Source organism: Candidatus Omnitrophota bacterium, assembly GCA_016209275.1.
Taxonomy (GTDB): Bacteria; Omnitrophota; Gorgyraeia; order Aquiviventales; family Aquiviventaceae; genus JACQWM01.
Map to the genome: position 1 here is coordinate 1 of JACQWM010000013.1, position 44,523 is coordinate 44,523.

Annotated in this window: 43 protein-coding genes, 2 tRNA genes, 1 other RNA gene and 1 riboswitch; of the genes, 3 read left to right on the plus strand and 43 right to left on the minus strand. The window is 60.4% G+C overall.

Going from position 1 to position 44,523, the window contains the following annotated elements; genetic code table 11:
• From HY737_02155 to HY737_02170, 4 genes are all read right to left on the minus strand, one after another.
• A partial coding sequence (locus tag HY737_02155; GenBank protein MBI4597190.1) for a DUF2207 domain-containing protein occupies positions 1 to 1,640 on the minus strand: 1,640 nt, incomplete at its 3' end.
• Between the two features lie 15 nt (positions 1,641 to 1,655).
• Positions 1,656 to 2,201 carry a LemA family protein gene (locus HY737_02160; protein ID MBI4597191.1) on the minus strand — a complete coding sequence of 182 codons (546 nt, stop codon included), beginning with the start codon at positions 2,199 to 2,201 and terminating at the stop codon, positions 1,656 to 1,658.
• Positions 2,202 to 2,227: 26 nt separating this feature from the next.
• On the minus strand, positions 2,228 to 2,482 hold the full coding sequence (locus tag HY737_02165) for a hypothetical protein (protein ID MBI4597192.1): 255 nt from the start codon (positions 2,480 to 2,482) through the stop codon (positions 2,228 to 2,230).
• A 96-nt stretch (positions 2,483 to 2,578) separates the two neighbouring features.
• Complete coding sequence (locus HY737_02170) at positions 2,579 to 3,229, minus strand: endonuclease III (protein ID MBI4597193.1); 651 nt, start codon at positions 3,227 to 3,229, stop codon at positions 2,579 to 2,581.
• 71 nt (positions 3,230 to 3,300) lie between these two features.
• Positions 3,301 to 3,418: riboswitch (cyclic di-GMP riboswitch) on the plus strand.
• Positions 3,419 to 3,470: 52 nt separating this feature from the next.
• Between HY737_02170 and HY737_02175 the strand changes: the two genes are divergently transcribed.
• Together HY737_02175 and HY737_02180 are read left to right on the plus strand one after the other, a co-directional pair.
• The gene (locus HY737_02175; GenBank protein MBI4597194.1) at positions 3,471 to 5,252 is read left to right on the plus strand and encodes a S8 family serine peptidase; all 1,782 of its coding nucleotides are present in this window, start codon (positions 3,471 to 3,473) and stop codon (positions 5,250 to 5,252) included.
• 262 nt (positions 5,253 to 5,514) lie between these two features.
• Positions 5,515 to 7,056 carry a S8 family serine peptidase gene (locus HY737_02180; GenBank protein ID MBI4597195.1) on the plus strand — a complete coding sequence of 514 codons (1,542 nt, stop codon included), beginning with the start codon at positions 5,515 to 5,517 and terminating at the stop codon, positions 7,054 to 7,056.
• A 12-nt stretch (positions 7,057 to 7,068) separates the two neighbouring features.
• Here HY737_02180 and HY737_02185 read toward each other — a convergent pair whose 3' ends face one another.
• The 15 genes from HY737_02185 to recA form a co-directional block, all read right to left on the minus strand.
• A complete protein-coding gene (locus HY737_02185) occupies positions 7,069 to 8,010 on the minus strand; it encodes a histone deacetylase (GenBank protein MBI4597196.1) in 942 nt (313 codons plus the stop codon).
• 1 nt (position 8,011) lies between these two features.
• Entirely contained in the window at positions 8,012 to 8,791 is a 780-nt protein-coding gene (trpC, locus tag HY737_02190; protein MBI4597197.1) for an indole-3-glycerol phosphate synthase TrpC, read from the minus strand.
• On the minus strand, positions 8,784 to 9,776 hold the full coding sequence (gene trpD / locus HY737_02195) for an anthranilate phosphoribosyltransferase (GenBank protein MBI4597198.1): 993 nt from the start codon (positions 9,774 to 9,776) through the stop codon (positions 8,784 to 8,786). Before trpD ends, trpC begins: the two co-directional genes overlap by 8 nt.
• A 2-nt stretch (positions 9,777 to 9,778) precedes the next feature.
• Entirely contained in the window at positions 9,779 to 10,372 is a 594-nt protein-coding gene (locus tag HY737_02200; protein ID MBI4597199.1) for an aminodeoxychorismate/anthranilate synthase component II, read from the minus strand.
• Between the two features lie 52 nt (positions 10,373 to 10,424).
• The gene (gene trpE / locus HY737_02205) at positions 10,425 to 11,921 is read right to left on the minus strand and encodes an anthranilate synthase component I (protein ID MBI4597200.1); all 1,497 of its coding nucleotides are present in this window, start codon (positions 11,919 to 11,921) and stop codon (positions 10,425 to 10,427) included.
• Positions 11,918 to 12,322 (minus strand): phosphoribosyl-AMP cyclohydrolase, encoded by a 405-nt coding sequence (locus tag HY737_02210; GenBank protein ID MBI4597201.1) that lies wholly within the window; start codon positions 12,320 to 12,322, stop codon positions 11,918 to 11,920. The genes trpE and HY737_02210 overlap by 4 nt, the downstream gene beginning before the upstream one ends.
• Position 12,323: 1 nt before the next feature.
• Positions 12,324 to 13,100 carry an imidazole glycerol phosphate synthase subunit HisF gene (gene hisF, locus HY737_02215; GenBank protein ID MBI4597202.1) on the minus strand — a complete coding sequence of 259 codons (777 nt, stop codon included), beginning with the start codon at positions 13,098 to 13,100 and terminating at the stop codon, positions 12,324 to 12,326.
• A gap of 64 nt (positions 13,101 to 13,164) precedes the next feature.
• Positions 13,165 to 13,890: a 1-(5-phosphoribosyl)-5-[(5-phosphoribosylamino)methylideneamino]imidazole-4-carboxamide isomerase gene (gene hisA / locus HY737_02220; protein MBI4597203.1), complete on the minus strand. Its 726-nt coding sequence runs from the start codon at positions 13,888 to 13,890 to the stop codon at positions 13,165 to 13,167.
• Positions 13,891 to 13,980: 90 nt separating this feature from the next.
• Positions 13,981 to 14,667: an imidazole glycerol phosphate synthase subunit HisH gene (gene hisH / locus HY737_02225; GenBank protein MBI4597204.1), complete on the minus strand. Its 687-nt coding sequence runs from the start codon at positions 14,665 to 14,667 to the stop codon at positions 13,981 to 13,983.
• A gap of 84 nt (positions 14,668 to 14,751) precedes the next feature.
• A complete protein-coding gene (gene hisB, locus HY737_02230; protein ID MBI4597205.1) occupies positions 14,752 to 15,360 on the minus strand; it encodes an imidazoleglycerol-phosphate dehydratase HisB in 609 nt (202 codons plus the stop codon).
• Positions 15,361 to 15,371: 11 nt separating this feature from the next.
• A complete protein-coding gene (gene hisD / locus HY737_02235; GenBank protein MBI4597206.1) occupies positions 15,372 to 16,592 on the minus strand; it encodes a histidinol dehydrogenase in 1,221 nt (406 codons plus the stop codon).
• Positions 16,589 to 19,327 (minus strand): alanine--tRNA ligase, encoded by a 2,739-nt coding sequence (gene alaS, locus HY737_02240; protein MBI4597207.1) that lies wholly within the window; start codon positions 19,325 to 19,327, stop codon positions 16,589 to 16,591. The genes hisD and alaS overlap by 4 nt, the downstream gene beginning before the upstream one ends.
• Positions 19,314 to 19,634, minus strand: a complete 321-nt coding sequence (locus HY737_02245; protein MBI4597208.1) for a RecX family transcriptional regulator — start codon at positions 19,632 to 19,634, stop codon at positions 19,314 to 19,316. Before HY737_02245 ends, alaS begins: the two co-directional genes overlap by 14 nt.
• Before the next feature lie 115 nt (positions 19,635 to 19,749).
• On the minus strand, positions 19,750 to 21,261 hold the full coding sequence (locus HY737_02250; protein ID MBI4597209.1) for a Do family serine endopeptidase: 1,512 nt from the start codon (positions 21,259 to 21,261) through the stop codon (positions 19,750 to 19,752).
• A 16-nt stretch (positions 21,262 to 21,277) separates the two neighbouring features.
• Complete coding sequence (gene recA, locus HY737_02255; protein ID MBI4597210.1) at positions 21,278 to 22,363, minus strand: recombinase RecA; 1,086 nt, start codon at positions 22,361 to 22,363, stop codon at positions 21,278 to 21,280.
• A 143-nt stretch (positions 22,364 to 22,506) separates the two neighbouring features.
• Between recA and HY737_02260 the strand changes: the two genes are divergently transcribed.
• On the plus strand, positions 22,507 to 23,790 hold the full coding sequence (locus tag HY737_02260; protein MBI4597211.1) for a competence/damage-inducible protein A: 1,284 nt from the start codon (positions 22,507 to 22,509) through the stop codon (positions 23,788 to 23,790).
• Here the strand turns inward: HY737_02260 and thpR are convergent.
• The 24 genes from thpR to HY737_02380 all read right to left on the minus strand — a co-directional run bounded on the left by thpR (position 23,724) and on the right by HY737_02380 (position 44,327).
• Positions 23,724 to 24,284: an RNA 2',3'-cyclic phosphodiesterase gene (gene thpR / locus HY737_02265; protein ID MBI4597212.1), complete on the minus strand. Its 561-nt coding sequence runs from the start codon at positions 24,282 to 24,284 to the stop codon at positions 23,724 to 23,726. The two genes, HY737_02260 and thpR, sit on opposite strands and share 67 nt — an antisense overlap.
• Positions 24,285 to 24,303: 19 nt before the next feature.
• Positions 24,304 to 24,813: a phosphatidylglycerophosphatase A gene (locus HY737_02270; GenBank protein ID MBI4597213.1), complete on the minus strand. Its 510-nt coding sequence runs from the start codon at positions 24,811 to 24,813 to the stop codon at positions 24,304 to 24,306.
• Between the two features lie 30 nt (positions 24,814 to 24,843).
• Complete coding sequence (gene pgsA / locus HY737_02275; protein MBI4597214.1) at positions 24,844 to 25,407, minus strand: CDP-diacylglycerol--glycerol-3-phosphate 3-phosphatidyltransferase; 564 nt, start codon at positions 25,405 to 25,407, stop codon at positions 24,844 to 24,846.
• Positions 25,404 to 26,777, minus strand: a complete 1,374-nt coding sequence (rimO, locus tag HY737_02280) for a 30S ribosomal protein S12 methylthiotransferase RimO (protein ID MBI4597215.1) — start codon at positions 26,775 to 26,777, stop codon at positions 25,404 to 25,406. Before rimO ends, pgsA begins: the two co-directional genes overlap by 4 nt.
• A 19-nt stretch (positions 26,778 to 26,796) precedes the next feature.
• Complete coding sequence (locus HY737_02285; GenBank protein ID MBI4597216.1) at positions 26,797 to 27,567, minus strand: DUF4115 domain-containing protein; 771 nt, start codon at positions 27,565 to 27,567, stop codon at positions 26,797 to 26,799.
• Entirely contained in the window at positions 27,560 to 29,845 is a 2,286-nt protein-coding gene (locus HY737_02290) for a DNA translocase FtsK 4TM domain-containing protein (GenBank protein ID MBI4597217.1), read from the minus strand. Before HY737_02290 ends, HY737_02285 begins: the two co-directional genes overlap by 8 nt.
• An 11-nt stretch (positions 29,846 to 29,856) precedes the next feature.
• Complete coding sequence (gene pnp, locus HY737_02295) at positions 29,857 to 31,974, minus strand: polyribonucleotide nucleotidyltransferase (GenBank protein ID MBI4597218.1); 2,118 nt, start codon at positions 31,972 to 31,974, stop codon at positions 29,857 to 29,859.
• A 16-nt stretch (positions 31,975 to 31,990) separates the two neighbouring features.
• Positions 31,991 to 32,257, minus strand: coding sequence for a 30S ribosomal protein S15 (gene rpsO / locus HY737_02300; GenBank protein ID MBI4597219.1), 267 nt, complete (start codon positions 32,255 to 32,257; stop codon positions 31,991 to 31,993).
• 160 nt (positions 32,258 to 32,417) lie between these two features.
• Positions 32,418 to 32,821, minus strand: an RNA gene (gene rnpB, locus HY737_02305) — RNase P RNA component class A.
• Between the two features lie 10 nt (positions 32,822 to 32,831).
• Complete coding sequence (locus HY737_02310) at positions 32,832 to 33,245, minus strand: ribonuclease HI family protein (protein ID MBI4597220.1); 414 nt, start codon at positions 33,243 to 33,245, stop codon at positions 32,832 to 32,834.
• Positions 33,223 to 33,942, minus strand: coding sequence for a hypothetical protein (locus tag HY737_02315; GenBank protein MBI4597221.1), 720 nt, complete (start codon positions 33,940 to 33,942; stop codon positions 33,223 to 33,225). The genes HY737_02310 and HY737_02315 overlap by 23 nt, the downstream gene beginning before the upstream one ends.
• An 11-nt stretch (positions 33,943 to 33,953) precedes the next feature.
• Positions 33,954 to 34,030, minus strand: a tRNA-Val gene (locus tag HY737_02320).
• Between the two features lie 76 nt (positions 34,031 to 34,106).
• A tRNA-Met gene (locus HY737_02325) sits at positions 34,107 to 34,178 on the minus strand.
• Between the two features lie 12 nt (positions 34,179 to 34,190).
• A complete protein-coding gene (gene rpoD, locus HY737_02330) occupies positions 34,191 to 35,795 on the minus strand; it encodes an RNA polymerase sigma factor RpoD (GenBank protein ID MBI4597222.1) in 1,605 nt (534 codons plus the stop codon).
• On the minus strand, positions 35,795 to 37,570 hold the full coding sequence (locus tag HY737_02335) for a DNA primase (protein MBI4597223.1): 1,776 nt from the start codon (positions 37,568 to 37,570) through the stop codon (positions 35,795 to 35,797). Before HY737_02335 ends, rpoD begins: the two co-directional genes overlap by 1 nt.
• 33 nt (positions 37,571 to 37,603) lie before the next feature.
• Positions 37,604 to 38,107, minus strand: a complete 504-nt coding sequence (locus HY737_02340) for a CvpA family protein (protein MBI4597224.1) — start codon at positions 38,105 to 38,107, stop codon at positions 37,604 to 37,606.
• 205 nt (positions 38,108 to 38,312) lie between these two features.
• On the minus strand, positions 38,313 to 38,627 hold the full coding sequence (locus tag HY737_02345) for a hypothetical protein (protein ID MBI4597225.1): 315 nt from the start codon (positions 38,625 to 38,627) through the stop codon (positions 38,313 to 38,315).
• 10 nt (positions 38,628 to 38,637) lie between these two features.
• Entirely contained in the window at positions 38,638 to 40,236 is a 1,599-nt protein-coding gene (locus tag HY737_02350) for a secretin and TonB N-terminal domain-containing protein (protein ID MBI4597226.1), read from the minus strand.
• Between the two features lie 15 nt (positions 40,237 to 40,251).
• Positions 40,252 to 40,569: a hypothetical protein gene (locus HY737_02355; GenBank protein ID MBI4597227.1), complete on the minus strand. Its 318-nt coding sequence runs from the start codon at positions 40,567 to 40,569 to the stop codon at positions 40,252 to 40,254.
• A gap of 65 nt (positions 40,570 to 40,634) precedes the next feature.
• Positions 40,635 to 41,249, minus strand: a complete 615-nt coding sequence (pilO, locus tag HY737_02360; protein MBI4597228.1) for a type 4a pilus biogenesis protein PilO — start codon at positions 41,247 to 41,249, stop codon at positions 40,635 to 40,637.
• Complete coding sequence (locus tag HY737_02365) at positions 41,246 to 41,830, minus strand: PilN domain-containing protein (protein ID MBI4597229.1); 585 nt, start codon at positions 41,828 to 41,830, stop codon at positions 41,246 to 41,248. The genes pilO and HY737_02365 overlap by 4 nt, the downstream gene beginning before the upstream one ends.
• The gene (gene pilM / locus HY737_02370) at positions 41,830 to 42,870 is read right to left on the minus strand and encodes a pilus assembly protein PilM (protein ID MBI4597230.1); all 1,041 of its coding nucleotides are present in this window, start codon (positions 42,868 to 42,870) and stop codon (positions 41,830 to 41,832) included. The genes HY737_02365 and pilM overlap by 1 nt, the downstream gene beginning before the upstream one ends.
• 126 nt (positions 42,871 to 42,996) lie before the next feature.
• A complete protein-coding gene (locus tag HY737_02375; protein ID MBI4597231.1) occupies positions 42,997 to 43,533 on the minus strand; it encodes a prepilin-type N-terminal cleavage/methylation domain-containing protein in 537 nt (178 codons plus the stop codon).
• A 446-nt stretch (positions 43,534 to 43,979) separates the two neighbouring features.
• Positions 43,980 to 44,327, minus strand: coding sequence for a tetratricopeptide repeat protein (locus tag HY737_02380; GenBank protein MBI4597232.1), 348 nt, complete (start codon positions 44,325 to 44,327; stop codon positions 43,980 to 43,982).
• Between the last annotated feature and the right edge of the window lie 196 nt (positions 44,328 to 44,523).

Here is a 44,523-nt window from a genome sequence, read left to right on the forward strand (position 1 = left end):
GAGCGCGGCGCTGATGTAAACGTTTGTCCCATGGAGGAGGTCGCCCGAGTGAGATCATGGCTCAACTGCGTTGGAGAGAACGTCTGCCAATCGCCGACATACCAGGTGGGTGGCTGCGTGTAGAGCCCTTCAAACGCCCGCGCCCACTGGTGAGCCACTCCAAACACCATCGCGTATGCCAAGCACCGCTCAAACAGGCTCGGATCATTCATCCGTCGGACCCGGTCCTGATCAGCCCGGTAGAGGAACTCCCGAAGCCCAATCACTTTGTTCAGGATCTTCGCACCTTTCAGCGTGCGGCGGGGCATCACCACCGCAAAAAGAGTCATGGCAAGCCAGGATAGCCCAGCCGCGATGAACTCAGGAAGAAACACGCTCTCGCCTCGAGAGGTGCGATACAGCATCAGCAATATCCAGACGCCCACACCGACCCCCGCGGCTCCGAGGAGGTACAACGTGCGAATCGTGTTGGGGTCGCCGTCGAAATATTTTTTGGCGATGAGCGCGTCATAAATCGATGACCTCACTTCAGCGAAGGTGTCATAAAATTTCATTTCCAGCTCGGAGAGCAACCGCGTGTCGTAGCCGGCGGCGTTGCCGCTTCCGAAAATACCCTTCAACATCTTGCGTTCGTGGAGTGCCAGAGCGGGGTCGTCCCAGAAGTCTTTGCGCCGCGTGAATCGATAATCCCGGTTCCACCAGCGCGTGGAGGCCACCTCAATGGTGAGATACCCGCGCACGGCTAAATCGATCAGTGTGGCGGTCACATCCTGCAGGCCGGCTTTGTAATCCAACAGCGTGCCCATCTCGGCGGGCGTTAATCCATCCGGCGGCTCGTATTGCACGACGATGGACTCGCCGGTTTGTGGATCACGACCCCGCACCCACCACAACCAGGTCATGAAACCGAGGATCGCCAAGGGAATGCCATAGACCCAGTTGTCGCGGATCCACCAGGAAAAGACTTGGGCCGGTGATGGCGAGTGGACAAGACCCTTCTCCCATCCAACCACGGCGGTTAACCCTTCATACGAGCCAAGCGGCCGAGGCGGATCAAGAATCACTTGCGTGCTCGTCGTTCGGATCTGCTGCAACTGTTCGGTTGAGCCGTACGGACCGATGAAGGCGATGGCGCGCAACTGCTTTGCTGCGGCCGGTAGTGAAATTTCCGCGTGAACCTGCCGCATCGGCACGGCCCACTCGTTGCCGGTGAGATTCCAATAACACTCATCGTGATCCGGAAAAAACCGGATCGCGCCGCGCTCCACCTGATACACGATGCGATACGTCTGCTCGCCGGTGATGTAGCGATCCGGGTCGCCGATCCGGACGCGCTGGTAGCGTCCGGCCGATTCCAGCCGATACGGCCAGGGGCGGCCGGCCTGGTCAGTGACCGAGGTGACGCGCAGCCGTAGCCGAAAATGCTGGCCGGCGCGGTCGGTATAGTGGATGGGGATGTCGCGGAACAGTCCGTGGCGGGACTCGCCGTCGAAATCCGCGACGATCGTTTCGGTGACCGTCGCCGTGGCGTTTCGATGGATGGCAACGCGCGTCTCAAAGCTGGCGATCTCCCAGCCGTAGGCGAACGATGGCAGAAGAAAGCCAATGAAGAACGCAAGCGTGGACCCGAAGCGTTTCATCGACACGAGCAAGCGTTAGGAAAAGGAAACTTTCGGTGCTTTCGCTTCTTCCGAGCTCTCGAGCTGGAAGAACTCTTTGGACGTAAATCCGGCCATGGTGGCAATGAGGCTGGTGGGCACTTGCTGGCATTGGGTATTGTAGTCGCGCACGACGGCGTTGTAGTAGCGGCGGGAGTTCTGCAGCGCATCTTCCACGTTGGTGAGCGACTGCTGTAGGCTCATGAAATTCTGATTCGCCTTTAACTCCGGATAATTTTCCGCCACCGCAAAGAGCGTTTTGAGCGAGGTCGCGAGCATGCCTTCAGCGTTGCCTTTCTCTTTCGGACCATTCGCTTGCATCGCCAGCGAGCGCGCCGTCGTCACTTGCACGAAGAGCGTTTTCTCATGCGTGGCATAGCCTCTGACCGCTTCCACGATATTCGGAATCAAGTCGTAGCGGCGCTTCAGTTGGACATTGATGTCCGACCAGGCCCCGTCCGCCCGCACGCGCAATCGCACCAACCCGTTATAGATCACGACCAACCAAACCGCCACAACCGCCACAATGAGCAAGAACCACATCGGAACCTCCTTGGTCTGGGTCTATCTTATGCTGAGGCGCCCTCCGACGCAATCTTCATCAACTGCCAACGCAGCGCCCGCGTGTCAAATCGCAGCTCGTAGAGCGTCTGCCCATCGGTGACCGCAAAGCACCGGTGCAGCAGCACGCCATCACGCTCGCTCCAAACGCACGTCACCTGCCGGATCATGCGCCGCCGCCCCTGCCAGACCAACGCCACCGGCCGCATGCCGCGCGTTCCAAACCGCGCCTCCACCTCCACCAGCTCCCCTAGCTCTTCCATCGATATCAGATATCCCCCGCCTTACCCAATATCAGATATGAAAAGTCCATATAAAAGCAGATATGGCCTTTGATATACCAGACGGAAGTCTAGGTGTCAACGAGAATAAGTGACGCCAATCTTGGCGCACTGGCGCTCAAGCGGGCAGCGGCTGCACCAGGGCGAGGTGGGATGGCACAGATTTTGGCCGAAGGTCACGAGCAGATCGTTATAGATCTGCCAATAGCGGCGCGGCAGTTTTTTGCGCAGCGCGATCTCAGTCTGCTCCGGCGTCTTCGTGCGCACATAGCCCCAGCGATTGCTGATGCGGTGGACGTGAGTATCGACACAAATGCCATCTTTCCGAAACGCCAACGTCACGACGAGATTCGCCGTCTTGCGCCCAACGCCCTTGATCGTTAACAGCTCCTCCAGCATCGACGGCACCTGGCCCTGATAGCGATCGATCAGCGTCTGGCAGACGGTGTGAAGCGTCCTGGCCTTCGTCTTATAGAAGCCGACGGGATAGATCGCCCGCTCGATTGTCGGAATCGATAGCCTGAGCATCTGCTGCGGGGTTGCGGCCAGGCGGAACAGCCGCTCTGAGGCAACCTGCGTCACGGCGTCTTTGGTGCGCAGGCTGAGCAAGCAGCTGATCAGCGTCGCAAACGGATCGGCCTTGTAGTGGCCGACCACCGGCTCCTGCCATTGGCAGATGAGCCGCTTCAACGTTCGAATCGCGCCATCAATATGGCGATTAGTGACCATCGACACCTGCCCTATTGTTAACGCAATGACTGATCAGGTATAGTTCTTATAGAAGTTAAAAAAGTAAAAACTCCCGATAAAGGCAAACTCACGGTAACGTGAGGGCGCAAAGCTACGGGTCCTCTGAAACGGATCGCCTAGCTGCCGAAGAGCGACAACGATTTCAGACAGGATTGCCGAGCTACCGAAGGAGCGGTGGTTCGGCATTTTTCTTTATAACATTTTAACACGGGAGGCTGGGATGGAAAAGATGCGAAATCGGTTGGTAGGATATGCCGGCATTGTTGGATTCGTCGCTTTGATAATTGGTCTCTCCTCATCAGCCAATGCGGCGAACGATGAACGACCAGCCGATCCGCATGACGCCTTCATCCTCGTCAAATTCAAACCGTCTGTCAGCTCTGCGAAGAGACAAGATGTGTTCAGGCGGCATCGCCTCAAGGTCGCGGGTGAGATCAAACAACTTGGCGTGCACGTGATGCAGGTGTCTGACGAGGACACCCGGGAGGAAGCGCTGGACCGCCTGCGCATGAAGGATGCGGGTAAGATTGAGTCCGTTGAGATTGATGCGGCTCATGAACCCATCCTGATTCCCAATGACCCGACCTACTCGAGCGAGTGGCATTTGCCGAAAATGAACGCGCCGGCGGCGTGGGATACTATCACCGGCTCAGGCATCACCATCGGCATTGCCGACAGCGGCATCGATCCGACGCATCCGGATTTGGCTTCGCACCTGGTTCCGGGATGGAACTTCTACGACAATAACTCCACCACCAGCGATGTGTACGGCCACGGGACGAAAGTGGCCGGCAGTGCCGGGGCGATCGGCAACAATGCCGTCGGGGTAGCTGGAGTCGCGTTTAATGCCAAGCTCATGCCGCTTCGGGTCACCGATACGAGTGGATACGGTTACTCTTCTACGATCTCGAATGCGATCACCTATGCGGCGGATCATGGGGTCAAATTGGTCAATGTGAGTTTTGGCGGTGTTTGCAGCAGCAGCACCATCGCTTCGGCGAGCCAATACCTCTTTAATAAAGGGGGCTTGACCGTCGTCGCGGCCGGTAACACCGGAGCGCTGGATTCCTGCAGTGGTAATTCAACACAGGTCTATGCCGCGGCCACCGACAGCGCCGATGCGCGGGCGAGTTTCTCGACATACGGCAATTCTGTGGATGTGGCAGCTCCCGGGGTGTCCATCTATACGACGACCAATGGAGGCGGCTATGGCGCGGTTTCCGGAACCTCATTTGCCTCCCCGAATACCGCCGGCGCGCTGGCGCTCATCTGGTCGGCCAATCCGGGGTTAAGTCCGTCGCAAGCCCAGGATACGTTATTCACCACCGTCAAGGATCTGGGAACGGCTGGATGGGATCAGTATTACGGTTGGGGCCGGGTCGATGCCGCGGCTGCGGTGGCCAAAGCCTTGACGATTTCAGCACCCGCACCGGATACCACCGCGCCAAGCGCTCCGGCGAATCTGACTGGCACGGCTCCGACGAGCAGCCAAGTCAGTTTGTCGTGGGTAGCCTCGACGGATAACGTCGGGGTCAGCGGCTACAAGGTCTTTCGTGGCAGCAGCCTGCTGGGGACAACCACGTCCACGAGCTATGCTGATAACTCTGTGGCGGCCTCGACCACCTACTCCTACACAACCCAGGCGTATGACGCGGCCAACAATCTCTCGCTCGCCAGCAATGTGGCGACGGTGACAACCCCGCAAGCGCCGTTTAGCATCACCAGCTACGCGGTGACGAGCAAGACCTCGACGACCGCGACGATCACCTGGACGAGCAACAAAGCGTCGACCGGTACCGTCTGGTACGGTCTGACCGGCCGCAAAGGGGCGACAACCACGCTATCACTCTCCGCTACCGATAGCATCAGTGCGACCACACACACGGTGGTCTTGAGTGGCTTGACGAAGGCGACGAGCTACAGCTACCAGATTCGTGCCCAAAGCAGCACCGGCGAAAGCGTGAGCTCTCCCGTCTCAACGTTTAAGACGCTGCGGCGCTAAGCACGTGCAGAGTGTTCACCTTACCCATAGGGCAGCAAGAATGAAAGAGCGGGCCATGGTTGTCGCGATGGGGTTGATCGCTCTCCTACTCATGCTTCCCCTACCGCTCGACGCCGCAAGCGATAATTCCTCGGCAGACCCTCACGATGCCTTCATCATAGTCAAATTCAAACCCTCTGTCAGCTCTGCGAAGCGACAAGATGTGTTCAGGCGGCATCGCCTCAAGGCTGCGGGTGAGATCAAACAACTTGGCGTGCACGTGATGCAGGTGTCTGACGAGGACACCCGCGAGGAAGTCTTGGATCGATTGAGAGCCAAAGAGAAGGACAAACTTGAGCTCATGGAAATTGATGGGCGATGCGAACCAATCGCCATCCTTAATGACCCCAGCATCTCGAGTCAATGGCACCACACCAAGATCAACTCAGCGCTCGCCTGGGATCACGCGACTGGGGCGAATTTGACCGTGGGCATCGCGGATACAGGCGTCGATGCCTCCCATCCCGATCTGGCCGCCCATATGGTCCCAGGATGGAACTTTTATGACAACACCTCGGATACGTCAGATGTGCATGGACATGGGACCAAGGTGGCTGGTACACAAGCCGCGATTGGCAACAATGCCCTGCAGGTCGCGGGACTGGCCTGGGATGCCAAGATCATGCCATTGCGTGTTAGCGACGCCAGTGGGTATGCCTATTATTCCACAATCTCCAACGCGATCACCTATGCCGCCGATCGCGGGGCCAAAACCGTGAATGTGAGTTTCGGAGGCGTCTGTCAGAGCTCCACAATTGCCAGTGCTGGCAATTATATGCGCAATAAAAACGGGTGGGTCGTGGTCGGAGCTGATAATACGGGCGGAGATCCTGGCTGCGCCTCAGTTCCTGACCTGCTGTTTGCTTCGGCGACGGACAGCAACGATGCAAAGGCAAGTTTTTCTTCCTATGGCAACCACGTGGACATCGCTGCTCCTGGCGTGTCGATCCTGACGACTACGCGGGGTGGCGGGACAGGATCAGTTTCCGGCACGTCGTTCTCCTCTCCCGTGACTGCAGGGGTTGTGACACTCATTTGGTCAGCCAATCCCACGCTCACTTCTGATCAAGTCGAAGACATCCTGTTCAGATCAGCGAAGGATCTGGGTGCTGCCGGTTGGGATCCGTACTTCGGATGGGGACGAGTCGATGCTGGGGCTGCGGTGGCGTTAGCAAAGAGCACCTCGGGGCCAACGCTCGATACGACTGCACCCAGCGCCCCAACCAATCTCACCGCCAGTGCTCCAGAGAGCACCAAGGTCAATCTATCCTGGGGGGCCTCGGTGGATGACGTGGGGGTCACTGGCTACCAGGTCTTCCGCGGCAGTGCCCTGTTGGGAACGACGACCGCGACGACCTACACAGACACGACGGTCACAGGGAGCACGACCTACTCGTATACCACCAAAGGCTATGACGCGGCCAACAATGTCTCACTTGCCAGCAACGTCGCCACCGTGACCACTCCACAAGCCCCGTTTAGCATCACCAGCTACGCGGTGACGAGCAAGACCTCCAGCACCGCGACGATCACCTGGACGAGCAACACACCCTCGACCGGGGCGGTCTGGTATGGCTTGACAGGCCGCAAAGGAAAAACCACCACGCTCTCGCTCTCAGCCACCGATAGCATCAGCGCGACCACACACACGGTGGTCTTGAGCGGCCTGACCCGAGCCACCAGCTACTCGTATCAGGTTCGCGCGCAAAGCAGCACGGGAGAAATCGCCAACTCCACAACGTCAACGTTTAAGACGACGCGATAACGCCAACATCGCTCACGGCGCAAGGAGTTCGCGCACGTGCGTCTCGACGCTGCACGCAAGCGCCCGAGGATCATAGCCGCCCTCTAAGACCGAAACCATCCGTCCCTGGCAGCACCGATCCGCAATCTGCCGCACCATACGCGTCAATGCTGCATACCCGGCTTCGGTAACCGCCAAACCGGCCAACGGATCGTCGCGATGGGCGTCAAATCCCGCCGAAACCAGCACGAGCTCCGGATGAAACTCGCCCGCTTTCGGCAGCAAGTGCTGTTGAAATGCCATGATGACCTCGCGATCCCCTGCCCCGGCTGGCAACGCCACGTTCATGGTGAAACCCGCCCCAGCCCCACGCCCGGTCTCTTCTCGCCGCCCCGTCCCCGGATAGAAGGGAAACTGATGCGTGCTGAAATACAGGATGGAGGGATCGTCGTAAAAAATCGTCTGCGTGCCGTTGCCGTGATGCACATCCCAATCGACGATGAGCACGCGCTTGAGATGATGGCGCTGCTGCGCATACCGCGCCCCGATGGCCACGTTGTTGAACAAGCAAAAACCCATGGCGCGATCGGCGAGCGCATGATGCCCAGGAGGACGCACCGCGCAAAAGGCGCAGGCGAGCCGGCCGCTGACCACCTCATCGATCGCCAGCGTCACCGCACCCACCGCCCGCGCGGCGGCTTCCCATGAGCCTGGCGACGCGATGGTATCCGGATCCAACGCCGACGGACCGAGCTGGCACGCGCGCTTGATCTGATCGACATAGGAGGGGAGGTGTATGAGCTGAAGCGTCTCGTCCGAAGCGGGCTGCGGATCAAGCGGGATCAGCAACGACCACAGGTCCGACGATGCCAGATGGCTGACGATCGCCCGCACTCGCTGCGGCTGCTCAGGATGCGCCGGCCCGGCATCGTGCTGAAGAAATGAGGGGTGGTAGGCAAAACCGACGGGGCGCACGTTACCACGTCCCGTCGAAGAGTTCCTTAATCTTAGCACCCGGGCTTGGAGCGGTCATGAGGGCTTCACCAATCAATACCGCATGGACCCCCAGCTGCTTCATGCGCTTGACGCCCTCAGGCGTGTGAATGCCGCTTTCGGCGATGATGATCTTTCCCGACGGGATTTTTGGCACGAGCTGTTCGGTCAGCGCGGGGTCGACCTTCAATGTCCGCAGATCCCGGTGATTGATGCCGATGACGCGCGTCCCAACACTCAGCGCTGTTCGAAGCTCGGCTTCCGAATGCACTTCCACACATGGCTCCAGGCCAGCGGTATCGGCCGCCTGCATGCATTGGGTCAACACGTCTTCCGTCAGAAGGCGCACGATGAGCAACACGGCATCAGCGCCATGCGCGGCCGCTTCATAGACTTGGTAGGGGTCCACAATGAAATCCTTGCGCAACACCGGGACCTCGGTGAAATCCTTCACATCTTTGAGAAAATCGAGATGGCCGCCGAAATAGAACTCATCGGTCAGGACCGAGAGTGCCGCGGCACCGGCATGCTGCATCTCCTGGGCTAGACTCACCGGATCAAACCGCTCGCGCAACGTGCCCTTGGACGGCGAACGGCGTTTGAGCTCGGCGATGAGCGATAATTTCCCGGGCACATGGATGGCTTTGCGGAAATCCCGCTCAGCGATATGGTGTTTCACCCGGGCTTGCAGATCCTCAAATGGCAAGCGCGCCTTGGCTTCAGCAACTTCCCGTTCTTTTGTGGAGACAATTTCCTCAAGCATGGGTCGTCAACTCCGTCAGATGCTGGAGAAGCCTGGCGGCTTCTCCTTGATCAATCGCCGCGGCGGCCTTCCTTAGCCCCTCCTGGATGGTCGGCGCGCCATCCGCCACGTACATCGCGCAGGCGGCATTGAGCACAATGATATCACGAAAGGCCGACGGCCGGCCAGCCAGGACCTCGCGCGCGATTTGCGCATTCTGCGACGGATCCCCGCCGCGCAACGCCGCCAGACCGACTCGGGGAATGCCCATGGTCTCGGGCTGAATCGGCTGTTCGGTCGCGCGGCCGTCGCGAATCTCAATGGCGGCGGTCACCTCGGTCGTCGTCACTTCATCCAACCCATCGCGGCCATGCACCACCATTCCATGGCGGATGCCCAACCGCAACAGAGCTTCGGCCATGGGACGCATCAACCGTGGCTCTGAAACGCCGACGAGTTGAAAGGTCAGCGGAGCCGGATTGGCCAGCGGCCCGACCAGGTTAAAAATCGTCCGAATGCCGAGGGTTTTGCGGACCGGGGCGACAACTTTCATGGCCGGGTGGAACGCCGGCGCAAAACAAAACCCGAAGCCGAGTTCCTCGATGCAGCGTGCGACGCACGCTGGGCTCGCCGCCAAACTCACCCCCAGCGCTTCCATGAGATCGGCGCTGCCGCAGCGGCTGGAGGCCGCGCGATTGCCGTGCTTGGACATCCGCACGCCGGCCGCAGCCGCCACGAGTGCGGCGACCGTCGACACATTCATCGTGCCCTGCCCATCGCCGCCGGTGCCGCACGTATCGCACAGCGCATACGATTTCGAAAGCGGCAGCGGGACCGCGTGCTCACGCAACACCTCGACAGCTGTCGCAATCTCCTCGGCGGTCTCGCCGCGCGCCGCGAGTGTTCGGAGAAATTGCGCGATGTTCTCGGCTGATGTGCTGCCATCCATGATAGCGCCGAGCGCTTCGCGCATCTGCGCTGGGGTCAGCGGCTGATCGTATCGCATGATCAACGCTTGGTGCGGCGGGAACACGCGCGGGACATGGCGAGAAAATTCTTGAGCAGATCTTTGCCGACGGCGGTCAAAATGGATTCCGGATGAAATTGCACGCCATACACTGGGGCGTGGCGATGCTGCAACCCCATGATTTCTTTTTCCGAGGTCCAGGCGGTCACGGCAAGCACCGGCGGCAAGGTTTCTCGCTTCACAATGAGCGAATGGTAGCGCGTCGCCTCAAACGGATCCGGCAATCCCTTGAACAGTCCTCCCTTGACATGAAAGATCTTCGACACCTTGCCGTGCATCGATCGCTTCGCGCGCACCACATCGCCGCCGAACACTTCGCCGATGCATTGATGGCCGAGACAGACGCCGAGGATCGGGATGCTGCCGGCAAACGTTCGGATCAGCTCATTCGACACGCCGGCGTCCGACGGCGTTCCCGGCCCTGGGGAAATGACGATGCTGGAAGGGTGAAGCCGCGCAACCTGCTTTGGCGTAATGGCATCGTTGCGCTTCACCACCAGCTCCTCGCCTAGCTCGCTGAGATATTGCACGAGGTTGTAGGTGAAGGAATCATAGTTATCGATCATCAAGATCATTCGACGCTCCAGGCGATATCAGATATCACATTCGATATCTGATATCGCTCTCTCACTTTCTAAATCGCTGCTCGGCTAACTCGATGGCTTTCAGCATGCCTTGCGCTTTACTGAGGGTTTCCTGATACTCGCGGGCCGGCTGGGAATCCGCGACGATGCCGGCACCGGCTTGCACATAGGCATGGCTATCTTTCACCAGCACGGTGCGGATCGTAATGCAGGTATCCAGATTGCCTGAGTAGCTGAAATAGCCGACCGCACCGGCATACGGGCCGCGGTCATACCGTTCAAGATCGGCGATGATTTCCATCGCCCGGATTTTGGGCGCTCCGGCCACGGTGCCCGCAGGAAATGTCGCGCGCAACACATCGAAGGCGTTTTTGCCTGGTTTCAGCTTGCCCGTCACACTGCTGACCAAATGCAACACATGGGAATATTTTTCAATCACTATCAGCTCCGGCGTCTTGACCGAGCCGGCAACTGCCACGCGCCCCACATCATTGCGGCCAAGATCCACCAGCATCAAATGCTCAGCCCGCTCTTTGGGGCTGCTCAGCAATTGATGGATCAGACGCTCATCCTCCCGTTCCGTGGCTCCCCGACGCCGCGTGCCGGCGATGGGACGCGTCTCAAGCTGCCCGTCCTCGCAGCGCACCAACATTTCCGGAGAGGCCCCCACCAACGCCATCGAACCGAACCGAAGCAAAAACATGTACGGCGATGGATTGACGGACCGTAACATCCGATAGATATCCAGCGGCTGACACGACACCTTCCGCTGGAGCCGCTGCGATACGACGACCTGGATGATGTCGCCGGAGCGAATATGCTCCTTCGCCTTCGCCACCATCCGCTCAAATTCCGCGCGTGGAATATTGGCCTGCACGGTCTGCGGTCGTCCTGCGCGTCGGCGCAGGCTCTTCGGCAGGGGCCCGCGCAATCGTGACGCCATCTCATGAACCTCCCGCACCGCCTGACGGTACGCGGCCCGAGCATTCGCGCGATCCGTCTGGACGTTTGCAACGAGCAGGAGTTTATGCTGCGAATGATCGAAGATCGCCATCGTGCCGGTCAGCATCAGCATCAGGTCGGGCACGCGGAGCGTGTCGATCTGATGCGGCGGCAGCCGCTCAAGAAACCGCGCGGTGTTGTAGCCAAGATACCCGACCAACCCGCCGGTGAAGCGCGGAAGCCCTGGCACCGGCACGAATCGAAACTGGCTCATGAGCCTTTCAATCTCTGCAAGCGGATCATCTTTCGTCTCAAACCGTTTCACCTGTACCCGGCCATGACTCAAGGACGAGATCTCCATGTGACGACCAGTGGCCGTGATGAGCATCCGAGGACGACTGCCAAGAAAGGAAAATCTCGCGACTTTCTCTGTTCCTGCGACGGACTCCAGCAAGTAGCTGAAGCGCCCGTCGTCGAGCTTCAAGAACGCGCTGACCGGTGTTTCCAGATCCGCCAGCAGCTCGCCGTACACCGGGATGACATTGCCCTGCTTGGCCAATCTCAGAAACTCAGCTTCCGTGGGATGAATGTGAATCATGCGTAGACTTTCGAGGGATCGAACACGCGGCGGCCTACGGTTACCAGTTTCCCTTTAGAGTTGAGGCGACGAAAATAGCACGTCACGTATCCCGTGTGGCAGCCGGCGACTTTTTGCGCGACCAACAGCAGCAGCGACTTGCCCTCGCAGTCGACGTGGACCGCACGGATCGTTTGGATGTGGCCGGAGGTTTCGCCTTTCTTCATCAGCGCACTCTGTGAGCGGCGGAAGACGTAGACCAACCCCGTCTCCAGGCTCTTCTTGATCGCCTCGCGGTTCAGGTAGCACAGCGTCAGCACCTGCTTCGTGCCAGCATCCTGGATGACGGTCGGAATCAGCCCCTGCTGGTCAAAATGGAGCACATCGACCAATGACTCATAGCTCTTCATCTTTGCGGTCATGTTATGAGCGTACCACAACGTGGTGGGAGGCTAAATACCGTTTCACATCGCCAATCGACAGCTCACCGAAGTGGAAGAGCGAGGCGGCCAGGGCCGCATCTGCCCCACCACTAGTGAGCGCATCGACAAAATGCTGCAGGGTGCCTGCCCCGCCCGAAGCGATGACTGGAATGCTGACGGCTGAACTGATGGCTTCCGTCAATTCCAGATCGTAGCCGGCCTTCGTGCCGTCCCGGTCCATGCTGGTGAGCAGAATTTCTCCAGCGCCGCGCTGCTCCGCTTCCTTTGCCCACTGTACCGCATCCTTGCCCGTGGGTTTGCGCCCACCATGCGTGTAGACTTCCCATCCGGCCACTTGGCCACTTGGCCACTTGGCCACCTTCTTCGCATCAATGGCAACCACGATGCATTGATTGCCGAATCGCTCAGACGATTGATTAATGAAATCCGGCCGCTCGACAGCGCTAGTGTTCAACGAAACTTTGTCCGCGCCGGCGTTCAGCAGCGCACGGATGTCCTCGATGGTCCGAATGCCGCCGCCCACAGTCAGCGGCATGAACGCCACCGCTGCGGTCCGCTCCACGACATCCAAAATGATCGGACGCGCCTCGTGGCTGGCCGTGATGTCAAGGAAGACCAGCTCATCCGCGCCGGCGTCGTTGTATGCCTTGGCGGCTTCGACCGGATCACCGGCATCCCGGATACTCACGAATTTGATGCCCTTCACCACCCGGCCCTTGTCGACGTCAAGACATGGGATAATGCGTTTGGCTAGCATAGCAGATAGCAGATAGCAGATAGCAGATAGCAAGTCGCATTTTCTATTTGCTATCTGCTATTTGCTATGTGCTGAGCTCCTCGATCGCTTGTTTCAGATTGATCTTGCCTTCGTACAACGCTTTGCCGATGATGGCGCCGACAACACCGGACGGCTCGAGTTGCTTCAGGATCTTCAGATCCTCCAGCGAGGCAATGCCCCCTGAGGCAATCAACTGCTTAGCACCCGCATCCAACACTTCTCTGAGCAATGTCGTGTTCGGGCCTTGCAGCATGCCGTCGCGGCTGACGTCCGTGCAAATCAGCGTCTGCACACCTAGTTTCAGGATGCTGGACGCCAGCGCCCTGGGGGTCAGGTTCGTCGAGGAGACCCAGCCGCGCGAGACGACTTGGCCGGCTTTGGCGTCGATGGCCACAGCGATCTTCGCCCCGTATCGTTTCACCGCGTCCTCCACGAACGTGGGATCCTCGCACGCCTTGGTGCCAAGCACCACCCGGGACGCGCCGATCTCGATCGCGTTGTCCAATGTTTGCTTCGTGCGAATGCCACCGCTGAGTTCGACATGGATGCCGCACGCTTCAATCACACGGCGCGCAAATGGCAGATTGATATATGTGCCGTCGAACGCCCCGTTGAGATCAACCACATGGAGCCATATGGCACCGGCCTCGGCCCAGCGCCGGGCGATCTCAACCGGATCCTTGGAATACACCGTCACGTCGTCGCGCTTGCCTTGGGCTAAGCGCACGACGTGGCCGTCAAGTAGATCAATAGCAGGTAAAATAATCATGGTTAAGTTCGACACATGACACATGACTCACGACCCATGACTAAAACCGCGCGTTAGTCATGTGTCGTGGGTCATGAGTCGAGAGTCGCATTATAAGCTGATGAAATTTTTAAGCAGTTGGAGACCGACCGCCTGGCTTTTCTCCGGGTGGAATTGGGTCGCATAGAGATTCTTGCGCCACACCATGGAGGCGAAACGGCTGCCATACTCTGTCTCGCCGGCGATGACCGACCGATCGACAGGATCACCGTAGTACGAGTGCACGAAGTAGAAGAAACTGCTGTCCGGGATATTGGTGAGCAACGGGCATGTCTGTGTGCTGTGTGCTGTGCCCGCCACCCTGCTTGGCGGGTCCGCCACGCCGTGTGGTGGATGCTGTGTGCTGATTTGATTCCACCCCATGTGGGGGATTTTCAATGCGGAGTGCGGAGTGCGGAGTGCGGAATCAAAAGCGAACCGCCTCACTCTTCCCTTCAGCACACCGAATCCGGCGGCTCCTTCCCCCTCTTCGCCATATTCGAATAACAGTTGAAGCCCGAGGCAGATGCCAAGATATGGCTTGCCAGACTCAATGGCGACTTTGATCGGCTCAATCAACCTTCGGGCGGCGAGCTCGCGCATGGCGGCGGGAAAAGCACCCACGCCGGGCAGAATCACTTTCTCGGCGCGCCCCACATCCTCGGGTAAACTCGACACGCGCACCTCGGCCCCCAGCGACTCCAACGCTTTGGAAACGCTCCGCAGATTCCCCATGCCGTAATCGACGATGACAATCATCTACTGTTGTGACCAAGTAGCCCAGTGACCGAGTGGCCAAGTGGCTTGTGGCCACTTGGTCACCTGGCCACGGGGCCACAGTTCTTATAGTCGGCCTTTCGAGGATGGCACGCCTTTGACGCGGGGGTGGATGCGCGTCGCTTGCTCCAGCGCCCGGCCCAATGCCTTAAAGACCGCCTCGCAGGTGTGGTGGAAGTCAGAGCCGGCGAGCACATCGATGTGCAGCGTGATATTGGACTTGCGCACCAGCGACTCCAAAAAGTGTTCGACATCGCCCCATGTGTACGCGGTACTTTTTGACGCAAAGCTGCGCGCGAGGTTCTTCCCCCGCGCATCGCGCAGAATCAGCTTCGGGCGGCCGGAGATATCCAGCACCACGCGCGCCAATGCCTCATCCATCGGCACATAGGACACGCCGAATCGCGTAATGCCTTTGCGGTCGCCGAGTGCTGTGTCCAACACCTGCCCGAGCACTAAGCCAATATCCTCATTGGTGTGGTGCAGATCGATGTCCAAATCTCCCGTCGCTTTGAGGGTAAGATCCATCAGGCCGTGCGTTCCCAGCAGCGTGAGCATGTGATCAAGAAACGGGATCCCGGTTCTGACCGACGTTTTCCCCGCGCCGTCCAAATTCACTGTTGCGGCGATATTGGTTTCTTTGCTTTTTCTTGTGACGGTCGCTCGTCTCATCATTTTCCAAGCCTTTAGGTTAGTCGCACTTTGACGGCATCAAAATGGCGAGGCAGACCTTCGACGGCCGTCAGGCGCTCCAGCGGCTCTCGCATGCGTTCCAACGCCTTCTTCGTATAGGAAATGATGTGGGTGCGGCGCGTGAAATCATCGATGCCTAAGCCGGAAAACACCCGAGCCGCCCCGCCGGTCGGCAGCACGTGGCTTGGCCCGGCGACGTAGTCACCCACGGTCACTGGCGAGTACGGTCCGAGGAATATCGCGCCGGCGGCAGTGATCCGCTTGGCCAATTTCTGCGGCGAGCGCACCATGAGCTCCAGATGCTCCGGGGCCAGCTGATTCGCCACCGCCACCGCCTCATCAAGATTCTTCACTTTCATGCAGTAGCCGCCGGGAATCTGCTTGCGTGATAGCTTCGCCAACGCTCTGGATGTGGTCACCAAAAAGCCGATGCCGCCGGCATGCTCGGTTTCGCCCATCAAATCTGCGAGCACATAGTCGGGGTTCGCGTACCGATCCGCGATCACCGCAATTTCCGACGGGCCGGCGATCGTATCAATGTCGATGTACCCGAAGAGCTGCCGTTTGGCTTCGGCCACATAGGCGTTGCCCGGGCCGACGATCTTATCCACCTTCGGGATCGTCTTCGTGCCGAAGGCCATGGCCGCAATGGCCTGGGCTCCGCCCATCCGATAGACTTCATCGACGTCGAGCAAGCTGGCGACCGCCAGGATGTGCGGATCAACGGCGCCATCCCTGCGCGGCGGTGTGGCCAGAATGAGGCGCTTGACCCCGGCCTTGCGCGCTGGAATCACCGTCATGTAGACCGTCGACACGAGGCTCGCGGTGCCGCCGGGGATGTAGACCCCGACCCGCTCCAGCGGATCAAACTTCTCGCTGAGTACTACGCCATCGCCATCGATGGCGCGAACGGGTTTGAGCCGCGGCCGGCTGTAGAAGGCATTGACGTTTTGAATCGCGCTCTTCAGCTGCAGCGCAAACTTCGGGTCCAAATGCTGAAACGCGCCGGAAATTTCCGCTTCGGTGACGCGGAGTTGTCTGGGTGCGAGCTTGACCTTGTCGAACTTGCGCGTCAAACGCAGCAGCGCCTCATCCCCGCCGTCGTACACCGCATCGATGATCTGCCGCACGCGTTCTTCAAGCTTTCGTTTTCGCACGGTCAGTCGCGCGCACAATTTTTGCCACTCCTGGCTGTTCGTCGAGATGAGTTTCATGCCAACGCTGCTCGTATCAGTTCTTCCGCTCGTTGCAACGCCGCCGGGATCCCGGAGGGATCCTTGCCGCCGGCTTGGGCGAACTCCGGACGGCCGCCGCCGCTGCCCTGTGTGAGCGGCGCAATGGTTTTGAGCATCTGCCCGGCATGAATCTTGGACGTCAGATCGCTCGTCACGGCCATGACCAGCGCCGCCTCGGATGAACCGTTGGAAGACGCTAAGATCACGACCCCTTCGCGCCCCATCGTTCCTCGGATCGCATCGGCCAGCACGGCCAGCAGCTCTCGATCCGCTTGCTTGATTGTTGACGTCACGAGTGTCACACCATTGAGCTTCTTGCCCTCGGCAATGTAGCGAGCCGCCTGCACCTTGGCCAATTCGTGCTGCAAGTTTTTCCGCGCATGCTCAAGCGTCTTGATCTGCTCAAGCAGCTCTTCAAGGCCGGCCACCACGTCATGCGCCGGCCGGCCCAGCCGCTTGGCCGCCTCGTACAACACGCGGCGGTGTTTGGCTTCATAGGCCGAGGCCGCCTCGCCGACCAGCGCTTCAACGCGGCGCGTGCCGGCGGCGATGGAGCTTTCCCCGACGATCATCAACGCGCCGACAAACCCGGTGTGCGGCACATGCGTGCCGCCGCAGAGCTCTTTCGAATAATCGCCGATCGTCACCACGCGGACCTTGCCGCCGTATTTTTCGCCGAAGAGGGCGAGCGCACCTTGTCGTTTCGCTTCCTCCAGCGACAACTGATCGGTGCTGACATCGTCAACCAGTCGAACGCGATTGTTGACCAGTGTTTCCACGTCATACCGCTGCTCTTCCTGCAGCGGTTTCAGCGATGAAAAGTCAAACCGCACGCGCTCAGCTTCCACAGAGGAGCCGGCCTGCACCGCATCGGGCCCGAGCACCTTGCGCAGCGCCCAGTGCAGCAAGTGTGTTGCCGTGTGGCTGCGGGCGATTTTCAAACGCCGCGCAGCATCTACCGCCGCCCGAACCGGGTCATTGACGCTGAGCGTTCCCTGCTCCACCGTCGCGTGATGGATCAGCACATCATCCGCCCAGAGGGTGTGCTGAACCTTCGCGGCTCCTTTGGGCGCTTCGATGACTCCCGTATCGCCAGCTTGGCCGCCGGCTTCGCCGTAAAACGGCGAGCGATCGAGCACGATCCCGATGGATTGCCCAGCACGGGCTTGATTGACCCACGCCTTGCCGTCCCACAACCCTTTGATCACCGCATCGGATTGCAGCTGCTCATAGCCCACGAAGAGCTGCTCTTTGGGCGGCAGCGCTGGGATGGCCGAGCGAACCTGCATGGCGTCGGTCACAAACACCCCGCCGCCGAACTGGCTGCCGATACGCGAGCGTTCCTGCTGGGTTTTCATCGCAGCGTCGAACCCCGCCCGATCCACCGTCAACCCTCGGTCACGAGCCACATCAACGGTCAACTCGACCGGAAACCCATACGTGTCATACAGCTTGAAAGCCTCCTCGCCAGGGATGACGGATATCTTCGTTGCGCGCAATTTCTCGATGAGTTCGTTCAGCTTCGATGTTCCGCTGACGAGCGTCTCGACAAACTGCGCCTCTTCCTGCAGAATTGCCTGCTGGATGACCTGCCGGCGAGCATTCAGGCTCTTTTCATATGGGGAGCCGGACATCACCGCAATGACCGATGGAACAAGGTGAACAAGCAATGCCTGGGATCTCGGATCTGTTGATTTCCAGCTTTTCCCAGGGCTGCTTGGTTTCAGATCCAGCACGCTGCGGCCAAGCCGGTGTGCGCGACGGATGAGCATCCGCAGCACATACCCGCGAGAATCATTCGAAGGCAGCAACCCCTCAGCCAGCAAGAATACGATCGCCCGCACATGATCCGCAATGGCTCGCTCCGCAAATTCGACCTGATCGGGTTTCACGTTCTTGCCGCGTGGCCAAGCACGGATGTCATGCATCATGAGGTTAAACAAGTCCGTGTCGTAGTCTGTTTCTACTTTTCTGTTCGTTTCCACCTCTTGGAGCACCCGCGTCAGCCGCTCCAGCCCCATGCCGGTGTCGATGTTGGGCTTGGGCAGCGGTTTCAAGGCGCCATCGGGTTGCCGATCAAACTGGGTAAAGACCAGATTCCACACCTCAACCGACGCAGGACCGCCGATCTTCCCCTCAGGATCGTAATACACTTCCGAGCATGGCCCGCATGGGCCATTCGGCCCCGCCGTAGGCGCATTGGCCGGCCAGAAGTTCTCGGCTTGGCCGAAGCGCTTGATCCGCTCCGCCGGAACTCCCAGTGCTCGCCACAGGGCTGCCGCCTCTTCATCTTCCTCGTAGATGCTGACCCACAATTTCTCTTTTGGAAGCGGCAGGCAGAGCTTCTCGCGATCGCGGCTTGGCGTGCCGGCGTAATCCGTGGTGCCGGTCAAAAATTCCCAGGCCCACGCGATGGCGTCCTTCTTGAAGTAATCGCCGAAGGAAAAGTTGCCGAGCATTTCAAAGAACGAGTGGTGGCTGGCACTTCGGCCGACATGATCCAAGTCGCCCGTCCGCAAGCACATCTGGCATGAGGCTGCGCGTTTGATATCGGTGCGCTTGCCAAGAAAATAGTCTTTAAACTGATTCATCCCGGCGGAGGTAAAGAGCACCGTCGGATCGCCGCTGGGAATCAGCGCATCGCTCTCCTTGAGCGTATGGCCGCGCGCCTTGAAAAAATCCAGGAATCGCTTGCGAAGCTCAGTGCTCTGCATGAAGGACGCGCTCGATGATGTCCGTAGTGAATCCTCTAGAGGCTAACCGCCGAGCCAAGCGCTCAACAGGTGAATGATGCCGATCAGACTGGAGGGCCAGCCACGCTGCGACGCGGCGCTCGTCATCCGCATCCGTTGCACCCACCGCACGCGCCGCCTGGTCAATGGCCGCCCCATCAAGACCCTTGGCGGCCAGACGCTGCGCAATCGCGCGCCACGCGAACCCTGCCCGCGCCCAGTGATCCGCCCACAGCCGCGCGCACGCCCCATCATCAAGAATCCCGCGCCGTCGACACTCAGTGACCATGCGCGGGATCTGCGGGCTCGGAACGCCATGCGAGCTCAAATAGCGGCTCACCTCGTCGGTGGATCGAACGCGCCGCCCGGCATATCGCACCGCAAGGCCGAGGCCGCGAGCCTCGTCATCGCGCTTTGATGACGAAGTAGCCTCGGGTGGTCCGAACGAGCGTGTCGCCTTTTTCTTGCGCAATCGCGGCGCGGTAGTCATTCACATTGGCAATCGGCAATTTCCCAACCTGATTGATCACATCGCCGGGACGCAGCCCCGCCTGCTCAGCCGGGCTGTTTTGCTCCACATCAACCACCAACACGCCCGTCGTGTCAGACGGCATCGTGAATCGCTCCGCTTGCTCCGGGGTGAGATTCGACACCTGCAAGCCGCGCCAGGCCGTCTCTGATGTGGCCGCGCTGCCGGGTTCAAGGTCTGAGCGCTCGCCAATCTCCACGGTGAGCTTCTGGGCTGCGCCGTCCCGAAGCAGATCCAGGATCATCTTCTGCCCCGGCTTGGCATGGCTGACCCGATCGATGAGCTCCCGGGAGTAGCGGATCGCCTGGCCGTCAATCGCCTTGATAATATCGCCGTCCCGCAAGCCCGCCTTGATCGCCGGGCTCTCGCGGAGGACGGAATAGACCAGCACCCCGTTTCGATCGGTCAAGCGATAATAGTCGGCCACGTCATCCGTGATATCCTGGATCTGAATGCCGAGCCAGCCGTAGGCCACCTTTTTGCCCTCGATGAGCGCATCCAGGACGTTCTTCGCCTTGTTAATGGGAATGGCAAACCCGATGCCCTCGGAGCCACGCGAGCTCGTCAGGATCGCCACATTAATACCGATCACTTCCCCTTGGATGTTGAGCAGCGGCCCGCCGCTGTTGCCCGGATTGATCGCCGCATCAGTTTGAAAGAGATCCGAATAGTCCCGGTCGAAGCGCGTCGTCCGCGGCAGCTGACGGTTCAGCGCGCTGACCACACCAACGGTCAAGGTCGGCTCTGAGCCGATGACCCGCGAGGCCGGCCCGGCACCCATCAGGCCGAAGGGGTTGCCCAAGGCAATCGCCCACTGGCCGGTTCTCACGATCGACGAATCGCCAAGCTTCGCCACAGGAAGATTCTTGGCATCGATCTTGATGACCGCCAGATCCGACCGAGGATCCTTGCCCTTCACTTCGCCGGAAAATTCCCGCCCGTCAGCCAGCGTCACCGTGATCTTATCCGCGTTGGCCACCACGTGCTCATTCGTCAGAATCAACCCGCGCTCATCGATGATCACGCCGGAGCCCAAGCCAAACCGGCGCAATTCGCGCTCCGGCAGCTCGCCGTAAAACTGCCGGAAAAAATCTTCCGGATCCTCGAAGCCAAAGAACGGATGCCCGCGGAAGTACTGCCGGATTTGCTCCACTTGCTCCGTCGAAATGCTGACCACGGCAGGCCCGACCTGCTGGCTGATGCGCATGAAGGCGTTCTGCAGGTTTTCGGCTTCGCTCGTGGCAGCCTGCGCGGTGCTCCGAGCGCCTCCCGCGGAGGCCGTCGTGCTCGCCGGGGGATTGGACCAGAGGTCCCCGCCGCCCGCCACACCGAAGATGATTGCCACAACAACCGCGCCAATCCCCGCCCTCGACCACCGGCCTGCCATGGTTGCTTGTCCCCTGTTATGCCCGCTGTCCTGCGGGTTCCGCCACGTCTTTTGCCTTTGAAGCGTCTTTCGGCTCCTTCACGCCCTCTTGGGCGTCGTGCTTGCGAATCTGATCCTCCAGCTGCTTCATGAGCTTCGGATTCTCTCGCAGGAAGAGCCTCGCACTCTCCCGCCCCTGGCCAAGCTTCGTCTCCCCCCACGACAGCCAGCTCCCTTGCCGCTGGATGACGGCGGTGGTTTCGCCCACATCAAGAATGCCGCCCGCCTTGGAAATCCCTTCGTCAAAGAGGATATCAAACTCCGCCTGGCGGAACGGGGCGGCCACTTTATTCTTCACGACCTTCGCCCGCACCCGATTGCCGATGGCGCGATCGCCCACTTTAATGGTCTCGATGCGGCGCAGATCGATCCGCACCGACGAGTAGAACTTCAGCGCGCGGCCGCCAGGTGTCGTCTCGGGATTGCCGAACATGACGCCGATTTTCTCGCGCAGCTGGTTGATGAAGACGCAGCACGTTTTCGATCGGGCAATCGCCGCGGTCAGCTTGCGCAGGGCTTGGCTCATCAGCCGCGCTTGCAGCCCCACGTGCTGATCGCCCATCTCGCCTTCAATTTCCGCGCGGGGGACGAGCGCTGCGACCGAGTCTATCACGATCACATCGACGGCGTTGGAGCGGACCAGCGTTTCCGCGATTTCCAGCGCCTGCTCACCGGTGTCGGGCTGCGAGACCAGCAAATCATCGAGATTGACCCCAAGCGTCTTAGCGTAGGTGGGATCCAGCGCATGCTCCGCATCGATGAACGCGGCCACCCCGCCGGTGCGCTGCGCCTCAACAATCAGACTGAGGCTCAGCGTGGTCTTGCCTGAGGACTCCGGGCCGAAGATTTCCACCACCCGGCCGCGCGGGACACCGCCGATGCCCAGGGCGAGGTCAAGCGCCAGTGACCCTGTCGGTAGGGCTGGAATGTCCAATTTTGTGTCCTGGCCCAGCCGCATGATCGAGCCTTTGCCGAATTGCTTCTCAATTTGGCTGAGGGTCAGCTCAAGCGCCTTCTGCCGATCGGTCCGTTCCTTCTCCTGTTGCTCCTTGCCTGTGGCCATGACCGTTCTCCTTCGTGTTTCAGCCTGTGATGCGTGCGATAGTTCGGTGGGCGGGGCGCAGCGGCCCTCCGTATCTGTCGACTCTGAACGCCTTATTATACAAGCTACAGGCTCCACGCTGCAAGCTGCGGTATAATGGCTCCATGCAAGCGGAGATTCTGGCGATTGGCTCGGAGCTGACCAGCGGGGCCACCGTCAATACCAACGCCGCGTATCTCGCCAGGCGGCTCGCGGAGCGTGGCCTGCGTTGCGCGCGGCAGGTCGTGGTGAGCGATGAGCCGGACGCGCTGGCTGGCGCGCTGCGCCAAGCGCTCGCCCAGTGCGACGTGCTCATCACCACCGGCGGCCTGGGGCCGACGTTCGACGATATGACGATCGAGCTGATTTCCCGGGTCACCGCGCGGCCCCTCACTTACTCGGCGGCGGCGGCCGCAACCATCAAGCGCTTCTATAGCCGAAGGCACCGACCGCTGCAACACGCGGCACTCCGGCAAGCCTACCTTCCCCAAGGCGGCGAGGCGCTCCCCAATCCCATCGGCACCGCCCCAGGATTGTGGCTCTCCTATGAGGGTCAAACCCTGATTGCCCTGCCTGGCGTGCCCTCGGAGATGCGGGCGATCATGGAGCAGTCGGTGCTGCCGCGATTGACGCGGCTCGGCGGTGCCACCATTATTCAGACCCGAACCTTGCGAACGGCAGGACTCGTCGAACTCTCCATCGAAGCCATCCTGAAGGCGCTCCGCATCCCGCCCGCGATCGAGGTCGGACTCTATCCATCGCTGCGAATGGTGGATATCCGGCTCACCGCCACCGCGAATTCCCCAAGCACTGCCACCACCGCCCTGGCGCGCCTGGAATCTCGCCTGCGAGGGCGGCTCGGCCGGAATGTCTACGGCACCGGCGATGAAACCCTTGAAGAAGTGCTTGGCGCTCTGCTGGTGCGCCAACGAACCACCTTGGCGATCGCCGAATCGTGCACCGGCGGGCTGGTGTCCGATCGGATCACCAATATTTCAGGAAGCTCGAGGTATGTGCGGGGCGCGGTCGTGGCGTATCACAATGAGGTGAAACACCGGCCGCTTGGCGTCTCGAAGGATGTGCTCACGCGCTGGGGTGCGGTGAGCGCTCAAACCGCGGCGGCGATGGCCGAGGGTGTGCGCCGCTTGGTTGGCGCAGACATCGGATTATCAGTGACAGGCATCGCCGGCCCTACCGGAGGCACCGTGAAAAAACCGGTCGGGTTAGTCTACCTCGGGCTGTCGGATGGCCGCGGCACCCACACCCAGCGCCACCAGTTCTTCGGCGATCGGCTCTCGATCAAAATGCAGGCGGCACAGACCGCCCTCGATTGGCTTCGACGTTATTTGCTCAAGGGAATCTCTGCGAGGACGGAATGGGTGGGACCCGCCGAAGTCAGAACGCTCTGATAGAGGGTGACGGACGTGGCCTGCCAGGCAGTCGGTGGAGTCCAGTGCGGATTCCGCAACCCTTCAATGAAGTCATGCTTTCCACGAGGCGACCTCACGCGGCCGATCGTCGCATGAGCGGAATAGGGCCACTCCTCTTTCTTTAAGCCCAACGCTCGGCTTTCCTTTTCGATCGCGTCCGCCAACCGAATCACGTCATTCTTCCCTTCGCTGACTCCGACCCAAATGATGCGCGGGTCGTTGAGCGACGGAAACGCCCCGAGCTCCTGAAGGCCCATCGTAAACGCGGATGTGTGTTGCGCGATCTTCATCAGAAACCCTTCCACCTGCTGCCGCTGCGCCTCGGTAATCTCATCGAGAAACTTCAGTGTGACATGAAGCTGCTCAGCGTCTACCCATTTCACATCGGCGTGCGATTTCGACAGTTCCTGCTGTAGCACAGTTAATGCCGCACGTGCCTCCTCTGAAAGACCAATCCCAATAAACGCTCGCATGTGGGCGATCTCTTTTGGCTTAGTGAATGTGCGAAGCAAAGAACAAGACGATGGCCGCGATGACGCACCAAATGAACGTGATCGTATATGCTGCTGCTCCTAGATCATCAGCCATAATGCCCCAGCCGCCAGGTAATCGCTCGAGCCAATTTAAAGGAAATGGCTTTAGGATATCGAATGCGCGAAACAGAAGAAAAGCTCCCACAAACCAATACCAAGAGGCAAGCGTCCACCATGGGCCGAGGATTACAACCGCGGCCATAGCCCACACTTCATCAAGAATGATGGCTGGTGCATCGTGGAGACCAATTTCACGTTCTGCAATTGTGCAGACTATGGCACACAGAATAAATGCGATAACTAAAAACCCCACCAACAGCAACAAGGTCCATGTCCATTGCCATGCTATCCCTCTCACGATAAACCCCACAACGACTCCCGCGAGACTTCCCCACGTCCCTGGCGCCCAGCGGATTTTTCCAAGACCCCCTATCGTTGCCAGAAAGACGGCCGCTGATCGAATATTCATCAACGTCTACTGTGTGCTGTGTGCTGTGTGCTAGTGTCCAATAGTTTCTCTCAATACTGCCCGGTGGCGCCAGCAGAAGCTGGCTCCGGAAATCACCGTCAGGATGAGCGCAACCCACATGCTCGCGTGAATCAGCTCGCGCCGCCAGACCTGCGCGGCCGATCGCTCTTGAAGGATCAACGCGAGCAGCACGATGCCGATCGCCACCATTTGCGACACCGTCTTGTGCTTGCCGGCTTTCTCCGCGGGCAGCACGATCTGCCGGTTCGCCGCGACCAGCCGCAAGCCGGTAATCACAAACTCGCGCAGGGCGATCAGCAGCACCATCCAGGCCTGGACAAGCCCTAACTGGACAAACGACAGCAGCAGGCCAAGCACGAGGATTTTATCCGCAATAGGATCCAGCAACGCTCCGAGCGGGCTGGTTTGACGCCGCCGTCGCGCGAGCCAGCCATCCAGCCAATCCGTCAGGCTCGCCAGAAGAAAGCAGGCCAAGGCAACGGACTTCGCCGCCACCCCTGGCGCAAAGATCAGCGCCATGATGAGGAACGTCAGCAGAATCCGAGCAAGAGTAAGTTTGGTGGGCAGCGTCATCGCTGGGAGATGGAAGTAGCAACTCCGATGAGGTCATACTCCAAGCTCTCGGTGATCTGCACGCGGATAAGATCGCCGGGCGCCAGCGGTGCGGCGCTGCGGACATAGACAAGACCGTCAACCTCCGGAGCATCTGCGCTCGTGCGCCCGAGATATTGGGTGGCATCCTCCGCATCGCGTTCATCGATGATCACCTCGCAGGTCGTGCCGACGGCCCGCGCCGTGACCTCTGCCGCAATCTCCTGCTGCAGCTGCATCAGCTGATCGAACCGGCGCTTCGCGTCCTCTTGCGGCACCTGCTCCGGATAACGAAACGCGGCGCTGCCCTCTTCGTTGGAATAGGTGAAGGCGCCGAGCCGCTCAAACTTCACCTCGCGCAAGAATTCCAAGAGACGCTGGAACGCCGCCTCGGTTTCGCCAGGAAATCCCACGATCACGGACGTGCGCAGCGCCATGCCGGGGATCTCTTGCCTCAGCCGCTGAATCGTCTCGCGCAGCTGGGCCTGCGTCATCTGGCGATTCATCCGTGCGAGCATTAGATCATCCGCATGCTCGATCGCTGAGTCCAGATATTTGCAGATCGTCGGCTCATCGCGGATCGTCTGGATCAGCTCGCGAGAGATGCCGCGCGGATGGCAGTAGAGCAGCCGGATCCACCGCACGCCGCTGATCTTCGCCAGTGCCGACATCAGCTCGGCGATGCGCGGCCGATGGTAGAGATCCACACCGTAATCCGAGGTATCCTGGCCAACGACGACCAACTCCGTGATGCCCCGCTCTTCGACAAGTTGCGTGGCCTCTTCCACGACCGCGTCAATCGGCCGACTGGAAAGCGGCCCCTTGATCTTCGGAATGATGCAAAAGCTGCAGCCTTTGAGGCAGCCTTCGGAGATTTTCAGATAGGCGTAATGCGTCGGCGTCAGCGGGACTCGCGCGACACGGATATCCCGATGCGGCACCTGGGGCCGCGGCCGCACGCGCTGCGATGGCTGGCCTTGTAACGCGCGCTGCACCACGGTTTCGATGTCGCCGAAGCCATCGACGCCGATGAAGCCATCGACGTCGGGCAGCTCCTTGATGAGCTCCTGCTTGAACCGCTGCACCAGGCAGCCGGCGACCACCACCGCTTTGATCTTGCCCTGTTTTTTTAACTCCACCGCCTGCAGCACCGTGTCGATCGACTCCTTGATCGCGTCTTGCACGAAACTGCAGGTATTAATCATGACGACGTCAGAGCCTTCGGCGGCATCCGCCACGGTGAATCCCTGCTGCTTCAGCCGGCCGAGCAGCAACTCAGAATCCACCAACGTGCGGGGACAGCCGAGGCTGATCATGCTGACAGTCGGGGAGACGATAGGAAGCGGTTTCATGAGACGAGGCAAGCGCCTGTCAGCGCAAATCGCTGCGCAGTTGCGTAACGCCGCGATGTGTGATGAGCAGGCGTCCGCGATGGGCGAGCGCAAACGGGCTGATGGACTGGCCGTTGAGTGTCACTTCGACATCGGCCGGCTGCGCGATGATGAGCTCGAGCTCTTTTCTGGCACTCCACTGCTCCTTCGCGCCTCGGAGGAGGCGCTGCTGAGCCAGGAGCTTGCCGTCGGCCCGCACGGTGATCCAGGTCGTGCGAAGCGCGGTCATGTGGAGCTCAAGCGGCTGGGTCGCCAACAGTGTCAGGGTCGGCAGCTCGGGCAGTTTAGGGATGCGATCGCCTGACGTGAGGCTCGCCGTCTTAGCCGCGCCAATGCTCGGCATCGGCAGCCGAGCCATCCACCGGCGCGCCGGTCTGATCGCGGCCACGACCAGCAGCACCGCAGCGCTCAGCGCCGCTGCCGTCGCGACATGACGGACCAGCGGAACGGACCAGAGCTCGCGCCATGAGACCGTGACGACGGCCGCGGGAGGCGGCAGCGTCTGCTGGATCCCAGGCTCCGGAGTCGGCCACGTCACGCCCGCGAGCAGCGGCTCCGGCTCAAGATGCAGATACCGCGCGTACGACGTGAGGAATCCCTTGACGTAGATCGGGCTCATCAACTGCGGCAAGCGATCTTCTTCAATGGCCTCAAGCACCCAGGGTTGGATTTTCGTGTCTTTCGTCACGTCGCTATGCGATCGCTTCAGTTGCTCACGCGCCTGCCGAAGCTGCTCTCCGACGCTACTCATTCGGGGTTCCCGCCGATTGTTTGAGGGCTTCACGCGTCACAAGGACTTCCCGGGGACGGCTGCCTTGCGGAGGGCCAACCAGGCCTTCCTGCTCCATCAAATCCAAGATCCGCGCGGCCCGGCCATACCCGAGCCGCAGGCGGCGCTGCAGCAGCGATGTGGAGGCTTGCCCGGTGTCCAGCACGAGCGACTTGGCTTGCTCATAGAGTTCGTCCTTCTCCCCCATCGGGCCGCTACCTTCCGGCTGGCGCTCGCGCTCCATCAATCGCACATCATACGCCGGTGCCCCCTGCTGTTTCAAGAAGGAAGTGATCTGTTCAATTTCCGCATCGGTCACAAACGCCCCTTGGGCCCGCACCGGCTTGGCACTCCCGGGCTTCAGGAACAAGAGGTCGCCGCGGCCCAGCAATTTGTCCGCGCCATTGGCATCGAGGATCGTGCGCGAGTCCACTTTCGAGGCCACCTGAAACGCGATGCGCGCCGGGAAGTTCGCCTTGATCACCCCGGTGATGACATCGACTGACGGGCGCTGGGTGGCAAGAATCATGTGCAGCCCAACGGCCCTCGAGAGCTGGGCCAGGCGCGTAATCGCGCCTTCGACATCCTGGGCCGCGATCATCATCAGATCAGCCAATTCATCAACCACGATCACGAGATACGGCAGCGGGCGGCCGTCGTCCACAGGACCCTCGTCTTCTCCCGCTGAGGGCTCTGCCGGTTGCGGCGAAGGCGGCGGAGCCCCCGTTCCAGTCACCCGCTTCTTATTGTACATGTCGATGTTGCGCACGCCGGCCTTCGCCAGCAATTGGTAGCGGCGCTCCATTTCATCGACGGCCCAGTGGAGCGCCACCGACGCTTTCTTGGCATTCGTGACGACCGGGGCGATGAGGTGCGGGATGCTGTTGAACATCGCCAGCTCCACCATTTTCGGATCGATCATGAGAAACCGAACCTGCTCCGGGCTCGCACGCGTCAGCATGCCAAGGAGCAAGCTGTTAAGACACACCGTCTTGCCGGACCCCGTGGCTCCGGCGATCAGCAGATGCGGGCACTCGCGCAAGTCGGTCACGAGGGCGTGGCCCGACACATCTTGGCCGATCGGCAGCGCAATCGGCGAAGGGTTGCCGGCGAACTCCTGCGCGCCGATGATCTCCTTGAGGTAGACCGTCGTCGTCTTGGTGTTGGGGACGTCGACGCCGACCGTGCCCTTGCCCGGGATCGGGGCGACGACATGGCAGCTGGCGGCCTTCATCACGAGCGCGATATCATCCGACAGCGAGACGATCTTCGTCAGTTTCACGCCGGGTGCCGGGGTCAGCTCATACCGCGTCACCGTCGGGCCGCGGTCGATGTTCACCACGGTCGCTTCAATCCCGAATTCCCGCAAGGTTTCTTCCAAGATGCGGGCGTTGCGCGCCACATCTTCATTGATCTGCCGTTCGGCGACCGGCGGCGGGTTCGTGAGCAATTGATGCGGCGGCAGCTGAAAACCGCCTGGGGCTTGTCGTCGGGGGGGGATTGGAATGGCGTTGGACGTTGGCTCCACCGTCGAGCGGATCCGCGCGCGGGGCGAGTCAAGCGCTCGTGTCAGCGGCTGGGGATCCTCGCGAGGCTCGCGGTCGCGCTCACGCTGAGGTTGGCGCGCGCGCAGACGGCTGGCGTCCGAGGAGAGCCGGGGTGCCGGGGACGCCGACGGCGATGGCTCAGGCCGGCGCAGGCCTTGGGCCAGCGCGCCCCAGATGCGCCGCCAAATCCCCCAGCCTGCTCCATGTCCGGAGACCACCACCCACGCAATCAAGGCCACGCAGGAGGCCGTCAACATCGTCCCGACGGCGCCCAAGTAATAGGCTCCGGCCTGTGCGAGCAGCAATCCCACCATGCCGCCACGATGCGCTTGCGCCTCACCCTGGGGTCCGATCAAGGCCAGCAGCGTCGCCGCGCTGGCCAGCAGGCAGAGGGCGCCGAGGGTCATGGACACCTTGTGCATCGGCTCTCCGCGCCCTTGCCATAGCGCCGCAGCCCAAAGCCAACAGAGCGCTCCCAGCAGATACGCCGCCAGGCCGAATCCGCCGCGGCCGATGGCCGCGAGCCACGCCCCGAGGGCGCCGCCAAGATTGCCCGGCGGACTATTCGGCGGAAAGCTGAAGAACGCGCTATCGGCGGGTGTGAAGGTGAGAAACGCGAGGGTTAAAAATACGCCGGCTGAGGCGAAAAGCGCGCTGCCGACTTTGGCCGGCCACTGCCGCGGGACTGGAGAGTGTCCTGCCCGTCGTTCCATGGAGTTCGCGGCTATCCGCGGGAATCAGCTTCCTCGGATTTCGATCCGTCTTGCGGCAGGGCGCGCTTGCGGGAGAGGTTGATGCGCCCCTGCTCGTCGATCTCAATCACTTTCACGGGAAACTCATCGCCGAGTTTCACCACGTCTTCAACTTTATTCACGTACTTCTCGGCCAGCTCAGACACATGCACCAGGCCTTCTTTCCCAGGCAAGATCTCGCAAAAGGCGCCAAAGTTCATGATGCGCTTGACCTTGGCTTTGTAGATCTTGCCGACTTCGACGTCTTCGGTCAGGGTGCGGATAATTTCAATCGCGCGCGCTGATTTTTCCGCGTCGTTGGAGGCCACCACCACGCTGCCGTCATCCTCAACGTTGATTTCGGCACCCGTCTCTTCAATGATCTTGCGGATCGTCCGGCCGCCGGAGCCGATGACATCGCGGATGCGCTCCGGATTGATTTTGATCGTGGTGATCCGCGGCGCGTAGGCGGAGAGCTCTGTCCGCGGCTTCTCGATGGCGCCGGCCATCAGATCGAGCACCGCCATGCGGGCCGGGTGCGCCTGCGCCAAAATCTTGTTGATGAGCTCAACGCTCAACCCCTCGCGGATTTTCACATCCACCTGCACCGCCGTCGTGCCCAATCGGGTGCCGGCCACCTTGAAATCCATATCGCCGACATGATCCTCAAGGCCGGAGATATCGGTGAGAATCGCGACCTCGGCCCCCTCCTTCACCAGCCCCATCGCCACACCGCTGACCGCGGCCTTGATCGGCACCCCGGCATCCATCAAGGAGAGCGTTCCGGCGCACACCGTGGCCATGCTGGAGGATCCGTTTGATTCGAGGATGTCGGAGACCACGCGGATCGTGTACGGGAATTCGTCTTTCGAGGGGATCATCGGCTCAATCGCCCGTTCCGCGAGCGCGCCATGGCCGATTTCCCGGCGGCCGGGCCCCCGAAGCGGCCGCACCTCGCCGACGCTAAACGGCGGAAAATTGTAGTGGAGCATGAAGCGTTTGTAGCTTTCGCCCTCAAGGGCTTCGATGAGCTGCTCATCATCGCTCGTGCCGAGTGTGGCCACCGACAAGCTCTGCGTCTCGCCCCGGGTAAAGAGCCCTGAGCCGTGCGTCCTCGGCAGCACCCCCACCTGACAGGCAATGTCGCGCAGCTGGGTGTACGCGCGCCCGTCCATCCGGATCTTCCGATCCAGAATCGCCCGGCGCGCTTCATCGTGATCCACGATCTCAAAGGCCGCCGCCACCTGATCCGCGGTGATCGCGCCGCCGGCGGTCAGTTGCTCCGTCACGCGCTGCTTCAGCGCCGCAAGCGCCTCATGCCGCTCGTGCTTCTTCTTCGGCTCGTTGATCGCCGCCAGCGCCGTCCGCGCGGCGGAGCGCACCTGCTCCAGCAGCTCGGGCGAGGGTTGAGCGATCTGAAACGCCGGGTTCTTCGGCTTGCCGGCTTTCGCCACCAATTCCTCTTGCATCGCGATGACCGTTTTCAGATGCTGCGCGCCGAAGGCGATCGCCTCCACCACTTGCTGCTCGGGCACTTCTTTCATTCCGGATTCGATCATGGTGATGCCGTGGCGCGTTCCGGCCACCACCAAATCAATCGAGCTCTGTGCGAGCTCCTGATAGGTCGGATTCACCACCAAGCGGCCGTCGATGAGCCCGACGCGGAGGGCACCCAACGCATCGGGAAACGGGATCGAGGAGAGCCGCAACGCGCACGAGGCTCCCGCCACCGCAAGCACATCAGGATCATATTCCCCGTCGGAGGAGAGGACCGCCGCCATCACTTGCAGCTCATGCAAGAACCCGTTGGGAAACAGCGGACGGATCGGACGGTCGATCAGGCGGGAGGTCAGAATTTCCTTTTCGGTGGGCCGCCCCTCTCGCTTAAAAAACCCGCCGGGGATCTTGCCGGCGGCGTAGGTCTTCTCGCGGTAATCGCACGTTAAGGGCACCATACCAAGGGCTTCGCGAGGAAGTTCGCTCGCCACCGCCGTCACCAGCACGACGGTGCCCCCTTGCTGGATCACGACCGACCCGTCGGCCTGCCGCGCCCAAGCGCCGGTTTCAAACGAGAGCGTTGACGTTCCGAGTTGTGTGGAGACTTTCAACATGGGGCGAGCCGAGGGGTCATTTGCGGAGGCTGAGGGCTTCAAGGATCTTGCGATAGGCGTCCTCGTCATGGCGCTTGAGATACTCCAGCAGCCGGCGGCGCCGGCCGACCATGATCAGCAGCCCTCGGCGGGAGTTGAAATCCCGTTGATGCGTCGTGATGTGCGAGGTGAGACTGGTGATCCGCTCGGTCAGCAGCGCAATTTGCACTTGGGGCGAGCCGGTGTCGCGCTCATGCACGCGGAACTTCTGGATCACAGGCTTCACCGTGGTCGTCGAACTCATCCGTGCTCCTTCACATTCTCTCTTCTTTTCGCTCGCAAGTAACGTTCTATCATACGCTGGAACATCGTCGTCGTCAAGCACTTCTGCTTCGCCGTGGTCTTAACGCCACGGCTTCGCAGCAATACTCTCCTTCCTTTCCGGCGAAGGAGAGTGACACCGCAGCCGCCAGGGGCCGATAAGCCGAGTTCTGTTCTCCTTCGCTCCCCAGCTTTCGCAGGGGAGCTTCGGAGCAATGGTCATCCATCTGGGCCTTGCCTTGCGGCAGGGCTCTTGCGGCCTACCTCCCTAACCTGTTTGGCGGGCAACCGTATCCCCGCCAGTGATTGCTCACGGCGGGGTGTTAGGATCTTTGGCCTTGCTCCGCGTAGAGATTGCCGCGTTTCACCTCGGATCTAAAGGCCAGATACCTTGCGGTGTCTGGCCCCATGACGACCCTACTCGTCTCTGTGGCTCTAATCCGCCCTATTGCTAGAGGAAGGGGGGTTACCCCTTTACGCTGCCCTATGGAGCTCGGACTTTCCTCCCCGCCACGATTCGTGGCGAGGCGACCATCTAGCCTCTGTCGACTGCGGTGTCAATGAACGCGGTCTGCGGCTGCCCCAGCGAGCCGATCCGCCTGGCGGTTGTGCTCGCGCGGCACATGCTGCACAGCACAGTGCTCGAAGCCTTCGCGCAAATGCCTCACCAGGTCGTGCAGAATTTTCAACCACGGATCTTTCACGCGATACTGACCGGACAGCTGCCTGGCCAGCAGTTCGCTATCTGTCTTGACCACCACCGAGGTCTGCCCGCGCTTCAGCGCCTCTTGCAGCGCATACACCAGGGCGAGATATTCGGCGACGTTATTGGTCGTTGGCCCGAGAAATTGTGACAGCTGCCATGCCGGCTCGCCGTTGCCGTCGTAACACACGGCGCCGATGCCAGCCGGGCCGGGGTTGCCGCGGCTAGCACCATCGATCAAGATCTCACAGCTTCGAATGCGCTTCATCAAAAAAGAGAATGCGATTGCAACTTTCGCATGTGACGAGCTTCGCTTTCAAGTAGACCTCGTTCACGACCTGCGGCGGCATCCGCCGGTGGCACCCCCCGCACGCATCATTGACCAAGGACACCAGCGCTAATCCGTGTCGCAGCACGAGCACCCGTTCGTAGACGTCCAACGCCGCCTTCGGCACGTCCGGCAAAGCCGCCTCGCGCTGCCGCTCCAGCTTGCCGATCGAATCGGCGATGATCGCCAGGTCTTCTTCGATGCGCTGCCGCTCCTTCGCCAAGCGCGCCTGCTCCTGGACCACGCGCGCGTGCTCGGTCTGACGCTCCTTCGTCGCCTGCTCAATGGCGTCGAAGAGCTTAATGATGTCTTCCTCCAGCACCGAGTTGTCGGCCTTGTGCGCGTCGATTTCCCGCTGCATCGCCGCGTATTCTTTGTTGGTCTTCAGCTGAAAGAGCTGCCCTTGAAGCTTTTTGACATTGGCCTCGCGCGTCTGCAGATCCAGCTCCTTCTCTTTCTGCGCAAGCTGCAGCGACTTCATCCGCTCAGTGGCGGCGGCCAGCTTCGCCTCTTCGGCAGCCACCGCAGCCGCCACGCGCTCAAGCTCCTTCGGCTTCTCGACCTGCTGCCGCTTCAGCTGATACAGCTGCGCGTCGATGGCTTGCAACTTTTTGAGCGACTCCAGTTGGTCGGGCATGGCACTCTACGTGGTGGGCGCAAGAGGATTTGAACCTCTGACCTCTACCATGTGAGGGTAGCGCTCTAACCAGCTGAGCTATGCGCCCTAAGGTCTAAACTTTTATTTTAGCGCACAAATGGCGAGGTGGATAGCAGAATCAGAGGAGGTGTCAGAATCAGAGGTGGGCCGTGGAGGAATCGAACCTCCGACCAAGTGGTTATGAGCCACCTGCTCTGCCACTGAGCTACCGGCCCGTCGCCGCCTGCTTAGACGGGTTGGGATTTGTCCTGGGAGGAAAAGGTCAACTCCAGGAAGTTGCGCAGGCGGCGGCTGCGGGTCGGGTGGCGCAGCTTGCGCAGGGCCTTCGCCTCGATCTGCCGCACGCGCTCGCGGGTCACGTTGAACATCTGCCCCACCTCTTCCAGCGTGCGCGGCGAGCCATCCTGCAGCCCGAAGCGCAGCAGCAGCACCTGCCGCTCCCGCTCGGAGAGCGACACCAGCACATCGCCGATCTGCTCCTTCAGCATGCTGTAGGCCGTGGCGTTCGCCGGGGAAATGGCGCGCTTATCCTCGATGAAATCCCCGAAGTGCGTGTCGCCGTCTTCGCCGATCGGTGTTTGCAGCGAAATGGGCTCTTGGGCGATCTTGAAGATCCCGCGCACTTTCTCCACAGGAATGCCAGTCGCGCGCGCGATCTCCTCGGGCGCCGGCTCGCGGCCGGTCTCTTGCACAATGGCGCGAGAGACGCGGATGAGCTTGTTGATCGTCTCCGTCATGTGCACCGGGATGCGGATGGTCCGCGCCTGATCGGCGATCGAGCGCGTGATCGCCTGGCGGATCCACCAGGTGGCGTAGGTGGAGAACTTGTAACCCCGCTGGTACTCGAATTTCTCCACCGCCTTCATCAACCCGATATTCCCCTCCTGAATCAGATCCAGGAAGGACAACCCGCGATTCGTGTATTTCTTGGCGATGCTGACCACGAGCCGCAGGTTCGCCTCCACCAAGGCTTTTTTGGCTTTGGTGTAGTCCGCCTCTTTCTGCTCAATGTCTTTGATGACCAAGCGCGTCGACTCGGCCGAGCCGCCCAGCTTGCGCAGCAGCTCCAGCCGCCGCCGGCACAGCTCGCGCGTCCTCGAGGATGATCCGGAGCCTTTGACGCGCTTCAATTGCGCCAATTGGCGATCGCAGGTCTCGACCCCGCGCAGGTAGCGCGTGAGCTGCTCCACCATCCACTCGATCGCCTGAATGGTGAGGTGATAGCGCTCGAACACTTTGCGGAGGTGCTTTTTGCTGTGCGCCTTCTTCAGCTGGCGGCGCAAGACCGCCAACTGGGCGACGAGATCCTCCCGCTTCAAGTTGGGGTCGTCCTTGGAGTACTCCTCCGGGTTCAGCTCCCCCTCAATTAGCAGGCCGGTCAAACGCAACAGCTCCCGCCGGACGGACGGCTGCCGCAAAACCGCATCGCGGTACGCCAATTCCGCCGCTTCGATCTTCTTCGCCAACGTCAATTCTTGCTCCCTCGTCAGCAGCGGAATCTGCCCCATCTGGCGCAAGTACATCTTCACCGGATCATCGAGCTGCCCCACCTCGACAACCTCGGCCGCCTCTTCTTCCCGCTGCTCTTTTTCTTCCCGCTCTTCCAGCCTGGAGGCGGGTGCCGGAGCGCTGCTGCGGCTTGGCTTCTCGACAATCTCGATATGCTCCTTGCCGAGCAGGGCCAGCAATTCATCCATTTCCTCCGGAGACGCCACATCCTCCGGCAGCAGGTTATTCAGCTCATCATAGGTGAGGCGGCCCTTATCACGCCCAACCATGAGGACGTGCGCCAACCGCTCGCTGATGGGCTTCCGTTTCAAGGGTTCAGCCATTATCGCTCCTCCTCGTGATGGACCAGCTCCTGCACTTGGCTCAATAACTGCTGCACCGTCTCATGCCGCCCGGAGGCTTCCGCTGACCGCAGCTGCTCTTGCAGCCGTTCGATGCGCTGCTGCTTGGTTTTAGCCCCGATGCGGCGGATGCATTCCTCCAGCGCGCCCTCTTTTGACGCGGTGGTCTGCGCGAGCTCCACGAGCATGGCCACGATGCTCTGCTCCTCGGCGTCGGTCAACCGGGACATCACTTGGGCCGCGGTGGCCTGGCCTGACGCGCTCATCATATCGCTCACCTGGATGAGGATGCGCCGCAGCGCGGCATCGCGGATCTCCTCCAATGACAGCCGCCCTTGCAAGGCGGACAGGCGCTGCGGCTCCTCGATAATCAGCGCGGTCAAGAGCTGTTCGGCTCCTGTCGCCATGCTGCGGTCGCGGCGGCTTGCCGCCGGCTGGCGTTCTGGCTCCGTCATCCGGAGGGATGCGGCGAGGCGACGCCCGCTCTTGGCTAATTCCGTCGCCACCGCCGACTCATCCAGGGCGAGGCGCTCCGCCAGCAGCCGCAGATACTCGCTGCGCAGCATCGCGTCAGGCACCTTGGCAATCGTCGGCAGCACGAATTGCGCGGCCTGCACCTTGCCTTCAATATGATCGACGTCGCACCGGCTGATCGCCGTCTCAATCAGCATGTCAAAGACGCTCATACTGCGCGCCAAGAGGGCCTCAAAGGCCGGCCGTCCCATGGAGCGCAGGCACTCATCCGGATCCACCCCGGCGGGCAGGCGCGCGATGCGCACCTCAAGCCCCTGCTCCACCAGCACGTCGATGCCCCGCAGCGTCGCGGTTTCGCCGGCGGCATCCGGATCAAACGCCAAGATCGCGCGCGGCGCATACCGTTTCAGCAATGCGGCCTGCTCGACGGTCAGCGCCGTGCCTAAGGGCGAGACCACATGCGCGATCCCTTCCTGTGCGAGCAGCACGCAGTCAAAATAGCCTTCGACCAGCACCGCGGTTTGCTCCCGCAGGATGGCCTCCTTCGCTTGAGCCAATCCAAACAGGTGCTGCCCCTTGCGATAGAGCGCCGTCTCCGGACTATTCAGGTATTTGGGTTCCTGGGCGTCCAAACTGCGGCCCCCGAACCCGACGATGCGCCCTCGAACATCCATGATGGGAAAGATCAACCGATCGCGAAACCGATCATACGTGCCCTTGGGGCCCTTGACGATGAGACCGGAGGCCTCCAGCAGCGGCTGTGTCACCCCGCGCTTTTCCGCCGCGGTCAGCAGGCCCCGCCAACCGGAGGGGGCCACCCCCAAACGAAACGCGCGCTGGGTGGGCTCCGTCACTCCCCGCTTCGCCAGATAGGCCCGCGCGGTCTGGCCATGCTGCGGATGCTGCAGCAGCCGCTCGAAATATTCGCACGTCTGCGCGAGCAGCTCAGCCAGCGGCTTCGTCGATTCGCTCTTGCCCTGCTCCGAGGGCTCGGGCAGGCTGACCCCGGCATGGTCGGCGAGCTGGCGCACCGCCTCGGGAAAGCTGAGCCGGTCGTGCTGCATCAAAAAGCTGAACACATTGCCTCCCACCCCGCAGCCAAAACAGTGAAAGATTTGCTTCGCCGGGTTGACCATGAACGACGGGGTCTTCTCCCGATGAAACGGGCAGTTCGCCTTGAAATGCCGCCCGGAGAGCTTGAGCGGCACGTAGCGGCCAATCAGCTCCGCGATATCGGTTCTGGATTGAATCTCGTCGATGAGATGTTCAGGAATCAGCGGCATCGAAGATATGATTACGGTGATGGCAAAAAACGATTACGGTGATGCGCCTGCAACGAGCGGCGGGATCAGCGGGCCGGCGTTCGCCCGCCCTCCCTGGACGATATCGCTGAACTGCTCCACGGCGTTTTTCACCGGAGGCAGCACGTACGACTCCAACGCGGAGCGCTCCACAACGCTTTTCTGAAGATAGGGGACCCCGCTTGACGTCAGCGCCAGCAGCAGAAACCCCGCCCACCACGCTCCCCGGACAAGCCCGGCGACAGCCGCCAGGATCTGTGTCACGATATTCAGCTTCTCCCACGTGAACAGGCGGCTGATCACCTTCATCACCTGGTACATGGTCAGCAACCCAATGAGAAAGAGACACCAGAAGATGACGAAGGTCGAGAACGCCTGATCAGTTTTCAGCCACGGCAGCACGAGGGTGATCACATCATCGGCGTAACTGACGACGAGCACTGTCGTGGCGATTGAGCCGGCAAGCCCCAGCAGCCCTGTCAAGAGCCCTCGGTGAAACGCTCTATAACCAGTTGTCAAAACAATGGTTACGATAACCAGGTCAACCCAATTCGGCCACGTCACCACGTCAGACCCCTCGCTGTGCGACTGCAGGTGAAGTATACCATATGCAAAATCGAAGCGTCAAGGAAGCGCTACCTTTTTTCTGGATCGCACGGGAAAACGCTTCCCTGATGAGTGGTGGCGCGGTGGCCAAGTGGCCCAGTGGCCGGAGAGCGAACGACTAGGAGCCGCCGCGGGAGGCAGCGATGGTAGCGCGGACCTTAATAATCTTCAATTCCTCCATCACCGCGTCAAACCGCTTGAGAATGTCTTGCTGGTTGGCCAAGATCTCATCAAGCTTCTTTTCCAGCTTCGCGTTGCCGCTGCTGCTGCTGGTCGTTGAGGCCGCGGCACTCTTCGTGGTGGCACGGGATGAGCGAACCGGCGGTGTGGCGTCCTCTTCAGCCGCCCACACGGCTGGCCGGCTCATCCATCCGATCCCGATCCCCACGCTGAGCGCGACCAGCAGGCCGATCGCTTGAGACCAGCGGTTCATGGCGCAACTCCTATTCTGCTGCGGTGGCTGCCGCAATGGCCTGTTCACGGTTCTGTTCCTCCAACAGCTTGACGGTGAGGAAAATGAGGAGATCTTGGCGGACCGGATCGCTTTGGCCGGCGGATGACCCGTAGCGGTTGATGTTCTTAAATAACAATCCGACCACCGGAATGTCGCCAAGCACCGGGACTTTCGTCTGTTGCTTGACCTCGGCCGCCTTGACTAATCCCCCGATCGCGATGGTATCCCCGCTTTGAATGCGCACTTGGGTCTGCGCATTTTGAATGGAAAAGCGCGGCAGCTGCAAGGTGCTGCCGCCGGTGGTGAATGACACGTTTTCAATCAGCGTGATGATCTCGGGCTTTAAGTCCACCACGATTTCGTTGCTGGGGTTCACATGCGGGGTCACGGTGAGAATCGTGCCCAAATTTTTCGCCGTGTAGCCGCTGATCGACACCCGGCCCGTCGTGCTGTCAATCGTGTAGTTGGGAATCGGATATTGTTCGCCGATGTGCACACTCGCTTCTTTATTGTTCAGCACGGCGATGCTGGGATTGGACACGATATGCGTATCCGTGCGCGTATTGAGGAAATTGATCGTATTGCCGAGGTTGCCTGCGTTGAGCGTGCCGAAGCTAAAGGTGGTGGCTTGCGAGGGAACCCTCGGCGTCTCGGCCCCGGTCCTTGGGATAAACCGGTTGCCGAAAATACCGTAGTTGGCCCCCATCGTAAAGGGAAACGTCGAGGGAAGCGTTGGGCTGACCGCTGTCAAGGTGAGCGCATCCGACCAGTCGATGCCTAATTTCTCATCTTTGGTCAGCCGGGTTTCCACCACCTTCGACTCGATCAGCACCTGCGGCGTGCGCTGGTCGATGCGCTGCACAACTTGCTTGACCGCAGACAGATTGGTGGCGATGTCGGTGACGATGAGCGTGTTGGTCCGCTCATCAAACTTCACCTTGCCGCGATCCGAGAGGACTTCGGAGATAATGTCCGGGACTTCTTTGGCCTTGGCGTAATCCAGGGGAAAGACTTCGGTGGAGAGCGCTTCTTTCTCCATTTCATCGGCGGTCAGAACGCGGACGATGTTGCCTTTGCGCTCATAGGTGTAGCCGTAGGTTTTCAAAATCACCTCGAGTGCCTGCTCCCAGGGCACGTTGGAGAGCTTGATCGTCACCAGCCCCTCGACTTCCGGCCCGGAGACGATGTCGACCCCGGCCTTTAAGGCGATGATGCGCAACACCTGCTTGATGTCCGCTTCCTTAAAGTCCAGGTTCACATTGCCGCCCTTGACTGCCGCAGGTTTTGGAGCCGGGGTGGGTGGTGCCGCCGGTGCTGCAGCCGGTGTTGCGGTTGTTGTGGACGGAGCCGACGGCTCGGTCGTTGACGGCTCGCTCGCGCTCGTTGACGCTGGCGGCGTTTCGGAGGCGGGCTTTGCCGAGTCATCAGCCGGCGAAGACGAAGACGCCTCGGCCGCCTCAGTCGCCGGCTGGGGGTCATGCTGAGCCTCCTGCCCTGCCGGCTCTTCGGCGCGCGCGCTGGTCGCTGCAACGCCACACATCGCAGAACCTAAGATCGCGGCGATGGTCCACACGAGAAGTTTTTTCACCGTGGCTCCCTCCTGTTAAAATGCTGTCTGCTTAATCTCAAACCGCGCCCCTTCGGAATCTTCGAGAATGACGGAGCTTTCACGGATCTCCACCACTTTATAATCATCAAACGCATCGCCGACGGTCAATTCCCTGTCGCCGATCATCGCAATAGGATTCTCCGGGTCCCACAAAATCCCTCCCAGCTCCGGCAGGCTGCCCTCGGTCTTGCCGCCGATCAGCTTGCCATCCTTGACCAGGGGCACAAACGGATCGCGTTTGCCCTGGGCGTCGTAGGTGGCTTTCGGAGATGACGCCACCGGCTGCTCTGCAGCCTCTATCGGAGCAAGCACCAAGCACCACATTCCAAGCACCAAGCAAGCACCAAGCACCACATTCCAAGCACCAAACTTGTGGTTCATCCTTTTGACGCTTCCTCAGTAGAAGCCACATAGGCGCGGAGCACGAGCTTGATCCGATGCCGCTTCGGACTTTTCAGGTTGCCCTGAATCTGCAAGCTGGCCAGTTGCATGGGCTTGTCCACTCCCTCCACCAAGCTAAGAAACGTGCCCAACTGGTGGTATCCGGATGATCCTTCAATCTGGATATTCACCGGTTGGTATTCGTCGCGGAGGGCTTTTGGTTTTTGGTCTTTCGGATTTTTTGGGTCCTTTGAATCGCTGCTCGACCGCTCTGGAAAGATATTCTCAATTTTCATCTGGGCCGTGTTGGCCAAATCGGTGAGCTGGGCCACCAGAACGGCCACATCGTTTTCAAGCGGCAGTTGGCTCTTCAGGGCTTTGACGGCTCGCTCTTTCTCATCATGCTGTCGTTGAACCGCGCCGATATTTTGGGCGGCAAGCTCCAGCTCCCTGATGCGAGCGCTTTGCTGCTGGATCGTCCGCTGGGTCTTCCGGATCTCCTTCCACATCGGGCCAAGGACGTAGACGACATAGACCCAGCCGATGAAAAGTGCGAGGACGGCGACTAAGAGCACCGTGCGCTGCTCTTGCTGCGAGAGGTTCACCTTCATGGCTTTGCAGCGCCCTGCAGCACGCCGGTGAGCGTAAACTGCACGATTTCCACTTGGCCATCCTGCACCCGTTTGATGGACTCGATCCGCACTTCCTTCACCGCCGAGGTCACATCTTTGCTCGCCTTGAGACTCTGGACAAATTCGGTCACGCTGGCCATGCCGCTTTCCTTTTGATCCACAGCCGAGCCTTGGATCACCAATCCTTTCTGCGGATCCAGGGTCATCTCCCGGAACCAGAGCCCATCAGGCGTATGGGTCGACATCTCATTTAATCGCGCCGACCATAAATCATGCCCAGGCTTAATGATTGCATTCATGGCGTCTTCCTGCCCGCGCAGGCGCTGCAGGGATTGCTGGAGTTGATCAAGCTGCTGCTTTTTCGGCTCAAGCGCTGCAATCCGCTGCTGATCTTGCTCCGCGCGCCGATGCACCACGGACACGGAGACTCCTAAGGCGATAGGGATAACGAAGATGAGGCTGGCGAGGATGGCAGCCAGCGGGGTGCGATGAAAGTGCTCAACGGTTGAGGTGGCCGCCCGCCGCTCCCGCTCCGGTAAGAGATTAACCTTCAACATCATCAATGGTCTGTTCGTAATGCCAACCCATACGCGATGGAAAACTGGCCTGAGAGATTCTCCGCCGGCGCCCAGGTCTGGACGGCTTGGGCCAATAAGCCTTTGAGCACCTCGATAAACCGCGCCGACTGACTTAAGCCCCCGGTCACCAGCACTTTGTCAGGAGGCTGGCTGAATCGATTCTCAAAATAATCGAAAGAAAGCTGCAACTCCGTGACCAGGGATTCCGCTGCCAGCTTCATGGCCTCGGCGGTTTCAGCGCCCAACTCGCCCTTCAGGAGCTGCTGGCGGATTTCCTCGGCCTCGATGCCAAGCTGCTCGCCCACATGGCGAATCAGGCGCTCGCCGCCCCAGGGAATGTCCCGCACGAGATACGGCACCGGCCCTTTAAACACGACCAAATTGGTCAACAGCGAGCCGACGTTGATGAGCGCTGAAGTACCCTCAGCAGGCTTGCCGTTGCTTTGCTCAAGAAACGCGTTGGCGAGGGCGAGCGCATCCACATCGATCAGGCTCACATTGACACCGGCCCGCTTGGCCCAATCGATGCGCCGCTCCACCAATTCTTTTTTACAGGCGACAATCAGCACCCACACTTTTTTGCCTTCCGAAGGACCGAGCATCGCGCCATCGAGGATCACATCTTGGATGTTAAACGGCAGATACCGCTGGGCTTCGAACGGGAGGGCTTGCTTCAACTCATTGTCTTTCATGGCCGGCATCTCGATGATGCGCATGATGACCCATTGGCCGCTGACCGCCATGTTCACGGTTGAAATCGGCATCGGGAGATTGCCCACCGCGGCCTTGAGTGCTTCAGAGGCATCCACGTCTTGGCCTGGCTTGAGTGCCACGACCTGCTGTGCCAGAATCGGGGGCGACCCCTCGCTTTTCCGAGCGCCAAGCACCACCACCTTCACTGATGACGCACCCAGATCCAACCCAACGGTGTACTTGGGCTCTTTGCGTTGAATCGTGGCAAGACGCTTCAGCAACCCTGTTGCGCGTTGACGAGCTTCACGGGGTGATGCGGTGGCAGGCATCCAGTTAACGCTTCATGAATATGTCACGGTGAAAAGAGAAGAGCAGCCCACCCATAAACGAGCAGGCTGCTCTTCTCATACAACGTGTGATCGTTCTCCTCACACAATTCCCAGCTGGTCAACCGCTCACGGACAGGCAGCTTTGGGTGCCTGGTCAATGGTCGCAGCCCCTGCCAAGGTAGGATCTGGCGCGACAATCCCAGAGCAGTGGTAAATCAAACCGGCCTCAGTCACGACAAACGATCGACTTCCTGTACTTGCTGACTGAGGGACCGCTCCGAGTTGATATGTTAGGCCATTGACTCCGGTGAAGGTATACAGATACCCTTGAACTACCGCGTTCGTCAAGACCCTACAGAACGACGGAGGTCCGAAGTCCGGGTCAGGGCTGACACCAGCGGCACAACCGGCTGGGACCCCGCCGAGCCCGTACATGCTATTAATAAACGCCGTCCCATCAGGAGCTGGATACGCCTGGTACACCGAGCGGTACATTTCCAGCGAGGAGAGCAGCGCGCGCATGTTGCCGATGGCGGCTGACTCATTCGCCGTGGTGCGTCCACGCAACACGTTGGGAATCGCGATCGCGGCCAATAAGGCGATGATAGCCACCACGATCATGATCTCAACGAGCGTGAACCCTGCTTTGGTTGCTCGTCTCATCGTGATCTCCTTGTTATTTCCCACACAATAAACAATGATAACCCGCCTTCTCTAACTTTCTCAATCACCCATCACTGAATCACTCAATCACTCTCTTGTCCCCGGAACACCTCCTTCCTTAAAATAAACAAGCCACTGCCGCTAGGCAATGGCCTCAAATCGCTTCCCAGCGGCAACCCAGCTACCCTGTGAACTACAGTGATGAAGTGATTGAGTGAGTAAGTGATTCAGCAGATCCTCTCCTGCCATGCAGCCTTGAGTCCCGGGAAGGCTCATTGCTGCTGCTTACTCACCTCACTCGCCTTTCCAACAGGGCCTGTGGCTTTCCGGCCTCGCCTCACGGCGTCCGCCACCTTACTTGGCGGATCCCCGCCACAGTTCGTTGGCGGGGAAGTGTGGCTTTATCGCTTGTCATTACTAACTATGCCATATCTCGTTAGGCGGGGTCAAGGATTTTCTTTCGCGGCGCGCAAAGCGTAGGCTAAGTTCGGGTCGCGCCGCTTCGCCTGCCGGAAGGCCTCATCCGCCCCGGCCGCATCGCCTAAGTGCGATCGTGTTTGGCCGAGCCGGAACCACGCAAATCCCAGCCACGGGCTGCGGGCGACGACCCGCTGATAGGCGGCAGCGGCCTGAGGGACTTGGGCCGCCCGCAGGCATCGCTCGCCTTGCTCCAACGGAAAGCGGCTGTTCCATGGATCCGATCGTTCAGCGCGTTGCCACAGCGCGATGGTGCGTTGAATGGGAGCTGATGACAGCTCCTGCCATGCCGCCCTGGCTGCCCAGGCATCAGCCATCGCAAACCTTGCCGTAAGAAGCAATACAAGAGACGCGATGACTGCTGGTAAACTTCTCACAAACCTCACGCGGCTAGGAGCTAGGAGCTGGGAGCTAGGAGCAACCACAACGGTAGTTCCAGACAAGAGCCCTAAAACGCTCCACCAGAACGGTGCGGTGACCGCCTCATAGAATGTCTGCTCAAGCACGCTGTGC

What these genes read in the sequence shown, in the direction of transcription:
- hisA (MBI4597203.1), bottom strand. Translation starts at nt 13,890, where the DNA reads ATGATTATTTTACCTGCTATTGATCTACTTGACGGCCACGTCGTGCGC.
- HY737_02210 (MBI4597201.1), bottom strand. Translation starts at nt 12,322, where the DNA reads ATGACCGCAAAGATGAAGAGCTATGAGTCATTGGTCGATGTGCTCCAT.
- HY737_02310 (MBI4597220.1), bottom strand. Translation starts at nt 33,245, where the DNA reads ATGAAGCGCATTCGAAGCTGTGAGATCTTGATCGATGGTGCTAGCCGC.
- rpsO (MBI4597219.1), bottom strand. Translation starts at nt 32,257, where the DNA reads ATGAGTTCGACGACCACGGTGAAGCCTGTGATCCAGAAGTTCCGCGTG.
- HY737_02175 (MBI4597194.1), top strand. Translation starts at nt 3,471, where the DNA reads ATGGAAAAGATGCGAAATCGGTTGGTAGGATATGCCGGCATTGTTGGA.
- HY737_02170 (MBI4597193.1), bottom strand. Translation starts at nt 3,229, where the DNA reads ATGGTCACTAATCGCCATATTGATGGCGCGATTCGAACGTTGAAGCGG.
- thpR (MBI4597212.1), bottom strand. Translation starts at nt 24,284, where the DNA reads ATGCGAGCGTTTATTGGGATTGGTCTTTCAGAGGAGGCACGTGCGGCA.
- trpD (MBI4597198.1), bottom strand. Translation starts at nt 9,776, where the DNA reads ATGCGATACGATCAGCCGCTGACCCCAGCGCAGATGCGCGAAGCGCTC.
- hisD (MBI4597206.1), bottom strand. Translation starts at nt 16,592, where the DNA reads ATGAAACTCATCTCGACGAACAGCCAGGAGTGGCAAAAATTGTGCGCG.
- HY737_02375 (MBI4597231.1), bottom strand. Translation starts at nt 43,533, where the DNA reads ATGAGACGAGCAACCAAAGCAGGGTTCACGCTCGTTGAGATCATGATC.
- HY737_02165 (MBI4597192.1), bottom strand. Translation starts at nt 2,482, where the DNA reads ATGGAAGAGCTAGGGGAGCTGGTGGAGGTGGAGGCGCGGTTTGGAACG.
- HY737_02315 (MBI4597221.1), bottom strand. Translation starts at nt 33,942, where the DNA reads ATGCCCGACCAACTGGAGTCGCTCAAAAAGTTGCAAGCCATCGACGCG.
- HY737_02270 (MBI4597213.1), bottom strand. Translation starts at nt 24,813, where the DNA reads ATGAATATTCGATCAGCGGCCGTCTTTCTGGCAACGATAGGGGGTCTT.
- HY737_02380 (MBI4597232.1), bottom strand. Translation starts at nt 44,327, where the DNA reads ATGGCTGATGCCTGGGCAGCCAGGGCGGCATGGCAGGAGCTGTCATCA.
- pilM (MBI4597230.1), bottom strand. Translation starts at nt 42,870, where the DNA reads ATGCCTGCCACCGCATCACCCCGTGAAGCTCGTCAACGCGCAACAGGG.
- trpC (MBI4597197.1), bottom strand. Translation starts at nt 8,791, where the DNA reads ATGCTTGAGGAAATTGTCTCCACAAAAGAACGGGAAGTTGCTGAAGCC.
- HY737_02250 (MBI4597209.1), bottom strand. Translation starts at nt 21,261, where the DNA reads ATGGCAGGCCGGTGGTCGAGGGCGGGGATTGGCGCGGTTGTTGTGGCA.
- HY737_02285 (MBI4597216.1), bottom strand. Translation starts at nt 27,567, where the DNA reads ATGAGTAGCGTCGGAGAGCAGCTTCGGCAGGCGCGTGAGCAACTGAAG.
- HY737_02180 (MBI4597195.1), top strand. Translation starts at nt 5,515, where the DNA reads ATGCAGGTGTCTGACGAGGACACCCGCGAGGAAGTCTTGGATCGATTG.
- pgsA (MBI4597214.1), bottom strand. Translation starts at nt 25,407, where the DNA reads ATGACGCTGCCCACCAAACTTACTCTTGCTCGGATTCTGCTGACGTTC.
- rimO (MBI4597215.1), bottom strand. Translation starts at nt 26,777, where the DNA reads ATGAAACCGCTTCCTATCGTCTCCCCGACTGTCAGCATGATCAGCCTC.
- HY737_02160 (MBI4597191.1), bottom strand. Translation starts at nt 2,201, where the DNA reads ATGTGGTTCTTGCTCATTGTGGCGGTTGTGGCGGTTTGGTTGGTCGTG.
- pilO (MBI4597228.1), bottom strand. Translation starts at nt 41,249, where the DNA reads ATGAAGGTGAACCTCTCGCAGCAAGAGCAGCGCACGGTGCTCTTAGTC.
- hisB (MBI4597205.1), bottom strand. Translation starts at nt 15,360, where the DNA reads ATGATGAGACGAGCGACCGTCACAAGAAAAAGCAAAGAAACCAATATC.
- HY737_02290 (MBI4597217.1), bottom strand. Translation starts at nt 29,845, where the DNA reads ATGGAACGACGGGCAGGACACTCTCCAGTCCCGCGGCAGTGGCCGGCC.
- HY737_02345 (MBI4597225.1), bottom strand. Translation starts at nt 38,627, where the DNA reads ATGAACCGCTGGTCTCAAGCGATCGGCCTGCTGGTCGCGCTCAGCGTG.
- HY737_02335 (MBI4597223.1), bottom strand. Translation starts at nt 37,570, where the DNA reads ATGCCGCTGATTCCTGAACATCTCATCGACGAGATTCAATCCAGAACC.
- pnp (MBI4597218.1), bottom strand. Translation starts at nt 31,974, where the DNA reads ATGTTGAAAGTCTCCACACAACTCGGAACGTCAACGCTCTCGTTTGAA.
- recA (MBI4597210.1), bottom strand. Translation starts at nt 22,363, where the DNA reads ATGGCCACAGGCAAGGAGCAACAGGAGAAGGAACGGACCGATCGGCAG.
- HY737_02365 (MBI4597229.1), bottom strand. Translation starts at nt 41,830, where the DNA reads ATGATGTTGAAGGTTAATCTCTTACCGGAGCGGGAGCGGCGGGCGGCC.
- hisH (MBI4597204.1), bottom strand. Translation starts at nt 14,667, where the DNA reads ATGATTGTCATCGTCGATTACGGCATGGGGAATCTGCGGAGCGTTTCC.
- rpoD (MBI4597222.1), bottom strand. Translation starts at nt 35,795, where the DNA reads ATGGCTGAACCCTTGAAACGGAAGCCCATCAGCGAGCGGTTGGCGCAC.
- trpE (MBI4597200.1), bottom strand. Translation starts at nt 11,921, where the DNA reads ATGATTCACATTCATCCCACGGAAGCTGAGTTTCTGAGATTGGCCAAG.
- HY737_02245 (MBI4597208.1), bottom strand. Translation starts at nt 19,634, where the DNA reads ATGGTCACTGAGTGTCGACGGCGCGGGATTCTTGATGATGGGGCGTGC.
- hisF (MBI4597202.1), bottom strand. Translation starts at nt 13,100, where the DNA reads ATGCTAGCCAAACGCATTATCCCATGTCTTGACGTCGACAAGGGCCGG.
- HY737_02260 (MBI4597211.1), top strand. Translation starts at nt 22,507, where the DNA reads ATGCAAGCGGAGATTCTGGCGATTGGCTCGGAGCTGACCAGCGGGGCC.
- alaS (MBI4597207.1), bottom strand. Translation starts at nt 19,327, where the DNA reads ATGCAGAGCACTGAGCTTCGCAAGCGATTCCTGGATTTTTTCAAGGCG.
- HY737_02200 (MBI4597199.1), bottom strand. Translation starts at nt 10,372, where the DNA reads ATGATCTTGATGATCGATAACTATGATTCCTTCACCTACAACCTCGTG.